The sequence below is a fragment of the Marinifilum breve genome (genome assembly GCF_003202155.1).
Lineage (GTDB): Bacteria > Bacteroidota > Bacteroidia > Bacteroidales > Marinifilaceae > Marinifilum > Marinifilum breve.
Genome location: NZ_QFLI01000004.1, coordinates 403,701 through 454,855, shown reverse-complemented (window position 1 = coordinate 454,855; position 51,155 = coordinate 403,701). Strand labels below are relative to the sequence as shown.

At 35.2% G+C, this 51,155-nt stretch carries 37 protein-coding genes (1 of these 37 only partly in view); 22 read left to right on the top strand and 15 right to left on the bottom strand.

Annotated elements, in window-relative coordinates; all coding sequences use genetic code 11:
* Together DF185_RS11770 and DF185_RS11765 are read left to right on the top strand one after the other, a co-directional pair.
* A partial coding sequence (locus DF185_RS11770) for a T9SS type B sorting domain-containing protein (protein WP_133250029.1) occupies window positions 1–2,241 on the top strand: 2,241 nt, incomplete at its 5' end.
* Window positions 2,241–3,278, top strand: coding sequence for a PorP/SprF family type IX secretion system membrane protein (locus DF185_RS11765; RefSeq protein ID WP_110360940.1), 1,038 nt, complete (start codon window positions 2,241–2,243; stop codon window positions 3,276–3,278). The genes DF185_RS11770 and DF185_RS11765, both read left to right, overlap by 1 nt.
* On the opposite strand, the gene DF185_RS11760 is transcribed toward DF185_RS11765, so the two are convergent.
* Window positions 3,275–5,650, bottom strand: a complete 2,376-nt coding sequence (locus DF185_RS11760) for a cache domain-containing protein (protein ID WP_165836019.1) — start codon at window positions 5,648–5,650, stop codon at window positions 3,275–3,277. The genes DF185_RS11765 and DF185_RS11760 overlap by 4 nt on opposite strands.
* A 75-nt stretch (window positions 5,651–5,725) precedes the next feature.
* A complete protein-coding gene (locus DF185_RS11755; RefSeq protein ID WP_110360938.1) occupies window positions 5,726–6,286 on the bottom strand; it encodes a hypothetical protein in 561 nt (186 codons plus the stop codon).
* Window positions 6,287–6,528: 242 nt separating this feature from the next.
* Between DF185_RS11755 and DF185_RS11750 the strand changes: the two genes are divergently transcribed.
* Complete coding sequence (locus DF185_RS11750) at window positions 6,529–9,528, top strand: sensor histidine kinase (protein ID WP_110360937.1); 3,000 nt, start codon at window positions 6,529–6,531, stop codon at window positions 9,526–9,528.
* Between the two features lies 1 nt (window position 9,529).
* On the opposite strand, the gene DF185_RS11745 is transcribed toward DF185_RS11750, so the two are convergent.
* Window positions 9,530–10,351: an aminotransferase class IV gene (locus tag DF185_RS11745; protein WP_110360936.1), complete on the bottom strand. Its 822-nt coding sequence runs from the start codon at window positions 10,349–10,351 to the stop codon at window positions 9,530–9,532.
* Between the two features lie 156 nt (window positions 10,352–10,507).
* On the opposite strand from DF185_RS11745, the gene DF185_RS11740 reads away from it, so the two are divergent.
* Window positions 10,508–10,801: a hypothetical protein gene (locus DF185_RS11740; protein WP_110360935.1), complete on the top strand. Its 294-nt coding sequence runs from the start codon at window positions 10,508–10,510 to the stop codon at window positions 10,799–10,801.
* 54 nt (window positions 10,802–10,855) lie between these two features.
* On the opposite strand, the gene DF185_RS11735 is transcribed toward DF185_RS11740, so the two are convergent.
* The 3 genes from DF185_RS11735 to DF185_RS11725 all read right to left on the bottom strand — a co-directional run bounded on the left by DF185_RS11735 (window position 10,856) and on the right by DF185_RS11725 (window position 15,353).
* Window positions 10,856–11,197 carry an avidin/streptavidin family protein gene (locus DF185_RS11735; RefSeq protein WP_110360934.1) on the bottom strand — a complete coding sequence of 114 codons (342 nt, stop codon included), beginning with the start codon at window positions 11,195–11,197 and terminating at the stop codon, window positions 10,856–10,858.
* An 82-nt stretch (window positions 11,198–11,279) separates the two neighbouring features.
* Window positions 11,280–12,272 (bottom strand): isoaspartyl peptidase/L-asparaginase family protein, encoded by a 993-nt coding sequence (locus DF185_RS11730; RefSeq protein ID WP_110360933.1) that lies wholly within the window; start codon window positions 12,270–12,272, stop codon window positions 11,280–11,282.
* A 93-nt stretch (window positions 12,273–12,365) separates the two neighbouring features.
* Window positions 12,366–15,353 (bottom strand): tetratricopeptide repeat protein, encoded by a 2,988-nt coding sequence (locus DF185_RS11725; protein ID WP_165836018.1) that lies wholly within the window; start codon window positions 15,351–15,353, stop codon window positions 12,366–12,368.
* 367 nt (window positions 15,354–15,720) lie between these two features.
* Between DF185_RS11725 and argS the strand changes: the two genes are divergently transcribed.
* The 6 genes from argS (at window position 15,721) to DF185_RS11690 (ending at window position 22,922) form a co-directional block, all read left to right on the top strand.
* Window positions 15,721–17,514 carry an arginine--tRNA ligase gene (gene argS / locus DF185_RS11720; protein WP_110360931.1) on the top strand — a complete coding sequence of 598 codons (1,794 nt, stop codon included), beginning with the start codon at window positions 15,721–15,723 and terminating at the stop codon, window positions 17,512–17,514.
* A 450-nt stretch (window positions 17,515–17,964) separates the two neighbouring features.
* Window positions 17,965–19,296 carry a signal recognition particle protein gene (gene ffh, locus DF185_RS11715; RefSeq protein WP_110360930.1) on the top strand — a complete coding sequence of 444 codons (1,332 nt, stop codon included), beginning with the start codon at window positions 17,965–17,967 and terminating at the stop codon, window positions 19,294–19,296.
* Window positions 19,297–19,366: 70 nt separating this feature from the next.
* Window positions 19,367–20,248: a bifunctional methylenetetrahydrofolate dehydrogenase/methenyltetrahydrofolate cyclohydrolase FolD gene (gene folD, locus DF185_RS11710; RefSeq protein ID WP_110360929.1), complete on the top strand. Its 882-nt coding sequence runs from the start codon at window positions 19,367–19,369 to the stop codon at window positions 20,246–20,248.
* A 271-nt stretch (window positions 20,249–20,519) separates the two neighbouring features.
* Window positions 20,520–20,828 carry a hypothetical protein gene (locus DF185_RS11705; RefSeq protein WP_133250028.1) on the top strand — a complete coding sequence of 103 codons (309 nt, stop codon included), beginning with the start codon at window positions 20,520–20,522 and terminating at the stop codon, window positions 20,826–20,828.
* 851 nt (window positions 20,829–21,679) lie between these two features.
* Window positions 21,680–22,042, top strand: a complete 363-nt coding sequence (locus tag DF185_RS11695) for a hypothetical protein (RefSeq protein WP_110360926.1) — start codon at window positions 21,680–21,682, stop codon at window positions 22,040–22,042.
* Window positions 22,043–22,301: 259 nt separating this feature from the next.
* On the top strand, window positions 22,302–22,922 hold the full coding sequence (locus DF185_RS11690; protein ID WP_110360925.1) for a CPBP family intramembrane glutamic endopeptidase: 621 nt from the start codon (window positions 22,302–22,304) through the stop codon (window positions 22,920–22,922).
* Window positions 22,923–23,242: 320 nt separating this feature from the next.
* Here DF185_RS11690 and DF185_RS11685 read toward each other — a convergent pair whose 3' ends face one another.
* Both DF185_RS11685 and DF185_RS11680 read right to left on the bottom strand, forming a co-directional pair.
* Complete coding sequence (locus DF185_RS11685) at window positions 23,243–24,127, bottom strand: DMT family transporter (RefSeq protein WP_110360924.1); 885 nt, start codon at window positions 24,125–24,127, stop codon at window positions 23,243–23,245.
* Window positions 24,128–24,201: 74 nt separating this feature from the next.
* Complete coding sequence (locus tag DF185_RS11680) at window positions 24,202–24,567, bottom strand: cupin domain-containing protein (RefSeq protein ID WP_110360923.1); 366 nt, start codon at window positions 24,565–24,567, stop codon at window positions 24,202–24,204.
* Window positions 24,568–24,707: 140 nt separating this feature from the next.
* Here DF185_RS11680 and DF185_RS11675 point away from each other — a divergent pair, with 140 nt between their 5' ends.
* Window positions 24,708–25,133, top strand: coding sequence for a BLUF domain-containing protein (locus DF185_RS11675; protein ID WP_110360922.1), 426 nt, complete (start codon window positions 24,708–24,710; stop codon window positions 25,131–25,133).
* Between the two features lie 3 nt (window positions 25,134–25,136).
* Here DF185_RS11675 and DF185_RS11670 read toward each other — a convergent pair whose 3' ends face one another.
* Window positions 25,137–25,667 (bottom strand): CIA30 family protein, encoded by a 531-nt coding sequence (locus tag DF185_RS11670; RefSeq protein ID WP_207784634.1) that lies wholly within the window; start codon window positions 25,665–25,667, stop codon window positions 25,137–25,139.
* Between the two features lie 78 nt (window positions 25,668–25,745).
* Window positions 25,746–26,405, bottom strand: a complete 660-nt coding sequence (locus DF185_RS11665; RefSeq protein ID WP_165836017.1) for a hypothetical protein — start codon at window positions 26,403–26,405, stop codon at window positions 25,746–25,748.
* Between the two features lie 501 nt (window positions 26,406–26,906).
* On the opposite strand from DF185_RS11665, the gene hypD reads away from it, so the two are divergent.
* The 4 genes from hypD to DF185_RS11645 all read left to right on the top strand — a co-directional run bounded on the left by hypD (window position 26,907) and on the right by DF185_RS11645 (window position 33,415).
* Entirely contained in the window at window positions 26,907–29,348 is a 2,442-nt protein-coding gene (gene hypD / locus DF185_RS11660) for a trans-4-hydroxy-L-proline dehydratase (protein WP_243421768.1), read from the top strand.
* Window positions 29,348–30,256: a glycyl-radical enzyme activating protein gene (locus DF185_RS11655; protein ID WP_110360920.1), complete on the top strand. Its 909-nt coding sequence runs from the start codon at window positions 29,348–29,350 to the stop codon at window positions 30,254–30,256. Before hypD ends, DF185_RS11655 begins: the two co-directional genes overlap by 1 nt.
* Before the next feature lie 198 nt (window positions 30,257–30,454).
* Window positions 30,455–32,488: a thioredoxin domain-containing protein gene (locus DF185_RS11650; RefSeq protein ID WP_110360958.1), complete on the top strand. Its 2,034-nt coding sequence runs from the start codon at window positions 30,455–30,457 to the stop codon at window positions 32,486–32,488.
* A 120-nt stretch (window positions 32,489–32,608) separates the two neighbouring features.
* Entirely contained in the window at window positions 32,609–33,415 is an 807-nt protein-coding gene (locus DF185_RS11645; protein ID WP_110360919.1) for a M48 family metallopeptidase, read from the top strand.
* 311 nt (window positions 33,416–33,726) lie between these two features.
* Here the strand turns inward: DF185_RS11645 and DF185_RS11640 are convergent, their stop codons facing one another.
* The gene (locus DF185_RS11640) at window positions 33,727–34,407 is read right to left on the bottom strand and encodes a rhomboid family intramembrane serine protease (protein WP_110360918.1); all 681 of its coding nucleotides are present in this window, start codon (window positions 34,405–34,407) and stop codon (window positions 33,727–33,729) included.
* Window positions 34,408–34,412: 5 nt separating this feature from the next.
* Window positions 34,413–35,138 (bottom strand): cell division ATP-binding protein FtsE, encoded by a 726-nt coding sequence (locus tag DF185_RS11635; protein ID WP_110360917.1) that lies wholly within the window; start codon window positions 35,136–35,138, stop codon window positions 34,413–34,415.
* A gap of 251 nt (window positions 35,139–35,389) precedes the next feature.
* On the opposite strand from DF185_RS11635, the gene DF185_RS11630 reads away from it, so the two are divergent.
* The 5 genes from DF185_RS11630 to DF185_RS11610 all read left to right on the top strand — a co-directional run bounded on the left by DF185_RS11630 (window position 35,390) and on the right by DF185_RS11610 (window position 44,152).
* Window positions 35,390–38,578, top strand: a complete 3,189-nt coding sequence (locus DF185_RS11630) for a tetratricopeptide repeat protein (protein ID WP_110360916.1) — start codon at window positions 35,390–35,392, stop codon at window positions 38,576–38,578.
* Window positions 38,579–38,597: 19 nt separating this feature from the next.
* On the top strand, window positions 38,598–40,322 hold the full coding sequence (locus DF185_RS11625) for a TonB-dependent receptor (protein WP_133250027.1): 1,725 nt from the start codon (window positions 38,598–38,600) through the stop codon (window positions 40,320–40,322).
* 126 nt (window positions 40,323–40,448) lie between these two features.
* Entirely contained in the window at window positions 40,449–40,949 is a 501-nt protein-coding gene (locus tag DF185_RS11620) for a hypothetical protein (RefSeq protein ID WP_110360914.1), read from the top strand.
* A gap of 363 nt (window positions 40,950–41,312) precedes the next feature.
* Window positions 41,313–43,274 carry a DNA topoisomerase (ATP-hydrolyzing) subunit B gene (gene gyrB / locus DF185_RS11615; RefSeq protein ID WP_110360913.1) on the top strand — a complete coding sequence of 654 codons (1,962 nt, stop codon included), beginning with the start codon at window positions 41,313–41,315 and terminating at the stop codon, window positions 43,272–43,274.
* 311 nt (window positions 43,275–43,585) lie between these two features.
* The gene (locus DF185_RS11610) at window positions 43,586–44,152 is read left to right on the top strand and encodes an LOG family protein (protein WP_110360912.1); all 567 of its coding nucleotides are present in this window, start codon (window positions 43,586–43,588) and stop codon (window positions 44,150–44,152) included.
* Here DF185_RS11610 and DF185_RS11605 read toward each other — a convergent pair.
* Together DF185_RS11605 and dapF are read right to left on the bottom strand one after the other, a co-directional pair.
* Complete coding sequence (locus DF185_RS11605) at window positions 44,149–46,956, bottom strand: cache domain-containing protein (RefSeq protein WP_110360911.1); 2,808 nt, start codon at window positions 46,954–46,956, stop codon at window positions 44,149–44,151. The genes DF185_RS11610 and DF185_RS11605 overlap by 4 nt on opposite strands.
* A gap of 18 nt (window positions 46,957–46,974) precedes the next feature.
* Window positions 46,975–47,760 carry a diaminopimelate epimerase gene (gene dapF, locus DF185_RS11600; protein WP_110360910.1) on the bottom strand — a complete coding sequence of 262 codons (786 nt, stop codon included), beginning with the start codon at window positions 47,758–47,760 and terminating at the stop codon, window positions 46,975–46,977.
* A 275-nt stretch (window positions 47,761–48,035) separates the two neighbouring features.
* Here dapF and DF185_RS11595 point away from each other — a divergent pair, with 275 nt between their 5' ends.
* Window positions 48,036–49,487, top strand: coding sequence for a S1C family serine protease (locus DF185_RS11595; protein ID WP_110360909.1), 1,452 nt, complete (start codon window positions 48,036–48,038; stop codon window positions 49,485–49,487).
* 105 nt (window positions 49,488–49,592) lie between these two features.
* Window positions 49,593–50,453, top strand: a complete 861-nt coding sequence (locus tag DF185_RS11590) for a sigma-70 family RNA polymerase sigma factor (protein ID WP_054719691.1) — start codon at window positions 49,593–49,595, stop codon at window positions 50,451–50,453.
* Window positions 50,454–50,509: 56 nt separating this feature from the next.
* On the opposite strand, the gene uvrB is transcribed toward DF185_RS11590, so the two are convergent.
* Window positions 50,510–51,155: the final stretch of an excinuclease ABC subunit UvrB gene (uvrB, locus tag DF185_RS11585; RefSeq protein ID WP_110360908.1), read on the bottom strand. It continues 1,370 nt past the right edge of the window; only the last 646 of its 2,016 coding nucleotides appear in the window; its start codon lies beyond the right edge, outside the window; the stop codon is at window positions 50,510–50,512.

Here is a 51,155-nt window from a genome sequence, read left to right as displayed (position 1 = left end):
AATGGCTGTTCAGCAACGGATGATGTGAATGTAACAGTTCATCCAAACCCGGTTGTAGACCTTGGAACGGACCAGGAAACTTGTGCTGGAGGAACAATCACATTAGATGCCGGCAATGCAGGATCAACCTATCTGTGGTCAAATGGATTAACGACACAAACCATTACAGTATCAACATCAGGAAATTATTCCGTAGTTGTAACTGATGCCAATGGCTGTTCATCGACTGATGATGTGAATGTAACGGTTCATCCAAATCCAACGGTTGATTTGGGAGCAGACCAGGAAACCTGTGCTGGAAATACTATCACCTTAGATGCAGGCAATGCAGGCGCTACATATTTGTGGTCAAATGGATCAACCACTCAAACCATCACAGTATCAACATCAGGAAATTATTCCGTAGTTGTAACTGATGCCAATGGCTGTTCATCGACTGATGATGTGAATGTAACAGTTCATCCAAACCCGGTTGTAGATCTAGGTTTGGACCAGGAAACCTGTGCTGGAAATACTATCACCTTAGATGCAGGCAATGCAGGATCAACATACCTATGGTCAAACGGAGTAACGACACAAACAATAATAGTATCAACATCAGGAAATTATTCAGTAGTTGTAACCGATGCCAATGGTTGTTCAACAACGGATGATGTGAATGTTAGTATTTTGCCATCCTTTGAATTTGATTTGACCTACACGACCAATTTAGTTTGTCATGGAGACTCTACTTATATAGAAGGTCCAAATGTTGCAGGTTATAGATACCAATGGAGTAAAGATGGAGCTAATATTGTCGGTGCAAATAAATATTCAATTACCATAGGAGAATCTGGCAGATATAACCTGCAAATCGAAAACCTTGATGGGTGTACTGCAGAAGATGGAGTAGATGTAGAAATTATTCAATTACCAAATTCACCATTACCAGATCGAGTGGATATGTGTTATGGAGAATCTGTAAAATTAGATATTGGAGAAGGAGTTGACTTTTTATGGAGTGATGGTGTTACAACTCAGACTAGAGAAGTATCTGAAGCAGGAATCTATCATGTAAGAGTTCAGGATATTAATGGTTGTATTGGCAATGATTCGGTTGAAGTTGTAGTTCATGATTTACCAATTGTTGACCTCGGACCTGATTTGTACATCTGTGAAGGAGAAGAATTAATTTTGGAAGCTCCAGATGGGTATTATACAGAATGGATTCCAGGTGGAGAGACAAGGGCAATTTATGTGTATGAGGAAGGTAATTTTATTCTTCGAACAACAGATGAATTTGGTTGTACTGGAGAAGATGATATCAACATATTTGTTCATGAAAATCCAGATGTTTATTTGGGAAGAGATACTGTGATTGCTGAGGGAACATCTATTCTTCTTGATGCAGGAAGTGGATATGTAGAATATGAATGGAGTAATCATGAAGATTCTCAATATCTTAAAGTAGAAAAGGATGGCGAATACGCAGTAAATGTAGTTGATATTAATGGCTGTAGAGGAAATGGAAAAGTTAAAGTAGCTGTTAATCCAAGACCATCGATTAATTTAGGTGGAAGGGCTGGTATATGTGAAGGGACTTCATTGATGTTGGATGCAGGAAACTGGGAAAGGTACTTATGGAGTACTGGAGATACAACGAGGACAATTACAGTAAACAAAACAGGTGATTATACCGTACAAGTTTGGGATATGTATGGAATAATGGGAACAGATATAATTAGTGTTGAAGTTTATCCATCGCCAGAAGTGAATATTGCTTCTGATACATTAAGCATGTACAAAGGTCAGACTTTGACCTTAGATGCAGGATCTGGTTATTCTTCTTATTACTGGAATACAGGATCTGATTGGCGAAGTATTGAAGTGGATGATGCAGGAGATTATAGCGTACAGGTAGAGAATGAATTTGGTTGTATTGCTCAAGCTTCAATTGCAGTTAAATTATTGGAACCTAAAATGGTTGTACCAAATGTATTTACGCCAAACGGTAAAGGTCCAAATGAAATTTTTTATCCGGTGTTTAAAGGAATTGTTACAGATTTTGAAATGTATATCTATACTCGTTGGGGTGAACAGGTGTTTAAGCTTGAAAAAGATTTGGTTGCCAATAATGAGTTGAAACATGAAGGATGGAATGGAACTTATAAAGGCAAAGATGCAGAAATTGGAGTATACGTTTGGATCATCTTTTATGGAGGAAAAGAAAGAGGACATGGAACAGTAACGCTGTTTAGATAATGATTGGAAAAGGACTGAAAATATTAGGTTTATTAATCGGCATGATGAGTGCTCTCAATATTTATTCACAGGATGTTGAGTTCTCACAGTTCTATGCAAATAAGGTTTATTTAAATCCAGCATTTGCAGGCTCTGATTTTGATGCCCGTGTCGCTATGAATTACAGGAATCAATGGCCTGAAATTAGTTCTGCTTATGTGACTTATAGTGTTGCTTACGATCAGTATGTGAATCCTCTTGGAGGAGGAGTTGGATTGCAGGTAATGCAAGATGAACAGGGTGATGGAACAATTAGTACCACGACAATAAGTGGAATGTACGCTTATACTCTAAGGGTTTCAAGGGATTTGGCTATTAAAGCTGGTTTTCAAACCTCTTTTATTCAAAGAAAATTGAATGATTCGAATTTTACTTTTCCAGACCAAACGGATGAGTTTTATATTAATGGTTTAATTAGCCCGTTTACAGGTGAAAGTGCCATTGACCATCTCAATCGCAATTATATTGATTTTTCATCAGGTTTAATAGCTTCATATAAAAATTGGTTTATTGGTTTTGCAGCTCACCATTTAACAGAGCCTGATGAAGCTTATAAAGAGGAGAGTGATTATTCTAAATTACCAAGAAAGTACACCCTTCATTGTGGAGTGAATGTACCTGTTTTTAGAAGAGGATTGCATCAAACCGATATTGGTTTAGCACCTAATTTTCTTTATCAGCAGCAAGGAACAAATAAGCAAATAAATTATGGACTCTACTTATCAAAAGGATCTTTTATTGTTGGTATGTGGTATCGTGATAATCTGGAGTTGGAATATGATGCAGTTATTCTACAATTGGGTGTAATGAGAGATTGGTGGCAAGTAGCTTATAGTTACGATAAGACTATCTCAAAATTAATTCACACGAATACCGGTGCTCATGAAATCTCATTTTTAATGAGATTTAAAAATAGTAGAAGAAACAAAAATAGTTGTAAGGAAATTGCTTTAAGAAGAAGAAGACAAGTTGGAAGAATCAAATGCCCTCATTTCTAAATCATTTCGTTAATTAAACTCAGTAAATTTTTCTTGATAATTGGTTTTGCAATATAACCATCAAATCCGGAATCCATTATTTGTTCTTTTTCGTTTGCCAATGCATAGGCAGTTTGCGCTACTATTTTAATTTCAGGATTATCCTTTTTAATCAATTTTAAAGTATCATATCCATTTAATTCTGGCATTTGGAGATCTAATAAGACTAAATCAAAATGTGAAGAACCACATTCTTTAATAGCATTACGTCCATTATCAGCAGATGACATGCTAACTCCTGTAGATTGAAGCATTTGTTTTATTAATGTGATGTTCACGTTGTAATCATCAACAATTAGTATTTTTTTTCCAGTTAAATCTTTATTTACACCATTCTTATGCAGTTTCTTAGTGGGTGCAATATTTGATTTATCATCAATTAAGTAAGGAATGCTAACAAAGAAAGAACTTCCAACATTTTCAGTCGATTCTACCCACATATCACCATTGAGCAGTTCTGCTAATTTTTTAGAAATAGAGAGACCTAAACCAGTTCCGCCATATCTTCTGGCATGTGAGTCATCTGCCTGACGGAATCTACTAAAAATTATTTTCTGTTTTTCAGGAGAGATTCCAATTCCTGTATCTTCAACCGTAAAAATAAGGTTGTTTTCGTTTAATTGATATGAGACATGAATGCTTCCCTTTTCGGTAAACTTTAAGGCATTTTCCACCAAGTTTGTGATGATTTGTTTCAATCTTAAAGGGTCAGTATAAATAACAGATTCTGATTCCTCTAGGCCTTTCGTAAATTTGAGTTCAATATGATCTCTACCTTTGCTTGTTTTTATCTTTTCAAAAGTATGATAAAGTTCATCGAACAGTTGATTAAGACTGTAATAAGTTTTGGAAATTTTAAGCTTGCCAGACTCTATTTTTGAGAAATCAATAATATCATTAATAAGATTCAATAATGAATTTCCACTGTTTCGAATATGAGTAAAAAACTGTTGTCGGGTTTCAAAGGGCAAATCATCTTCTTGTAATAATTCGGAAAATCCAATGATTGCGTTCATAGGAGTACGAATTTCATGTGACATATTCGCTAAAAAGGATGACTTCAATCGGTCTGATTCTTCAGCTTTTTCTCTTGCAATTTGAAGTTCTTTTTCTTTTTGGGTTCTAATATCAATCATACGATTAATGGTAGTTCCCATATCTTGAAATTCCGAAAAGTGAAGTTCGTCTATATTCACTTGATATAGTTGTGTAGATGCTTTTCTAAAGAAATTATTAATAGAGGTGAAATTCTGTTTCATTTTAACAGAAATTGTCTTTGAAGTGATGTAGATTATCATACTTGCGATTACAATTAACAATACTATTTGTAGGATATACTTTCGAACATTTCCTCTTAATTCAGCTCTGGCAATTTCAATGTTTTTATCAAGTTCTCCTGTGTATAAACCAGCACCAATAATCCAATCCCACTCTTTAATGAACTTTACGTATGAAATTTTTTCAGCATTTTCCACATCTGGTATTTTGTAATTTACAAAACCAGATTCATCGAGTTGGGCTGCATTGATTAAGCGTTTTACATTTTCACGACGAATCTTGTTGGTGTAGTCCTTGTAATTTTTTCCAATGCTGGTAGAATCAGCATGAAGCAAACATGTTCCATCTTTTTTATAAACAAAAAAGTAGTTTTCTTGATTCATGTTAATTTGACTTATTCGAATAAGTGTTTCCTTTTGGATTTCAGGTTGAAGATCATCTAAAAAAGCAAAGCTTCCAAAATACCAGTTATAAGGAGTAAACTTCTTGATATAAGAAATTTTGGTATATGCATTATATCTATTTTTTACTTCTTTGTTGTTCACATATTTTGTAAAGCCACTATCTTTATACTTCATCAATTCCACTTCATTTTTAACAATGTAATTGCCATTAATGTCTTTGAAATTGATTAAACTCTTGTTTTCATTTTCTTTTGAGAATGGATATAAAATGCCTTTGCCACTTAAATTATTGATGAAAATATAACCTCTCTCATTGGTAAATCGCAATGGAGAAATGGCTTCTTTAATGCGTTTTTTTATTTCAACATCATTTAGTTTTCCTTTGTTTTGATTATAAATGTAAATGGCAATTGAATGTGCTTGATCTACAAAATTCTGAAGTCTACTTTTTAGTCTTGATTCAGATCTTGTGTTTTGGTAATTAATAAAATCGATACATTCATTAGCTTTGCTTACCAAAATATCCTTTTGTTCTTCAATGTAATCCTTCTTAAGATTCTCTGATTCAGTATTGAATTCGTTAAATTTGGTATATATCCAAATGCCACCAAATCCGACTAAAAATGTAATAGTCAGAACTAAGAAAAGCATAAAATAGGCTCTACTTATACTTGTTTTGTTTTTGATAGTTTTGTTTGGGATTGAATTCATATTACTATTACGAAATCAAATTTGGAATTGGCTAAGTATCTGATTAAAAATAGGATTAAAAAATTGAAATCCAAGGTCAATTTCATTCTTTATATTGTCATCTATCGGTAATCCGTCAAAATCATTATTGTTCTGTATTTTATTAAGAATTCCAGTATTGTATCTCCTCACTTTTTGATTGATAACAAAATGGGGAATTGTATGATATTCCGCTTTTAACTTGAATTGGTTTTCTTTAATTAATGAATTTGATAATAAGAAATTGTACAAGTCGATAAAATGAATAGATGATTTTGCCAGAAATACACGTAATTCAAAATTTATAGAAAGAGGAATTTCGTAATAGAAAGAAAAATCCTCACTTTTATTTTGTCGATATTCAATGATAACTCTGTTTTTATTGACGTTTACATGGTCATACTCAAATTTCCAATTCAATTCAGGAATGTGCTTAAATTCTTTTTTTATAGCGTAAAGAGTTATTAATCTTGGATATGCTGTGAGTTTGAAGTTTTGATTATATGCAAACAATTCAAAGGCTTTTCCGATGTTTACTTTTTCTAAGTTCAATAGCATATTTAATGTTGTTTTAAGTTATCAGATTGGCAAAGTTAGTTTATTGTTTAAATCTATACTTCTAGTTTATCCTGTTTTTGTGATGGAATAATAATTCTTTTTACGACGCATATGTTAATTTGTTCGTTTAAGTGTTGATATATAGTGATTTCAGTTTATATTTTTGAAAGATTGTTATGTGTCAATATAACTTGACACATTTGACACCTTAATTTTCCTAGTATAATTATTATAATTGTATTATGAACCTTATAATCAAAACACAACTAACCATTCTACTTCTTTTTTTAGCTGCTTTTAATGGAATTGCTGCTTATAGTTCAACAGGTGATTTTACTCAACTGGATGGATTGCCTTGTAATTGTGTAAATCATATTTTTGAGGATTCCAGAGGGATGATTTGGTTGGCTACAGATGCTGGATTATGCGAATTTAATGGCTTTGAGGTAAAATATAGAAAAGAACTAAATCGGTTGCAAGGGGAAAAGGTAACTAGTATTACTGAGAATAAAAATGGAAGCTTAATAATAGCAGCGACAGGGGTTGGAATATGTGAATTCGATGGAGATAATCTAGAGGTCATTTCTACTTCAAAGGGTAATGATTTTAATGATATTCATTCGGTAGATATATTCGCCAACAATTTAATTGTAGGAACTTCAAATGGAATTTACTTGTCAAATAGACTAGATACACTCTGTGAGTTTTTCCTAATTGAAGGGACGAAAGAGTTAAATATTTTAGAGACTATATCGAGTAATAAAGGAACAATAATTTTACCTAAATTAGAGCAAGGATCTTATAGACTTGAATCAGGTGTTCTTACAAATATAGATAATGCCAAACCTCAGTTTCTGGAATTTGGAAAACGATTTTACGGAGAAGTTGAAGTGGGGCAAAAGGTATTTCTGGCGTTAGATAATCAGAAAGTTGTTTGTGATGTGTTAACCGTCTTGTTCGATAAGAATGAGAGAATTGTTTTGCTGCGTTACTTTCAAAATGGATTTGAGTTTAGAAAGTTGCTTTCTATAAGAAATAATATTTGTGTGGATCTTCTTGCGGAGAACGGTTTGGATGATGTTTTTGTTCAATGTATGTTTAAGCACAGCCTGATGGGGGATGTTTGGTTAGGGACTAGAAATCATGGACTAATCAGTTTGAAGCAATCAATATTTACGTTGTATGATGTGTCATCTTTAATACCAGGTTCTAACCAGATTGTAGATCTACTTTCTTATTCGGATGGTTCTATAATAGTAGCTGGAAGAAATAATATTGCGAAAATTAAGAATGAAAAAGTAATTAACTCCATAAACCAGAAAGAGTTTCTCAAATTACTTCCAAAATCGAAAAAGAAAAAAGAGCTTATTATTAATGATATTGAACTAAAAGGTAATACAATTTGGGTTGCCACTAATTATGGTTTTTATACTTGGAATTGCAATTCGTATATGCTTACCTATAAAAATATAGCTGTGGCTACAAATTTTATAGTTATATCGAATGGAAATTTATTTTGCTATGATGGGACTCAGTTTTTTACTTGTGGAATAAGAAATAATTCTTTAGATACAAAGTGGAATTTATCGAAAGGGGAGGAAGTTGAAATAACCAAAATAATTGAGTTTGACTCCTACATTTGGGTGGCAACAGAAACTCATGGAATTTATCGATTTGGAGGGAACGGAGTCAAGAAATTTGGCCGAAATAACATTGGAATCCATAATGTTGTTAATGATATGCTTGTTTTACCTGATTCATGCATAATTGCAGGAGGAAATAATGGCATTGTTTACAAGTTAAAAAGTGAAGGAGATGAGTTGGTCATTATAGATTCTCTTGATCAAGGTGATGGATTGGAGGGGATTTCTGTTCATGGATTTCAATATCATAAAGATGGTTCTATTTGGTGTGGAACCAATTTAGGAGTGCATAGATTTGACTATAAAACGTGGCATCCAGATTCTGTTGTGAAATATAGATTTTGGAATGCAAATAAAAAGGTAGAGTTTAGAGGAAAAGAATCAGTTGTTGATGAATATGATAACATATGGGTGAAGTCAAATTATGCTTTAATGAAAATTGAAGCCAACGATTTTATTAGTGACAATGCAGCTTATACACCAATTTTATTGGAAGTAAAGGTGAAAGATAGCAATTGGAGATTGAAAAAATCAGAATTTGATAAATGGACAAAAACTCCTAACAATCCTATTCATTTAAGTTACAATGAGAATTATTTTAGATTACATTATGGTATGATGTATTGTGATGCATTGGAAAATATCAGGTATCGATATCGATTGGTAGGTTTGGATAACCATTGGTCCGATTGGGTAAAGTCGGATGAGGTGGTTTATTCAAATTTAAGAGGAGGAGAATATACCTTTGAGATTGAAGCCAGGAAATTGAGTTCTGGAAAGCTTGGAAAATATACAATTGATATAATCCTTGAAACTGCCTGGTGGAAAACAGTTTGGTTTTGGTTTATAGTTATTAGTATTCTTGGTGTACTAACTTATTATGGGATTCATCTTTTTAAATCAAGAGTTAAACTAGAAGAAAAGCAAAGGACTAAGCAGTTTAATCGAGTTATTGGTTTAAAAATCCGAGCACTGCAGCATCAGCTTGACCCTCATTTTATCTTTAATTCACTCAATTCTATTCAAAGTTATATTCTTGAGGACGATGAAGATAAAGCATTGGAATACTTGTCAGATTTCTCTATGGTTTTAAGAAATAATATTAATAATGCCAGTAAAAACTTGATATCATTAAGCGAAGAGGTGTCTTATTTAAAATTATATCTGAAGCTGGAGCAAATGCGATTTGAAGAGAAATTTACATTTCAAATTAATTTGGATGATAAAATAAACTCATTGGATATTAAGATACCACCTATGTTAATTCAACCATTTTTAGAGCATGCCATAAGAAATGGAATCAGTAAACTTGATCGACATGGGAAGATAGTAATTCGTTTTATTTTGGAAGATGATGGCTATCTAAAATGTGAAATTATAGACAATGGATTGGGAAATAGAAAAGTTGAACTTACAAATGCTGAATCGGAAATAGTAAAAGGCAATTCACTGCAGATAACTTGCGATCGAATGAAATTACTTAATAAGGTTCTGACCAATGGTAAAACTTATTCTTATCAGATAAATGAATGTGTTGAATCTAAAACAAATTTTTCTGGAGTAAAAACAGTTTTGGGATTCCCAAACTTGGAATTATAACTTAGCAAATTTGATTTAGGTTTTCCTGAACCATCTTGTCATAAGTCTCAAAAATGTCAAAAAGCAATTGGTGTTCTACCGAAAAGCTTATCGAATTGATCCTGCTTATTGGTAACACCATAGGTGATGTGCCAGTTAAAAAAGCAGCCTCGTATTTTGGGATTTCCTCATATGCTATCGATCTGTAATGGATTGGAATGTTAAGCTGCCCTGCAATTTTTAAGACTTTACTTCGCACAATTCCATTAAGCACTTCATTGTCCGGAGAAGTATATAGTTCATTATCTTTAATAAAAAATAAATTGGAGCGACTTCCTTCTGTAATATTACCAAGTTTGTTCAGAAGAATTACTTCAAAAATATCCGCTTCAGCAATAAGATTATTGGTTTTTGAACGCAACTTGTGATTGTAAACTTTAGCTGTTGGGGTTGGTCTTTCTGCCTGATGGATTAGAGTTCTAATTCCATTCTTGTATTGATCTGCAGTTGGATAGGAATGCTTAACGAAATAGGCATAGAAATTTTTGTCTTTACCATCAAAATTAAAGACCAACTTAATATTTCCTTCTTTGCAGTCGTTCTTTTCTACCAAGGTTTTTATACAATCTTTTACTTGATCAAAGTTGTAAATTATTTCCGAACCTACCTTTTTTGCTGATTTTGTTAGTCGGGAATAATGTTCGCCTAGAAAAACTGCTTTGCCAGATATAATTCTTACCACCTCATACAAGGAAGTTCCTTTCAAAAGATAAGAATCTTTAAAATTTTCGGATGCTTTTAGTTTATCGTTGTGCAGGTATAAATATTGGAAACATTCGCTCATAATCGTATCGCCTCTAATCTGATCTCTTATATTGCAAAATAAGCGTTATTTGCCAGTATATCCAATTCCAAACAAATAATTTAAACAAGGCGATAGGGTAGTAGTTTGTTCAGTTTAATTTGTATTTTAGCATATATCAAATAAAAAACATCACATATGGCAAGTAAAAAAGAGTTCAAAAAAGATGTAAACTTTCTTACTAATGAAATAGTAATGAGAGGAATGATTCATCTTGAATTTTTCGGAGAGAAAAATTCTGATCAGATTTTTGAAATAATGAATAGCGCAGTAAGTTCTAGAAATGATTATATCGCAAGAATTAATGATAGGTTGACAGGAAAAAATGCAAAGGAAATTAAATCGCATTTTAAATCTATCTACGATGATTTGTTGAAATCAACCCATGATTTGTTGGAAAAAATTGATGGACTTGATATTCAAGTAAAATAAAAACAAAAGGAGTTTGAATATTCAAACTCCTTTTGTTTTAGTCCATATTTGAGATTAGGGTTTTCTGAAAGTTCCTACGCCAGTAAGAATGGCTTTGGCCATCTGTTCTTCTTCTCCTCCTTCGCTTTGCGATAAATGCCACATGGTATGAATAACAGGTCCTATTTCATCAAGCTCAAATCGTCCAGTCCAGCAAGCTAAAGATCCATACTTTCCAAAGTCTACCATAAAAGCAATTACATTGTTATTGATTTTCCCACTAATTTCGAATTTTTCTTCAAAACTAGGCTGGCCAATGGCGGTTTGAAAGGTTCCACTTACACGATTATCAACTACAGCTAAATCCATTTCTGAATTGTACTGATTTCTCCATTTTCCGTTCAAATTAATTGTCATGTTGTTAAGGTTTAAAGGTGACTTAATTTCTTTTGTATACTGAAGTTAATTCGAAATAATTAATCATCAAAATTAAATCGAATTACTTGTACATATATTTTTCCTTTACTCCTTTAGAATTTACATAGCCTCTATACATTCCTGAGGTATTCATTTTCATAGCTGGATTACCATATTTATCTAGTGCAACAAAACCACCTAAACCATTAATTTGATTCAATTTATCTAATACAATATTTGTAGCATCATCCAAGCTTAAGTTTTGATATTCCATTAATGATGCAATATCTCTGGCAATTCCAAGTCTAATAAAATATTCTCCGTGACCAGTACAGGATACAGCACAAGTTTTATTATTTGCATATGTGCCAGCTCCTATTATTGGAGAATCGCCAATTCGTCCGAAGCGCTTGTTGGTCATCCCTCCAGTTGATGTTCCTGCTGCCAAATTCCCCTCCTTGTCTAAGGCTACACAACCAACAGTTCCATGTCTGTCTGTTTTTTTCATTTCACGTTCTTTATTCAAGATTTGTTGCAAATAATTCCATCTGCTTTCAGTGAAAAAATAGGAACTATCTACGATTGTAAGCCCTTCTTGTTCGGCAAATATTGAAGCTCCTTTACCACTTAACATTACATGTTCAGAGTTTTCCATCACTTTTCGGGCAGCACTAATTGGATTTTTGATATTACCAACTCCCGCAACCGCACCTGCATTCAGGTCTTTACCCCACATTATCGAAGCATCGAGTTCATTTTTACCAGAATGGGTAAATACAGAACCTTTACCAGCATTAAAAAGTGGAGAATTTTCAAGTACATGTATTGTAAGCTCAACGGCATCAAGTGCTGATCCTCCATTTTTTAGAACAGAATCTCCAATGCTTAAGGCTTCATCCAGTTTGTTGAAGTATTCTTTTTCACGCTCAGCACTCATGTTTTTTTTAAGAATAGTACCTGCACCACCATGAATGCAAAGGGCATATTCCAACTGTGTAGGTTCTTTGGTTGGGTTGTTACATGAAATGATAAAAATTGAAAGTAGTGCCGATAACAGCAGGTTTAAGTTTTTCATGATTGGTTTATTTAGGGTAAAAAAAAGTGTCAAAAAAGCTTTGACACTAAATTAGTTTTTTGAGTGAGAATATCTTTTTACATCTGAAGAAATTTAATTCTTCTGAGGCATATTCTTCTCAATAATGGCCAGTAATTCTTCCTCGGTATATGGTTTTGCAATAAAGGCATCGCAACCTGCTTCGGTCATTTTATTACTTTCATCACGAAAAGCGTAAGCAGATTGAGCCACAACAGGAACCGATGGGTTTTTCTTTTTTATTTCTCTTGTAGCTTGATATCCATTAATTTTTGGCAATTGGATGTCCATAAGAACCAAATCGAAATGATCATCCTGAAATTTCTCAACGGCTTCTACACCATCTTGCGACCATGTCACGTTGGCATTAACTTTTTTCAGAACTTCATTGATGTATAAGAAATTCGATTCAACATCTTCAGCAACAAGGATATTTTTTCCTGAAAAATCAAGTGGGTTATTTTCTTTGCCAATGGTTTTGTTTTGTACAATGGTTTCGTCATCAATTACAAATTCAACATAGAATTCACTTCCTTTATCAGGATCAGAAGTAAACCATATTTTTCCTCCGAGCAATTCTGTTAGGCTTTTCGAGATGGTTAACCCCAAGCCTGTTCCACCATGCTCAACACCATTGTTACTTGCTTGTCTGAATCGATCATAAATTAAAGCCTGATCTTTATATGGAATTCCAATACCTGTATCTTTTACAAAAAATCTTAAATGATTTTCAATAACTTCAATACCGAAATAAATACTTCCTCTATCAGTGAATTTAATGGCATTGCGAAGCAGGTTAATCAGAATTTGTTTTAATCTAATTTGATCGGAGTAAACAGAGATATTCTCAATTCTTTCAGGAATGTGCAAATTGATTTTTACATCAGTTTTGCCATTTTTTATTTTTTGCTCTTCGAAAACTTGTCGAAGTTCTTCAAGAACAGGATATACATAAAAGTTAGACTTCTTAATCTTAAGCTGCTTCGATTCAATCATTGAAATATCAATGATATCGTTGACCAGAGTAAGGAGTATGTGTCCATTATCATTGATAATATTTGTATAGTACTGATGTTTTTCTTTAGAGTTGGTAAATGCCATTAATTTCGAGAAGCCAATAATAGCATTCATTGGCGTTCGAATTTCGTGAGACATATTAGCCAGAAACGAAGTTTTTAATCTATCTGCTTGTTCTGCTTTTTCTTTAGCTTTTAACAATTCAAGAGTTCTAATTTTTACCAAACTTTCAAGGTTCTTTTGGTGATCAGCAAGAAGAGATTCTGCTTTTTTTCGTTCCTCGATTTCAAGGTTTAAATTTTTGTTCGACTTTTTTGCAATGATATAAAAACGGTAAACGACTCCCGAAAAGAGAATGATTAAGCCAACAATGACAATAAGAAACGTATTGGTGAGTCTTTCTTTTTTTAGTTTTTCTTCTTTTAAGAACTGCTCTTTGGCGTGTAGCTGAACAAGATTTTCTCTTTTTTCCTTTTCATTTTGCATTTGAATCCAACCAATTCTGTTTTCAGCCTGGGCATTATACAACTGATTGTAAATCTTCACATATTCTTTGTAATATTGAAGTGATTGATTGTAATCGTTCTTTTCCTCGAAGATGTCAGAAAGGTTACGATAATTCTCTGCAATTAAGGTCTTACGATTTATCTTTTGAGCTAAGTTCAGACTATTCTTTAAATAATGAATGGCCTGATTGGTATCTTTTTTTTCTCGGTATAGAGCAGCTAAGTTGTTATAAACAGAACCTAATCCCCCTAAGTTACCAGTGTTCTTATTAATTTCAACTGATAAATTTAAATACTTTTCAGCCTTGTTAAAGTTTTGTTTCTTTATATAAATGAGTCCAATATTGGTATAACAGGAAGCTATGCCTTTTAGGTTGTCAATTGATTTTTGAATTTGAAGTGATCTTTCGTAATTGGTAAGAGCCAAATCAAAATTATTTAGTTTAAGATACGCATTCCCAATTAGTCTAAATACATTTGCCGTTCCCTTGGCATATCCTATTTGATTGGTTAAATCAATGGCTTGAAGATAGTTTTCTATGGCGAGTTTATAATCACGCATAGAATAGGAAATCAATCCTAAATTTTCATAGCACTTTGCAATGTTCTTCTTTGATTCTAATTCTTTAAAAAGTTTTAATGCTTTGTGTTGATATTCAATTGATTTGTCGTTTTGATTCATCGATTGGAATACTTCTCCCATTCCCATGTATGAACTTGCCATTCCACTTTTTGATTCAAGTTCAAAACTCAAATTCAACGACTTGGTAAATAGTTCGATAGCTGTATTTCTATTGCCCAAAGTGTTTTGTAATGCAGCCAATTGATTTAAGCTGTAGGCAATATTTTTTATCAGGTTATTCTCTTCACCTAGTTGTAATGCCTTGTTAAAATACTCTATGGCAAGATCGGTTTTGTTGATTTCCTTATAGGTTGTTCCAAGTGCATTTAAAGAGTAGCAAATTCCTGAAATATTTTGGTGCTTTCGATTTAAGTTGAGTGCTTTAAGGTAAAATGTTAGAGCTTCGGTATAATGACAGGTTTCGAATTGTACATTGCCCAACGCATTATAACTGTAGGCATAGGAAAGTGTATCCCGTTGTTGCTTTTTAAGCTCTAAACTTTTGTTGTAAAATCTATCCGCTTTAGCGTAATTACACTTTCTAAAATTTAGCTCTCCATAGTAGCTGTACAGAAAACTGATTCTGGTTGTATCTCTTACACTTTCCCAGTAATCAAACGATGAGTCAAAACAGTTTTGTGCTTTTTCCATGTCCCCTTGGAAAAGATAAATTCGCCCCATTAACTCATTTGCAAATGCAAATTTATCCATTTGTTCTGCAGCCAAAGATTTATCAGCCAATAGCTTTGCTTTTGCTAATGCTTTTGGATTGTTTTTGTAGTAGTAAGATTCGGCTTCACGATGTAATTTATTTAAATCTGATGTTACCGTTTTTTTACCAAAGGGTTCAGAATCGGGGGAAGAGTAGCTGTGAGTTGCAATTACAACGCATACCAGCAATAGGAGTAAGTTCTTCATTCGTTGGGGCATAAGAATGTTCAGATACTTTTAAATTAATGACCAAATATAGTTTATAAGAGAATAAGGGCTCAAATTATTCCTGCAATTAAAACGTCATAAATGATAAATTATTGCAACCTTTCAAAGGTAGACAATGCCTATCAGATTGATGTTAAATAAGCTCTTGTTTTTGAGAGAAAGAATAATGTTAGGTGTGAATGACTTTTTTTACATTACGGATAGCAATTCATTTTATTCCTATTATCTTTGCGGATTCAGATTGAGGGACTTAATATGATTTGTTTTTGGTTGTAAAGAGCGAATGTATGGCAAGTCCGGTTTTAAGGATGAAATTTAAGTAGAATTCGAAATACAGAATTTCCAAATGAGTATTGAAAGTATTATTAAAAGCAAAGTAGTTGAGGCCGTAAATTCATGTTACGGACAAGGTATTGAGGAGAAAACCGTTCAGATTCAGAAAACTCGACGAGAGTTCGAAGGTGATTTAACTGTAGTTGTTTTTCCATTCCTGCGCTTTTCTAAAAAGTCACCAGAGGAAACAGCAAATGATCTTGGACAGTTTTTAACTGAAAATATCGCGGCGGTATCAGCATTTAATGTTGTTAAAGGGTTCTTGAATTTGGTAATTGATAATTCACATTGGATTTCTGTACTGAACGAAGCTGTAAAGACTGAAAACTACGGTTTTACTCCATTAGCAGAAGGTGCTAAAAAGGTGATGATTGAGTATTCATCTCCAAATACAAATAAACCACTTCACTTGGGTCATATTCGTAACAACCTGTTAGGTTATTCTGTTGCTCAGATTTTAAAAGCTAATGGATACGAAGTAATCAAGGTGAACCTGGTAAACGACCGTGGTATCCACATCTGTAAGTCGATGTTGGCATGGTTACGTTTTGGCGAAGGTGAAACTCCAGAGTCAACAGGAATTAAAGGTGATCACTTGGTAGGTAAATACTACGTAAAATTCGATCAGGAATACAAGAAAGAAATTGAAGCTCTTGTGGCAGAAGGAATGGAAGCTGATGAAGCTAAAAAGCAAGCTCCACTTTTGTTAGAAGCTCAGGAAATGTTGCGTAAATGGGAGGCAGGAGATGAAGAAACTGTTGCTCTTTGGCGCAAGATGAACGACTGGGTTTTAGCAGGTTTCGATATCACTTACAAGAAAATGGGTGTTGATTTCGATAAAGTTTATTTCGAATCAAATACATATAAGCAAGGGAAAGCAATTGTTGAAAAAGGATTGGCTGATGGCGTGTTGTATCAAAAAGATACTGGTTCAGTTTGGGCTAACCTTGAAGCAGATGGCTTAGATCATAAATTATTGCTTCGTGATGACGGAACATCGGTATACATGACTCAGGATATTGGTACTGCTTTCGAGCGTTTCGACGAGTTCAATATTGACGAGCACGTTTACGTTGTAGGTAACGAGCAAAACTATCACTTCCAGGTATTGTCGTTAATTCTTGGCAAGCTAGGTTACGAGTGGCACGATAAAATTCAGCATTTATCATATGGTATGGTTGAATTGCCAGAAGGAAAAATGAAATCGCGTGAAGGTACTGTTGTTGATGCCGACGATTTGATGGAAGAGATGGTAAATACTGCGCGTGAAACTTCTAAAGAACTTGGTAAGTTGGAAGGATACTCAGAAGAAGAAGCTGAAGATGTATTCGAAAAAGTGGCAATGGGTGCATTAAAATACTTCATCCTTAAAGTTGATCCTAAGAAAAACATGATGTTTAACCCTAAGGAATCTATCGACTTTAATGGTAACACAGGCCCATTCATCCAATACACTTATGCACGTATTAAATCGGTTGTAAGAAAAGCAATTGATGCAGGTTTTGATATTCCAGAAGCGGCTTCATCTAATTTGAATATCTCTGAAAAGGAATCATTCCTAATTCAGATGGTAGCAAATTACCCAACGGTTATTAAGGAAGCTGGAAAAGAAACCAGTCCTGCTCAAATCTCGAACTATGTATACGACTTAGTGAAAGAGTACAACCAATTCTATCACGATCATCCAATCGCGAAAGAGGAAAATACCGACTTAAGAGCTTTCCGTTTAGTACTTTCTAAGCAAATCGGAGAGATCATCAAATCAGGAATGAGCCTATTGGGAATTGGTGTTCCGGAAAGAATGTAGTTTTTAATATACATGATATTGCAAAGCAGATCTTCAAATTTGAGGATCTGCTTTTTTGTTATCCATTTTTTACCTCACCCTAACCCTCTCCTCAAAGAAGAGGGAATCGAAACTGCCAAGTTTTAAGTATAATGAATTACTTGCAGAATACTCCCCTTCTCCTCAAGGAGAAGGGGTAGGGGGATGAGGTGTATGATAGAACTGAATAAGACAATATCTTCAATTTATCACCATTTGTTTTGTTTTAGTAGAGAAGGCATTTATGCCGTCTTTTGGCCATGTATATTCTAAATGTGTATTAGGTGTTAAATGTTCATTCGTGAATTGCGTATGCCAGCTTCTCAACCCACATTTCAATTTGTTTACATTTTTCGTGACTTTTCTTCCTGATTCACTTTAGCTATACGCATATTTTTTTATTTTTGCAGGGAAATATAAATACGTAGAATAATGTTTGAAAATCTTAACGAAAGACTTGAGCGATCGTTCCAGATATTAAAGGGACAAGGGAAAATTACTGAAATCAATGTGGCAGAAACATTGAAGGATGTAAGACGTGCGCTTTTGGATGCCGATGTTAACTTTAAAATTGCCAAGTCGTTTACGAATACCGTAAAAGAAAAAGCATTAGGACAAGACGTACTTACTGCCTTGAAACCAAACCAGGTGATGGTGAAAATCGTTCACGATGAGCTGGCTGAATTGATGGGTGGAACTCATGTTGATATCAACACTCAGGGAAAACCTGCCGTAATATTAATTGCCGGATTGCAAGGTTCTGGTAAAACCACATTCTCAGGAAAATTGGCGAACATGTTAAAAACAAAACGCTCAATGAATCCTTTGTTGGTTGCCTGTGATGTTTATCGTCCTGCTGCGATTGATCAGTTGCATGTATTGGGAGAGCAAATTGGTGTTCCAGTATACTCTGATAAAGAAAATAAGAACCCGGTAAAAATTGCTCAAGCTGCTATTAAGGAAGCTAAAGCAAATGGTAACGATCTTGTAATTGTCGATACCGCTGGTCGTTTGGCCATCGATGAGGAGATGATGAAAGAGATTGAAGCTGTTAAAAAGTCTATAGATCCAACCGAAACTCTTTTCGTAGTTGACTCGATGACTGGTCAGGATGCTGTGAACACAGCTAAAGAGTTTAACGACAGATTGAATTTCGATGGTGTTGTTCTTACCAAATTAGATGGTGATACTCGTGGTGGTGCTGCATTATCAATTCGTTCGGTAGTTAACAAGCCAATTAAGTTTGTTGGTACAGGCGAAAAAATGGAAGCATTGGATGTTTTCCACCCTGAACGTATGGCCGATCGTATTTTGGGTATGGGTGATATCGTATCACTTGTAGAGCGTGCTCAGGAACAATTCGATGCTGAAGAAGCGAAGAAACTTCAGAAGAAGATCGCCAAGAACCAATTCAACTTTAACGATTTCTTGTCTCAGATTTCTCAGATCAAGAAAATGGGTAACCTTAAAGATTTGGCTTCTATGATTCCTGGAGTAGGAAAAGCATTGAAGAATATCGATATCGATGATGATGCTTTTAAAGGTGTTGAAGCGATTATCTTTTCAATGACTCCTGCTGAACGTGAAGATCCAAAATTGATTAATGGTTCGAGAAGAAAAAGGATTGCCGATGGTTCTGGTTCTACCATTCAGGATGTGAACCGACTGATTAAGCAATTCGATGAGACCAGGAAATTAATGAAAATGATGTCGAAAGGCGGAAACATGTCCAGAATGATGGGCAATATGGGACGCAGAAAATAAGAAAAACCAAATATAAAATGCTTGACTCTGCGGTCAGGCATTTTTTTGATAACAACAAAGCTAACAAACCATGGAATTAATCGACGGAAAAAAGATTTCTAACGAGGTGAAGCAGGAAATTGCTGCCGAAGTTGAACAAATTAAAAAAGCAGGTGGAAAAACTCCACATCTTGCCGCTATGATTGTTGGACACGATGGTGCCAGCGAAACTTATGTTGCTGCTAAAGTAAAAGCTTGTCATGCTGTAGGTTTTGAGTCTTCAGAATTTCGTTTCGAAGATGACATTACAGAAGAGCAACTTTTGGCAGAAATCCGTAAGGTAAACGAGAACGATGACATCGACGGATTGATTGTTCAGTTGCCACTTCCTAAGCACATTTCTGAGACCAAGGTAATCGAAACCATTCGTCCGGAAAAAGATGTTGATGGATTCCACCCTATGAACGTAGGTAAAATGGTTGCAAGTTTGCCAACTTACCTTCCTGCAACTCCAGCTGGTATTGTTGAGTTGTTGAAGCGTTACAATGTTGAAACATCTGGTAAAAACTGTGTGGTAATTGGTCGTTCGAACATCGTTGGTACTCCAATGAGTGTTTTAATGTCTCGTAAAGCTGCTTATGGCGATTGTACTGTTACTCTTTGTCACAGTAGAACCAAAAATATTGCAGAAATTACCCGTCAAGCGGATATCGTAATCGTAGCATTGGGAATGAAAGAATTCCTTACTGGCGATATGGTGAAAGAAGGAGCAGTTATTATTGATGTAGGTATTCACCGTGTGAAGTCTGACAAGACCAAATCAGGATGGAAATTGCTTGGAGATGTGAAATTCGATGAGGTAGCACCTAAAGCATCATTCATTACTCCTGTTCCAGGTGGTGTTGGACCAATGACTATCGTTTCATTGCTTCAAAACACACTATTGGCAAGTAAAAAAGAGATCTACAAATAGATTTCCGAATCAAAATATTCAAGCAGGCTTCTAATTATAGGAGCCTGTTTTTTTATGCTCCTCAGATTTATAGTCTAAGAGTTGCAGAGTTAGAAATTTTTAAATGATATTTTTATTAAATTAGCATTAGGTTTAATATAAATTAGTTTGGAATGGAATATTTACCACTTATAGTTACTGGGATTTATACTATAATTTATTTGATTGTTTATTTATTCAGCAAAAGCAAATTAATAGTCAAAAAGGTGTTATTGAGTCAATGAAGGCATTTATGAGTGTTTTTAAAATTGATGAAGTAAGGAAATATGTTGAAATTAAGGAAGAAGCGACTCAGTTAAAGGTAGATAACTTACTAAAGAATGATGAGAGAGTAAAGGAAGCATTAGAAAAAGCAGTACAAAATCACCTTGAAGCAGGAAAGCAATTATATATGGAAACCAAAGGCAAGGAACATCTTGAACTTTTCCATTTTGTTGTTACTTTCTTAAATCAACAAACTAAAGAAAAGCGAAAAATATTTCTTGAGCAGTGGTTTGAGCAAAACAGGGAACATATTGAGCCACATTTAAATAATGATTAAAGCTTAGATGTTATTAATAGTTCGGTGCGTATGAATGCTGTCTCTAGCAAGTACAATTAATCCTTAGTAGTAAATACAAGGCATTGCCTTGTATTTAGCAACTCATAAAATATAAGCTGACACAGTTTATTGAATAGACCCTTGTTCTACCTGCGACCTGCATCGTTCCGATCATCATCTGCACCGTTCGACCTGCCGTCGGAGCCGTTCGTTCTGTCATCTGCATCGTTCGATCTGCCAATGGTGTCGTTCTACCTGCCACCTGCATCGTTCCGATTGCCATCTGCGCCGTTCTACCTGCCGTTGGAGCCGTACGACCTGCCAATGTTTCCCTCTTTGTTGATAAATGCACCGTACGATCCGCCAACCGCACGCTCATACCTACCATCTGCATCGAGAGACCTGCCAACCGCACGCTCATACCTGCCATCTGCATCGAGAGACCTGCCAACCGCACACTCATACCTGCCAACCGCACACTCATACCTGCCATCTGCATCGTCAATGTTGATATCTGCACGCTCATTGTTAATAAGTGCAATGCATTTGTCTGGTCTCTCGACACTTTTGGTAGGTAGAACGGCGTACTTGATAGGAAATAGGTTCACAATGGCAGGTAGGAGCATGCAGATGCCAACTCGTAGTGTACCAATAACAGAATTGACTTTGCCATTGAGCATTAGGAGCCGATTAATATTAACTATGAGTATGATATTGCTAATGGTTAAGGGAATATTTTCAATAATACATGCTGTAGAGACGTAGCATTGCTACGTCTTTGTAATTGATATAGACTAGATTTTGAAAATCATTTCTGTCTGATTAGATTTGCAGCAATCAAAACAACAATTATGGCACAAAGTTTTAATGAATTAGTCAAGTTTTATCACGCAAAGAAGATTGAGGGGATGGATTTCTCTCAAATCAGAAAAGAAATGAAAGACAAAGGTATTGATGAGAATACTATTAATAGTGTTGTTAGAGAGATCGACAATAAAATTCTTGCAGGAGACGTAAAGAAGCCCGGAAAACTTGATGCAAGACAATTAAGATTGATAGGTTGGGCCTTGATGATAGTTGGAGGTTTTGCTACTTTGGGCTTGTACTTAAAATGGTTCGATCTTAAGGGGTATCATTTCTTAGCATACGGTCCGGTTATCGCTGGATATTTAATGATTGTTGCTGCAAGGAGAGCGCAGAAAAAAAACGCTTAATTCGCATCATGTAATTATGTGAATTAATCTTGAATTGATGATTTTTAATCATGATTTAAGGCCATTTAATCCACAAAAACACAGGCAATTTTAGGGCAAAATTACGTTTGTCAATAAAATCATAACATTCCTAAATTTCAGAGGCACTTTTAAAACAAATTTGCCTCTTTTTTTGTAAATTATATAGAACGAGTCTTAATAAGGAGGATCCTTCTTGTTGTCGTTGCTATTCTTGTTGTTTCTTTAAAATTGGGGTGTTATGAGGAGATTGTATTTGTGGACGGAGATGTTATTTTTGTTTATTGGGCTACCATTATTGTATTATTTTGAAATGATTCCGGTCCATAAAGCAATACCCCTTGTACTTGTATTTTTTTATTGTCTTTTCATTATCATTAAAGACAAGAATTTTGATCGTGAAATCTTTAGAATCAAACGAGATTATCCTTGGCAGGATTTTCTGATGAAAGGATCTATTCTTTTAATCATTACCTCCATTTGGGTATATGTATTCCGAGCCGATGTATTTTTCCACTTACCACGCAATAACTTTTGGATTTGGCTTGCCGTAATTGTGAGTTACCCCATATGGTCAGCCTACACTCAGGAGTTCATTTTCCGGGCTTTCTATTTTCATCGATACAAGTTGTTATTTTCCAATCCTGTCGTGATGCTTCTGGTAAATGCAGTTTGTTTTGCCATGGCTCATATCATTTTCCGTAATTGGGTGGCATTGATTTTCACCTTTATTGGCAGTCTGATTTTTTCATATACCTATTTGCGCAACAAGTCGCTAAATGCCGTGTTTCTTGAGCATTCGCTTTATGGGAATATTCTATTCACCAACGGTTTGGGCATTTACTTTTACCTGCCAATGTAGTTTAATGGAATTAATAATGCTGCTCAAAGGTTAAAACAACTGTACTGGTTATGCGATAATGAATTTTATCACTTTTTCAAGTTGAGTTTTTCCCTCCTAGGGAACCGTAGCGAAGCGGAGCTCGTAAACACAATTGAAAATTGAGTTTAATGTGAACAAAATCCCGACAGGGAAAAGGGTGAAATAAGATCAATTTAATCAAAAATACCCCCTTCTGGCTGTTGCTTCCAGATAGTTATCGCGGATTCCCTAAAATGGAAGAACTCCTAAATAAACCTTAATGATGCTTTTTAAACCTTAATTTATATAAGTAATCATATCTAAGCATGTTTTACTTGAGTTTGCATACGACTATTTAAACGTAAAATGCCAAGGCAAGCCATCACTACCAATGAAGATCCAATGATTTCCTGTGTTGTGAATACTTCGTTAAAAACAAATACTCCTATTATCACATTTACAATCGGGATGAGCATGTGGAAAGGAGAACCTGTTGCTATGGAAACATGTCGGTAGCCTTCGGTGTTCAACAATTGTGCACATGCCGAAGCCAGACCTATAAATATTAATATATAGCTGCTGGTAACCGGACCGGTTAGTTCGGGAAGGTTGGCCGGAACAAGAAATATCCAGAATCCAACAATAGATTGGGCAAAAAAGATGGCATAAGAGTTATCGGTGCCATGCAGTTTTTTCACAATTAATATGGATACTGCATTGGTTATTGCGCTGAGCATGGCTAAAAAATCGAACCACCCGAAACTCCACGATTTTCCAGCTTCGGTAAATTGAAACGAAACCATTACAATGCCAGTCAGTGCCAACAACATCATCAACCACTTTGCAGTTTGAATTTTTTCTTTCAGGACTATGGCACTTAGCAATGAGGCAAAAAGCGGGTAAGAATAGGAGTACACCGAGGCTTTGCCCATACCAATTTTAACAATAGCCAGATAAAACAAAGCAACGGATATTGTGCCGGTAACTCCACGTAATAGAAGCAATGGACTGCGAACAAATTTAAGATCGATTTTTCGCATCATTGCCAGTATTCCGATTACTCCGACACCAATGGCGAATCGAACAAAAACTGTAATGTAGGTACTTACATGAGCCATGCTTCGCACCAGAGTGGTCATAATACCAAAGGCAATTACCGACAATATCATTAGGAAAATGCCATAAGAACTTCCTTCTCGTTTCATTTAAAAGCTTCGTGTTAAATTCTTGGCAAAGGTATAGGCTTTTATGGCGGATGCTAGCAAAATAACTAAAAATCTTATTTTAATTGATCCTTAATATCTTTTGTAATATCCGACTCTACGTCCCCGGTATGTGCTGTAGATTTGTTTTCAAGTAACATGATTTTGCATTCGGATTGAGCAGATACGCGATGCTGAAGTCCTTTCTTAACGATAAATAATTCACCTTCATTCATAACAAAAGATTCTGTCCCTTCTACTTCCATTAGCAGACTCCCTTCGATAATTAAAAACATTTCATCTTCGTTTTTGTGATCGTGCCATGGTAGTTCATCACCTTTGATTTTGGCAATTTTTACATATACATCGTTTACTTCGCCAAGCACTTTGGGTGAAAAGTAATCTTTAATATTTTCAAAGTTCTCTTTTAAATTGATCTTCATGCTATCAGGTTTTAATAATAGAAACTAATATAACTAAAGATTGGAGATTGATATGGCTTTTTTGATGGGTGATACTCCAAAGTATATGTATATTGATTAATCTATATAAAAAGACTCGTGATCTTTTGTAACTTTAGTCTATGCCTAATCTAATTCATATCGTATATGTTAGCTTTTCGAGGAATCAACTTTCGGAGTTGGAACTCGATCAGTTATTGTCTGAAATCAGACCAAAGAACTTGGCAAACGGAGTTACAGGTTTACTTCTTTACAACGATGAGATTTTTATTCAGGTGATAGAAGGAGAAACAGACACAATTCGTACTCTTTACGATCGCTTGCAGAATGATAATCGCCACACCAATATTGTAAAGATATTAGAAGAGGATATTGATCAAAGATCTTTCCCGGAGTGGAGCATGGGATATCAGAAATTAAGCAAAGAAGATTCGAAAGATTTACCAGGCTTTACCGATGTAATGTCCTCCAACGATATAAGAGAAGCACTTAAGCAAAGTTCACAAGCCATTGTTGATTTAATTGTGAAATTTATGAAGTATACCTGATGCTTACTTCAAAGCAATCCATTTGATTTTCAATTGGAATTCCTCAGCTTTTTTATTGCCGATTAAAAAAGCTACCTCCGACAGTTGATCAGCATTAAAATTCGGATAACTCAAGCGTCTGCCACGAAAACTGGCATAGAAATCTTTGAATGGGATCTCAATAACCTGCCAATCACCTGTTGTGGTGAAGTAATTGATGTGTGAATGAGACTGGGAAATTTGTGATTTTAATCGTACTTGATATCGCTTGCCATCACCTTTAATCTTCATCACTATTTTGGAATGAGCATCAATTTCAATGGGATCAAAAATGTGCTTTACCATGGCAAAACCTCCATTGTTTTCCAACGAAACATAGCCCTTAAATACGGCACAGTTTTCACCGTTCAGAAAAATTCCTGAATCCGATCTACCACCCATCACCACATCGTTTACAATGTACCAATCCGATAGATTTGTATCACTGGTGAAATCGGCCAATACTTTTGTGTCCGCATGCGTTAACATCTGTAATAGAATTAATAGTGTTCCCATGCATTAAAAACAAGTATGGTGCCGAATTGTTTAAAATAGGTTTTATAAGTAGCTAGCTTTATCTTATATGTTAATGTTTTAACTTTCTTTTTTAATAATTTTATTTGATAAAACTGGAAGTGGAGGAGGTGGTGGTTTAATTTTTCCCATTGTCCAATTTGGGTAAATAATGATATAAACTGGATTTAGTTTCCTAATGGCATTCTTTTGTTCTGGATTAAGTCTTGAGTATTCCGATTCAAAATATTTAAGAGAAGACAACTTTCTTAATTGATAATTTACAGAAAGGATTATATCAATGTATTTCTTAGTTATCAACCAACTTGATTGATTATTATTTTTATCAGGTATGAGTTGGGTATGAAGAATAAATCCTCCTTTGCTAACTTCAACTTCTCCCAATATAGGTATGTTTTTTAATGTCTTGTCGGATAATGTATTGGTGTCTTTTTTGTTTTGAAGAAAATCAACAATCATATCATTTATGGGAAGTATATCAGAGTAATTGTTTCCATTTAATGTGATTTTATTCTTCTTGTCAATATCTATAACGAAAGCATTTCGTCGTTTAATGTTGTATTCAATGTCACTAGTGCATAAATGAAAATAAAGATTTAATTGCTTCTTGGTAGAATCATATTTCTCAAATGTGAAAAAATGGTCATAAGGATACTTCACAATCGAATCATCTAAAAAATGAATAAGCTTTTGTTCTTCAAGACTATCAGTAGAGTTCATGAAACAATTGAACAGTTCAGCTAATTTCAATTCTTCATATCGGACTTGTTCTTTTTGTTCAGTGCATTTTAAGAATAAAAAAGAGGTAATAATTGCAATGAGTATAAGATGGTGTGATTTCATGTTTTATTTCGAGTAGATGAAAAGCAGCAGTAAGTTAATGAAAAAGCATAGATTATGTGTGGTTGTGACATAAGTTTGTTAAGATCATTTATAGATAACAAGAATTTAATTGAGATTTGTATCTCAGATGATAATATTTCGTAAATTTGGTTCAGTCAAAAGATGTTGATATGTACGTGAACCATACTTTAACATACAGTTACCGCAGACTTTTTAGTTGTTTAATAATCTATTCTTAAACAATTGTCCTTCCAATGGCAATGTGTTGGTGCACCTTGCTGTCACAAGCTACATTTTATTTTTAAGTACTGATATTCCTAGCTGGAATGCATATGCAGTACCCAAAAACATCGTTTCGAATAGATTAATAGAAAAACAATGACAATAGATAAAACCATTCCGCAAAGAGCGGCAAAGTCGGGAAGTAACTTCGATAAAAACAACGGACAAGGTCCGGGCATGAATGATAGAATAAAGCAACTAAGAAAAGTAAGTGTTGATACTGAACCATCACTTTCTATTGAGCGTGCTTTAATCGAAACTGAGTTTTACAAGGAAAATTACGGCAAATACTCAATTCCAGTATTGCGTGCCAAAACTTTCTACGAAATATGTAAGCACAAAACCATTTACATTGGCAATGGCGAATTGATCGTTGGGGAGCGTGGGCCTTCACCAAAGTCGGTTCCAACTTTTCCTGAGTTAACCTGCCACAGTGTTGATGACTTAAATGTTTTAAATACTCGCGAGTTGCAGCGCTATACCATTTCACAGGAAGATATTGATACTTATGCCAAGGAAGTGATCCCTTACTGGGAGGGTCGTACCCAAAGAGAAAGAATTTTTAATCATGTACCAGAGGAGTGGAAGGCAGCATACGAGGCAGGTTTGTTCACTGAGTTTATGGAACAGCGTGCACCAGGTCACACTACTTTAGATGGTAAGATTTATAAAAAAGGCTTACTGGAATTTAAGAAAGACATTCAGGACCATATCGATCGTTTGGATTACATGAACGATGATGAAGCTACAGATAAATTAGAGGAGCTTCAGGCAATGGCCATCTCTTGCGATGCAGCAATTTTATTATCAGAACGTCATGCAGATTTGGCTGAAGAATTGGCGGCAAAAGAAGAAGATGAAAGCAGAAAAGCAGAATTACTGAAAATTGCAGAAGTTTGTCGTTGGGTTCCTGCCAATGCACCAAGAACATTCTGGGAAGCCATTCAAATGTACTGGTGGATGCATTTGGGAACCATTACAGAATTGAATGGTTGGGATGCCATGAATCCAGGTCATTTCGATCAGCACCTTGAACCTTTCTACAATAGAGAATCGGCAGAAGGAAAACTAAGCAGAGATGAGGCCAAAGAATTGCTTTCTTGTTTCTGGATTAAGGTGAACAATCAGCCAGCACCTCCAAAGGTTGGAATTACAGCTCGTGAGAGTGGAACTTACAATGATTTTACCAACATTAACATTGGTGGTGTAAGAAAAGATGGATCAGACGGGGTAAGCGAGGTTTCCTATATCATGCTTGACATTATTGAAGACCTTCATATTTTACAGCCAGGTAGCTCCATTCATATTAGTTCGAGAACTCCTGAAAGATTTTTAAAAGCAGGATGTAATGTAATTCGTCAGGGACATGGTTATCCTTCTGTATTTAATCCGGATGTTTACATCATGGAGATGTTGGGACATGGAAAAAGCATTGAAGATGCTCGCGAAGGTGGATGTAGTGGTTGTATTGAAGTTGGAGCCTTTGGTAAGGAAGCTTACGTGTTGACTGGATATTTGAATGTTCCTAAAATTCTTGAGGTAACCTTAAATAACGGAATCGATCCGGTAACTGGCAAAAAAGCAGGTATCGAAACAGGAGATCCAAGAACATTTACTTCTTACAACGAGTTATACGAGGCATTTTTGAAGCAATTGAATTTTGTTGTCGATCAGAAAATCAGGGTGAGCAATTACATTGATCGAATGTTTGCCAAATATGCGCCAGCTCCTTTGTTGTCTGTATTAACTGATGATTGTATTGCTCGAGGTAGAGATTATTATAATGCTGGTCCGCGCTACAATACCAACTATATTCAGTGTACTGGATTGGGAACGGTAACCGATAGTTTATCAACCCTAAAGAAACATGTTTTCGAGGATAAGAATTTTAGTATTGATACCATCTTGGATGCAGTTGCAATCAATTTTGAAGGAGAAGAGGTATTGCGTCAAACCATTTTGAACAATACGCCATTCTTCGGAAATGATGACGATTATGCAGATGATATCGCCTTAAAGGTATACAACGATTTGTTTGCAGCAATTGATGGAAAACCAAATACCAAAGGAGAAACTTTCCATTTGAATATGCTTTCGACTACTTGCCACGTTTACTTTGGTAAAGTTATGGGAGCCACTCCAAATGGTCGTTTGGCAGGAAAATCCATTTCTGATGGAACTTCTCCATCTCATGGTTGCGATACGCACGGACCTTCAGCAGTAATCCGATCGCTTACCAAATTGGATCACACGAAATCAGGTGGAACTTTGTTGAATCAACGTTTCTTGCCAAGTTTGTTGAAGCGTGATGAAGACATTGCCAAACTATCGAAATTGATCAGAAGTTATTTCTCATTGGGAGGACATCACATTCAGTTTAATATTGTGGATACAGCAACCTTATTGGCTGCACAAAAAACACCTGAAGATTATAAGGATTTACTGGTGAGGATGGCAGGATATAGCGATTACTTTAATGATATGAATGCAGATTTGCAGCAGGAAGTAATCGACAGAACAGAAAATGAATCGTTTTAATGAGTAAAGCATTAATTTTTGATATAAAAAGATATGCAATCAATGACGGACCGGGAATTAGAGTGACAATCTTTTATAAAGGTTGTCCTTTGTCCTGTGTCTGGTGTCATAACCCAGAAAGCATATCGCCCTATGCACAAAAAATGTATACCGAATCGAAATGCATAGGTTCGGTAAAGTGTGTTGAAATTTGTCCGGAATCGGCATTGAAACTTACGCGTCAAGGTATTGTAACTGATATTGAAAAGTGTACTTTGTGTGGTAAATGTGCCATGGTTTGTCCTACCAAAGCCATCGAAATGTCTGGGAAAGTATACTCAAGCGATGAGTTGATGAAGATTATTGAAAGGGAAACTATATTCTTTGATCACTCGGAAGGTGGCGTTACTTTTTCGGGAGGCGAACCTTTAATGCACTACAAGAGCTTAATTGAAATTCTGGATAAATGTGCTGAAAAAGACATTCACCGAGTTGTGGATACCACCTTGTTTGCCAAATCAGAAGTGGTATTGGAAGTGGCCAAGCGAACCAATTTGTTTTTGGTTGACTTTAAAGCTTTCGAGTCGGAGGTGCACAGGAAATATACAGGAGTAAATAATGAATTGATATTGAAAAATATCCAGTTGCTGGCTGAAAACAATGCTGACTTTATCATCAGAGTACCCTTTATAAAAGGGGTAAATGCTGATGAGGAAACGATAGAAAGAATGGCGGATTTCTTGTCTACAATTCCATGGAAACGCAAGGAAGTGAATTTATTGCCTTATCATGATGTGGGAAAACACAAGCATACAAAATTGGGATCGGAGTATTTGGTGGAAAATATGGAAATTCCAAGTGAGGATGAATTAGCAAGAGCACAAGAAATATTTACTGAGTATGGAATTTCAGCAAGCGTTGGCGGGTAAGAAATAATAAAATAATATTGGTTTGGAGAGCAGTGGTACCATTATGGTATTGCTGCTTTTTTATTTAGAATCATTTAAAATAAATTCTATCTTTAATGAATGTTACACCTTCGCGAGAGATATGAATTTGTATTGGCCATGGTTTTATTAGTCTGCCTACTACCAATTCAATCTTGCTCTCAGCATAAAAAGAAACAGATGAAAGTTCAATATACAAACCGATTGGCTCAGGAAAATAGTCCTTACTTGTTGCAGCATGCGCATAATCCAGTTGATTGGTATCCATGGGGAGAAGAAGCTTTGCAAAAGGCAAAAGATGAGAATAAAGTAATACTGGTTAGTATTGGTTATGCTGCCTGTCATTGGTGTCATGTAATGGAACGTGAGAGCTTCGAGAATGAAGAGATTGCTAAAATTATGAACGAATTTTTCGTTTGTATAAAGGTAGATAGGGAGGAGCGACCAGACATTGATAGAATCTACATGGATGCCGTGCAATTGATGACGGGTAGTGGTGGTTGGCCACTCAATTGTTTTGCCATGCCCGATGGAAAACCATTTTTTGGAGGAACCTACTTTCGACCAAATGATTGGGTGAGAGTTTTGCAGGGAATTCAAAATGCTTGGTTAAGCGAGAAAGATAAGGTTGAAAAAGTAGCTGATCAGATTTCAGAAGGAGTAAGAAGCAATGAATTGATTGAAGTAAGATCGGAGCTTAAGCAATTTAATATAAACGATGTGAAATCAGGTTATGCAAATTGGCAAAAGGATTTCGATAAAGTTGAAGGTGGCAATAATCGTGCCCCTAAATTTCCATTGCCAGGTTCTCTTCAGTTTTTGCTTCGATATTATCATGCCTGCAAAGATCGATCAGCTTTAGATCATGTGGTACTTACACTGGATAAAATGGCGGCAGGAGGAATTTATGATCAAATTGGAGGTGGATTTGCCAGATATTCGGTGGATGCCATTTGGAAAGTTCCGCACTTTGAGAAAATGCTTTACGATAATGCTCAATTGGTAAGTTTATATGCCGAGGCGTATAGTCTGACGAAAATTCCAGAATACAAAAGGGTAATTGAAGAAACTTTGGCTTTTGTTGATCGGGAATTGAGCTTGCCCAATGGAGGATTTTATTCTTCTTTGGATGCCGATAGTGAAGGTGTTGAAGGCAAATTCTATGTTTGGGAAAAATCAGAAATTGAAGGTGTTTTAAATGAAGATGCTGATTGGTTTTGCGAGTATTTTGGAATCACTGAAAAAGCGAATTGGGAAGAAGGAAACATTTTAATGATTTCAGCCGATAAAAAAGAACTTGCTGCGAAATTGGGAATTACCACAGAACAATTTGATGAGAAAATAAAGAAAGCTTCGAATCAATTGTTGTTGAAGCGTGAAGAAAGAATTCGCCCGGGTTTGGATGATAAAGCTTTAACTAGTTGGAATGCATTGATGATTAAAGGATATGTGGATGCTTACAAGGCATTGGGAAAACAAGAGTACCTGGAAAGAGCAGAGAAAGCTATGGGTTTTATTGAGACAAATTTGGTAAAAGGAGAAGGTCATTTACACCGAAATTACAAGGATGGAGTTTCGAAAATCAATGCTTTTCTGGATGATTATTCTTTTACTATTGAATCCTATATAGCCTTATACCAAGCCAGTTTTAAAGAAGATTATTTAATTAAAGCTGATGGACTGATGAAGGAGGTGATGTCACATTTTTCAGACGAAAAATCAGGAATGTTTTTTTATACATCCGATGAAGATCCTGAATTGATAGCGAGAAAAATGGAATTGATGGACAATGTAATTCCATCATCAAACTCTTCCATGGCAAAATCTTTATTTCTTTTGGGAACATACTTGGAGGAAGAGGCTTATATTGAAAGATCGAAGCAAATGCTTGCCAATGTTTACGAACGAATGTTAAAAGTGCCATCCTATCATTTTAATTGGGGACAATTGTTCTTTAACTTGGCAAATTCTACTTACGAATTGGTAGTAGTGGGTGATTTGGCAATAGGAGAAAAACAAAAATTAGAATCACTCTTTTTGCCCAATGTGCTTATTTCCGGAAGTTTAACCGAGAGTGATTTGCCTTTGCTAAAAAATCGTTATGTCCCAAAGCAAACAACTTTTTATCTTTGTAAAAATAGAACGTGTAAAATTCCCGTTACTAGTGTAGAGGAATTACTCAAACAGTTACAAGAAGAATTCAAGAATAAATAAAGTGGATGCAAATAATCAGCCATTTAAGAGCAGAAAGCACATTGTTCAGGCTTTGCGATCTTAAAAATGAGAAATTTGCGACCTTTGCGTGAAAATAGATAAACTAAAAACCAAATAATAATGACAAGCAAAACAATCCGTAATCTACTATTAACAGGCTTGGTATTTGTATTGGCAGCCTGTGCTACTGTACCAATCACTGGGCGTAAACAAATGAATCTTTTCCCAGAACGTGAAATGATTGCAACAAGTCTTACGCAATATGATGCCTTTTTAAAGGAGAATAAACTTTCGAAAGACAAAGCGAAAGTTGCCATGGTTAAATCATGTGGAGATCGTATAGCCAAGGCGGTAGAAGAATTCATGAATGCCAATGGAATGGGAGATAGAGTTGCCAATTTTCAATGGGAATTTAATTTGGTTGAAGATGACACACCAAATGCCTGGTGTATGCCTGGAGGAAAAGTGGTTTTCTATACAGGGATTTTACCATACACTCAAACTGAAACCGGATTAGCGGTAGTTATGGGACACGAAATTGCTCATGCCGTAGCACGTCATGGTAATGAACGCATGAGTCAGCAAATGGGAATACAGGCTTTAGGACAAGGTTTGGCAATTGCTTTAAACGAAAAACCTGCAGAAACTCAACAGATTTGGATGACTGCTTTTGGAGTTGGTGCTAATGTTGGTGTGATGCTGCCTTTCTCTCGTTCTCATGAAAACGAAGCTGATAAAATGGGATTGATTTTTATGGCAATGGCAGGTTATGATCCATCGGAAGCTGTTGAATTTTGGAAGCGTATGGGAGAAAGTGGTGGACAAAAGCCACCGGAATTCCTTTCGACTCACCCGGCAGACGATACACGTGTGGCAAATCTAAAAGCATTCCTTCCGGAAGCAATGAAATATTACAAAAAGAGATAAGCAGTTACTTAAAAATATATTTGAGTATCAAATCTAGGTCCTCGAGTACCAAAATTAGGTCCTGAAGGACCATAAATACATCCTTCAAGACCTCCAAAACATCTTAAAGGATCTCCAAGACATCCTGAAGGACCAAAATTAGGTACTGAAAGACCTTCAAAACATCTTAAAGGCACTAAAAAACATCCTCGAGGACCAAATTTACATCTTCGAGGATGTTTTTTAGGTACCCATTGGGGGTAAAAACATCCTGTTTGGGGGTCGGGAGGTACCCATTGGGGGTTGAAAGGTACCCTTTTAAAGAGCAAATGTCATTTTCGAAATTCTTCCTTGTTTTCCAGATGTTCCGAATTCCAAATTTCTTCTGGAATGCTGTCATCATCTTCAGGAAGGATTACCTGAGGTTTTTGTGGTCCTTCGTTTCGATAGGCTAAAGCATAAGTTAATCCGGAAATGGCTCCAAATAGATGCCCTTCCCAGGAAACATCCTTTAGGATTGGAAATACACCCCAAAATAATCCACCATAAAGAAAGACCACAACAAATGAAATGGCTATTAGCCTGTAATAATTGCGGAAAATACCACTAAAAAACAGGAAAGAAGCGAATGAGTATACCAATCCGCTGGCACCAATATGATAGGCTTCTCGTGCTCCTACCCAAACCAGTATGTTGGTAGTTAGGTAGCAAAGAATAAAAATTCGGTAAGACAGAGGTCGATAGAAATAAAAGATTCCCCAACTCAGTACAAGAAAAGGAACCGAATTGGCCATTAAATGCTGAAAGTCTCCGTGAATTAAAGGACTTGTTATAATTCCCAATAAACCTTTTACATGTAATGGAAAAACACCCAGTTGTGTGAAGTTTAAACCCAATCCCCATTCAAAAATCTTAATCGCCCAAATGAGAATCAAAAAAGCGAGTGGAAAAATTAAACTGTGTTTCAGTTTTAATTGTTCAAATTCCTTGTTGTATGGTTCAGGTCTTCTCAAATAGATTACTGGTTGATTTCACTTTCATTGTTAGCAACTTCCGGAATAAATTCAGGAGCTGATTTGTCCACCAATTTACCATCGATACATTCTACGGTTCTGGCAGGGAATTTTTTTAGCAAATCGTGTTGGTGAGTTGCCATGATTACAGTTCGCCCGTTTTTACTAATGTCCATCATTAACTGCGCCAGTTCATCCGAGGTTTCAGGATCTAAATTACCAGTTGGCTCGTCAGCAAGAATAATATCAGGAGAATTTAATAGAGCGCGAGCAATTACAACACGCTGCTGCTCACCTCCCGATAGTTCATGAGGCATTTTATAACCTTTATTACCCATGTGAACCTTTTCCAGAACCTCGACAATTCTGTTTTCGATTTCTTTTTTGTTTTTCCAACCCGTTGCTTTTAAAACAAATTCCAGATTATCTTTCACCGATCGGTCGGTAAGTAGCTGAAAATCCTGAAATATAATTCCTATTTTTCTTCGCAGAAAAGGCACTTGCTTGCGCTTGATGATTGGAAGGTAATATCCAGCTACCGAACCGCCACCTTCTCTTAATGGCAAATCTGCATATAAAGTTTTTAGTAGACTCGATTTTCCACTTCCTACTTTACCAATTAAATAAACAAATTCGTTTTTCTCGATTTTCAGATTTACATCGGTAAGAATAATGTTATCCGCTTGACGGATAGTAGCATTTTTCAATTCTATTATTGCAGATTCTGACATTTGTGTTCGTTTTGCGAGTTGTAATAAATACGTCGATTTACAAATCTAAAAAATTATTTCTCGTATCACTTTTTTCTTCCTCATTAATTCTTAACAAAAGAGACAATTTTTCTGAAGAAGCTTCGTTTGAAAGTACTATAAAGAAGTATATTATTTTTACCTTTAAGGCTGGTTTTAAAAATTACGAAATACTGCAAGTTTAGTACATTTCGGAATCATTAATTCACTCAATAATACCTACACACAAAAGCATGAGAAGCAGATATTTATTATGGATTTTTTTGTCGCTACTTTTGATAAGTATCAACAATCCATCGCAAGCTCAAAAATCTTTAAATCATTATTCCGATTCTCAAATTTGGCAATCGGCCAATGAAAAGTTTCAAAACAAGAATTTTGGAGCTGCTCGCAAAGAGTTTCAAGAGTTTATAAATAGAAATAGCACCGAGTTTTCCGAAAAAAGATCACAAGCAGAGTTTTACATGGCGCTTTGTTCTATTGAATTGTTTCGCCCTGGTGCTGAAGAGGAGATGAAAACATTCATCAGGAATTATCCTGAAAGTAATAAAATTCAATTGGCCTATTTTCAATTGGGACGCCAGCAATATCGCAATAAAAAATACAAAGCAGCATTGTTGTGGTTCAAGCAGGTTGATCCTTATTTGTTAAAAAATGATGATTTAACTGAATATCGATTCAAAATAGCTTACTCATATTTCCGAAAAGCAGATTATGAGAATGCCAGAAAGAATTTTTACGAGATTATTGAAGTATCGGGCGATTACAATGCTCCGGCAAATTACTATTATGCGCACATTGCCTACTTAAATAAGAACTACCAAACCGCTTTAAGCGGATTTGAAAAATTGGAGTCCAATAAAACATTTGCTCCAATTGTACCTTACTACATTTGCCAGATTTACTTTTTGCAGGAGAGATATCAGGATCTTTTAAGTTATGCTCCTAAATATTTGGAAGATGCAAGTGTGAAGCGTCAGGATGAAATTGCCAAGATGATTGGTTTGGCTTACTACCAGGAAAAGGAATATGCCAAAGCCATTCCATATCTTGAAAAAGGAAAGAAGAGCTTGGTTCGCGAAGAGAGATTTGCTTACGGATACTGTCTTTACAAGCAGAAGAAATATGAAGCGGCCGTTCCACAGTTCGAAAAAGTGGGAGGTGAAGATGATGAAATGCTACAGGTAGCGACTTTCTGTTTGGCAGATTCTTATTTAAAATCAGGAATTAAAAATGGAGCCAAGGCGGCATTTGCCAGCGCAGCAAGAATGGATTTCGATGCAAATATGCAGCAAGATGCTTTGTTCAATTATGCCAAGCTAACTTACGAATTGTCTTATTCTCCTTTTAACGAAACCATAAAGGCTTTTGATGAGTATTTGCAAAAGTATCCAGATTCGGACCGAAATGATGAGGCTTACGATTACTTGGTGAAGGTATATATGACCACCAGAAATTATTCGGATGCCATTACTTCCATGGATAAGATCAAGAATAAAACACCAGAAATTGAAAAGGCTTACCAACGTGTATCTTATCTTCGTGGTTTGGAGTTAATGAAACAGTTGAAGTATGAAGAAGCAATTCAAGCTTTCGATTTATCATGGAAATATCGCATGTACAATTCCAATATTTCAGCCGACAGATTATATTGGAAAGCGGAAGCGAACTATCGATTGGGAAATTTGAAGGATGCAATTACTCAGTTCAAAACTTTCTTGGTTTCGCCAGGATCGGGAACTTCTGAGTATTTTGGACAAGCTTATTACAATATTGCTTATGCCAATTTCGATTTGGATAACTATGATGAGGCATCCGACTGGTTTAGAAAGTTTGTAAATCAGGCCAACGAAAAGGATGAGTTTGTTTCGGATGCATACAATCGAATTGGTGATTGTTACTTTTTAGATAGAGAATACAACAAAGCAGCAGAATTTTATGCGAAGGCAGCTGCTACAACAGGTTGGGATGCTGATTATGCCTTGTATCAACAAGCTTTCTGTATGGGATTAATGAATCAACCGAATGAAAAAGCCAGATTGCTTGAGCAAGTGAAAACGAAATACCCAACTTCTCAATATTCTGATGATGCTTTGTACGAGTTGGCAAGAGCCATGGTGAAAATGGACAAGCAACGTGAGGCTGTTGGTTTGTATCACGAGTTGGTTAAAAATCATCCGAAAAGTAGTTTTGCTGCAAAATCATTGGTACAATTGGGTTTGATGAACTACAACCTGAAAGAATATAAAAAAGCCATTTTAAATTATAAGGCAGTAATTACTGAATATCCGCAAAGTCAAGAAAAACAAAGTGCATTAATTGGTCTTAAGAATGTATATGTCGATTTAAATAAAGTGAATGAGTATTTTGCATTTGTTGAATCGGCGGGAAATGGTTCAATGGTGAGAAGTTCTGAGAAAGATTCATTGACTTATATCTCTGCAGAAAGATTGTATATGTCAGGTGAAACAGATCAAGGGATCAAAGCTTTTGAGAATTATCTGTCGAGTTTTCCTGCAGGTATGTTCAGGTTAAATGCTCAATATTACAAGGCTGATGCTGCATTAAATAGTGAGGACTATGACAATGCTCTGATTGGATTTGAAGAGGTGATTAATCAACCAGATAATTTATTTACGGAAAAAGCTTTGTTGGCGGCTTCTCAATTAAATTTTAGAAATAAAAGTTTTGATAGATCTAAAAATCAATATCAGCGATTAATAAAAACTGCAGAGATTCCTGAAAATATTAATGTTGCTAAGGTTGGTTTAATGCGTTCAGTATACAATTTGGGCGAGTTCGATTTGGCTGTTGATGCTTCAACTGATGTGTTGGAGATGCCTAAAATTCAGGAAGAGATGATTCGCGAAGCAACTTTTAAAAGAGCCAAGTCTCATTTGAATTTGAATAGAAAGGCACATGCTTTAAAAGATTTCAAAAGCTTATCGAAGGAAGTTCAAAGTATTGAAGGAGCTGAGGCGAAATTCAGAATTGCAGAAATTTCCTATGCTCAAAACAAATTCGATGAAGCAGAGAAAGAAATAAACAACTTTATTGAAATGAATTCGCCGCATCATTATTGGTTGGCGGAAAGTTTCTTATTGCTTTCGGATGTGTTCCTAAAAAAGAATGATGAATTCCAGGCCAAATATACACTGCAAAGTATTGTAGACAATTATGGCTCAAAAGAGGATGGCATAGTAGAACGCGCTCAGGAAAAACTGAACGTTTTATTGGAAGCTGAAAAGCAGAAAGAAAAGGAAGTTGCCAGTCAATCGGTAGAACTTCAGTTCGAAGGAACAGATAGTATTCAGAATAAAAAACTATTCGAAGAAAACTCTGCAAAGACTGACTCCTTAGGATTAGATGAGGAACGATTGATGTTGCAGGAAATGTTGGAAGAAGAAAAAGAAGATGAGTAGCATGATAATTAGAGAAACAATGTTGAAAAAGATTTTATTAGCAATTGTAGTTATCGGATTTTCCTACTCAATTGCCTTGTCACAAGAACAAAGAGAATTAGATAAAGAAGTTAAGGTAAGAACGACTTATCAGCCGAAAATAAATAAGGCTTTAAGGTTGGGTAAACTTCCTGTAATTAAAGATACAAGTACATTTACGCCAAGTTTTGATTACTTTATTCAGGCAAAACCTTTAAATGTTGGCTTTTCGCCTGCCGAGATTCCAGCTGCTAAAATTGTAGGGGAACCACTAAAAAAACTGAATTCGCATACTTTAACTTTAGCTGGAGGAAATTACTCTACTCTTTTTGGAGATTATCGATTTAACAATCAGCGATCGAAAACTGCGGATATAGGTTTTCACTTGAGGCATTATTCAACCAATGGAAAAATAAAATTAGAGGATGATGATAAAGTGAAACCTGATTTTTCTGAGCAATTGGCTGAAGTATATGGAACAGCATATCTTGATGAAGGAAAGGTATCAGGAAGATTGTTTTACAAGCATACAGGATTTAATTATTTCGGCTTTCCGCAACTAGATGATATTGAGGAAACCACTACCAATTTATTTCCTTACGATGAGCAAAAATTAAACAATTTTGGTTTGAATGCTTTGTATCAATCTAATTTTAAAGATGAGGAACAATTGAATTTCGGTTTGGGATTAAAGTATGAGCACTTTTCAGATGATATCGATGCAAAAGAGAATGATATTTTAATCTCAGGAAATGCCAGGATTAGAAGAGGAGATGCATTTTGGAGCTTAAGATCAGAGTTTGATTATTTTGCCATTGATGGTTTAAATCATTTGGAAGATTCAAACTGGGTTACCGAAAGAAAGACTTTAAAATGGAGTTTAAATCCTCAATATCTGTTGCAAACCGGAAACTTTAACCTTCAGTTGGGAGTGAATGCAGTTTTGGCAACAGGAGATGATTCTGAAACCAAATTGTATCCAGATGTAAAAGTGGATTTTGAGGCAATTGACGGAATTATGAGCTTGTTTGCCGGATTGAATGGCGATTTAAAGATGAATCGTTACAAAGATATTGTAGAAGAAAATCGATTCATTTATTCTGGCTTGAACGTTTTGCCAAGTAATGTGAAGTATAAACTATTTGGTGGAATTAGAGGAAGCATGTCTTCCAATTCATCATTTACCTTAAAGGCAGAATATTCAGCTATCGACAATCAATATTTCTTCGTTCAAAACAACATCTTAATTCCCCAGGGAATGACGATTTCAGGTGTTCCATATTCCAATAAATTTGGAATTGTTTATGATGATGTAAATGTACTTCGATTGGGAGCTGAATTAACCATTGGATGGACCGAGAAGTTGGAATTAAACTCATCAGTTTGGTACAACAACTATTCAATGGATGAATTGGGAGAAGCTTGGCACATGCCGGAATTCGAGATGCAAGTCAGTGCAAAATATTCTTTTACTGATGATTTAACTTTTAATGCTGGTGTTAATATGATTGGAGAGCGTTCTGCTTTATTGGTAAGATATGATTTAACCAGAGTAGAAAAGTTAGAAGCGGTTTATGATTTAAATGTTGGAGCAACTTATAGTGTGAATGAGTATTTTTCAGCTTTTGCACAAGTGAATAACCTTTTTGCTGATAAATATTATCAGTGGGATGGATATCCTTCTCAAGGACTTAATTTCTTGCTCGGAATAAAAGTTAATCTATAGGAATTAAAAAATAACAAAACATGAAGGGATGTCATTACTGGCATCCCTTTTGTTATTACTGACGATAATATATTGTAGATTGAATAGTTTTTACTAGCTTTATTTTAATTAAACATTCTCAACCACATGAATTTAAATTGTATTTCACGATATAAGAGCGTTATTATCTCATTAGTTGCTTTGTTATTGATATCGGGTTCGGTGTTTGCTCAAGAGGCAGAACGCTGGAAATTATCAGTTAATAACGACAGGAAACCCTTAGAGATTTTAATGGATATTGGTGAAAGCGATCTTGGAGTTACCTACTTGTTTGATATCACCAGAGATACTTTAAACATGTCGTTTGTAGCAGAAGAGGCGCTTAGCTGGAAAAAACACGGTGTTAGTGTATATGCTATGCCTAAAGGCAAGGAGGTGCTAAAATTAAAATTAGACGATGAAGATTTGGAAAATGTGCAGGTCGTATTTTATAGAATGTGGAAGGCTATGCCCAAAGGCTTTAAAAATGTAACAAGCTTGTTTGAATTGCGCGAATATGGTGTTACAGAATCAGGAAAGAAAGTAGATAACTTCATCATCAAATTTAAAATGAAACGACCACGAAGAGGACAATCGATTTCCTTTTAATATGGTGATTTTCAAATAAACATAAACTTAATTTGGGTTTTACTAGTTTTTGCGATTAAATTGCCTTCGTCAAAAACCGCTATTGCGTATTATTTTTAATGATTTTCCTGCCTTTAGATTCATCATTTTTATTATCTTTGTTTAACTTTTGCTTCTTGGCTCTTGTTGGATGGTAAGATGTTGATATTTAAGAGTTTTGATCTTGTGTATGAACGGTTCATTTTCCAACTATTGAGAATTAAAATACAAGCCATTAAGCATTCTGAAATTTGCACAAAAAATATTAGAATTTAGAATCTATAATCAGAACCTATTTTTTGATTGTCTTCTAATTTCTTTTTCGAAAAACTAAAGATCTGTTAGATGAGTGATTTAGAAAATAAACCAAATGGAAATGCTGAATATTCCGCGGATAGTATTCAGGTTTTAGAAGGTTTGGAAGCGGTTCGTAAACGCCCTTCCATGTACATTGGAGATGTTAATGTTAAAGGTTTACACCATTTGGTGTATGAGGTGGTAGATAACTCGATTGATGAGGCTCTTGCAGGTTACTGTAAGAATATTGAAGTTTTTATCAACGAGGACAATTCTATTACAGTTAAAGATGATGGACGTGGTATTCCAACTGAAATTCATCAGAAAGAGAAAAAATCAGCACTTGAGGTAGTAATGACTGTACTGCATGCTGGTGGTAAATTTAATAAAGATTCATACAAAGTTTCTGGTGGTCTGCACGGTGTTGGTGTTTCTTGTGTAAATGCATTGTCAACTCACTTGCGTGCCGAAATTCACCGTGAAGGTAAGGTGTATTTGCAAGAGTATTCGCAAGGAAAACCTTACGATGATATCAAAGTTATTGGTGAAACAGATGTTACCGGAACTATAGTATCGTTTAAGCCAGACGAATCAATTTTCTTAACCACAGAATACAAATACGATATTCTGGCGGCAAGAATGAGAGAGTTAGCTTTCTTGAATAAAAATATTCGTTTGAACATTACCGATAAACGTGAACAGAATGAAGAAGGAGAGTATCGTAGTGATTCTTTCTATTCTGAAGAAGGTTTGAAAGAGTTTGTTGAATATCTGGATACAACTCGTGAGCGTTTAATTGAAGATACAATTCATGTTTCAACAGAAAAGAATGAGGTTCCTGTTGAGATAGCACTTCAATACAATACTTCTTTCTCTGAAAACATTCATTCGTACGTTAATAATATCAACACTATCGAAGGTGGTACTCACCTTACAGGTTTCCGTAGAGGTTTAACTCGTACTTTAAAGAACTTTGCTGAGAAATCAGGAATGTTGGCTAAGCTGAAATTCGATATTAGTGGGGATGACTTCCGTGAAGGTTTAACTGCGGTTGTATCTGTAAAAGTTGCAGAACCTCAATTCGAAGGACAGACAAAAACAAAATTAGGTAACTCTGAAGTTTCTGCGGCAGTTGATCAAGCTGTTAGTGCTTCTTTATCGAACTACTTAGAAGAACATCCAAAGGATGCTAAAACTATTGTTCAGAAGGTGATTATGGCGGCTACGGCACGTCATGCAGCTCGTAAAGCAAGAGAATTAGTGCAAAGAAAAACGGTTCTTGGTGGTTCAGGTCTTCCTGGTAAATTATCTGACTGTTCTGATAAGGATCCAGCAAACTGTGAGATTTTCCTTGTCGAGGGAGATTCGGCAGGTGGTACTGCTAAGCAAGGTCGTGATCGTAAATTTCAGGCTATTCTTCCTTTGAAAGGTAAGATTTTGAATGTTGAAAAAGCGATGCAACATAAGGTGTTCGAAAGTGATGAGATTAAAAATATCTTTACAGCTTTAGGAATTACTTTTGGAACAGAAGATGACAGCAAGGCTGTTAATATGGAAAAGCTACGTTATCACAAGATTGTAATCATGTGTGATGCCGACGTCGACGGTAGCCACATTGCAACTTTGATTATGACATTCTTCTTCCGTTACATGAAGCCGCTTATCGAAAATGGATACTTGTACATTGCAACTCCTCCATTGTATTTGGTGAAAAAAGGAAAGAATGCAGAATATTGCTGGAATGAGGATCAAAGACTTCGCTTGATTGAAGAGTGGGGTGGAGGAAAAGAAAGTTCTATGCACATCCAGCGTTACAAAGGTCTTGGTGAGATGAGTGCGGAACAATTATGGGAAACTACAATGAATCCTGAATTCAGAACTTTACGCCAGGTAACTATCGAAAATGCAGCTGAAGCTGATCATGTATTCTCAATGTTGATGGGAGATGAAGTTCCACCACGTAGAGAATTTATTGAGAAAAATGCAACTTACGCTAATATTGATGCATAAGTTTTAAATACAAAACAGAAGCCCTTGAGAATTTCTCAAGGGCTTTTTTGATAATTGTTCAAATCAGTTTTTGGTTTTTATCAAATGATAATTGCTTAGATGTATCTTTTGGCTTTCATTAAATGATAATTGTTCGAAAAACATTTTTTTAGCCTTTTATTAAATGATAAAGGATCAAAAATCAATATTTTACCCTTTCATTAAATGATAACGCTCTTAAAAAGGCATTTGGTTTTCATTAAATAATAACAAGTCGAAGTATATTTTATATATTTTGTCTTTGAGAAATCACTACTAAATCAAGATTAAAAATGAATATCTGTGTATTTTGTTCTTCAAGCAATTCCTTGGATAAAGTGTATTTTAACGAAGCTACTGAGCTCGGTAAACTAATTGGTTCAAATCATCATGGATTGGTTTATGGAGGAACCAATGTTGGCCTAATGAATGAGGTTGCTGAATCTGTTAAAAAATCAGGAGGAAAAGTTCTAGGAGTAATTCCAAAGCTGATTAATGATTATGGAATTTCTGCCGACTTTTTGGATGAATTAGTTATAACACCAGATATGGCTGAAAGAAAAAAACTGCTGCGCGATAAATCGGATGCTTTTATTGCCCTTCCTGGTGGTTTTGGAACTTTGGAGGAAATATTAGAGGTAATTACATTAAAGCAATTGGGCTATCACAATAACCCCATTGTATTTATTAATACAAATGGCTTTTATGAGAATTTAAAAGCTCAATTTGAACTATCCTATCAAGAAAAGTTTGCTAAGCCTGAATACAGCAAGTTGTTTTTCTTTGCCAATAATTTTCAAGATGCTATGGATTACATTGAGAATTATAAGCAAGAGAAACGAGGTACTAAATGGGATTAGTTAATTGAGAATTGCTTATTGATGGAATCCAATAAGGTTTTGGTCTTAACTGGTTTTACAAGGTAATCGTCGCAACCTGCATCAAAGACTTTGGTTTTATTTTCTGTTTCAACAAAAGCAGTTTGTCCAATAATAGGAATTGCAGCATTTCTGTGTTTGATTCTTTTGGTAGCCTCGTAGCCGTTCATAACCGGCATTTGAATGTCCATTAAAACGATATCAACCTTAACCGATTCGCACAATGAAATGGCTTCAATGCCATTTTTAGCCCAAAATATTTGAGCTTGTGTGTGCTCTAGTGCTGTTTTAAAATAGGTGAAGTTGTTTCTTTGATCATCAACAATCAGGATTTTCTTGCCACTCCAATTGTAATGGTTTTCCTTTTGTAACTCATCTTCTTTATCCAAGCTAAATGGGAACTGTATGTAAAAACAAGTTCCTTCATTTTCCTTTGATTCTACTCTTATTTTACCACCAAGAACCTCAGTTAGTCGGTGAGTAATTGTTAGACCTAATCCGGTTCCTCCATATTGTCTCGTGTCCGATCCATCAATTTGTCGGAAAGACATAAAGATATCTTTTAAAGCACTCTCAGGAATTCCAATGCCGGTATCTTTTACATATATTTCAATGGCAGATTCATTTTCTATGGTTTGATATCCAAATTCTATTGATCCCTCATTCGTAAACTTAATGGCGTTATCTAACAGGTTGGATAAAAGTTGTTCTAACCTTTTTGCATCGGTAAATAAAAGAGCATCTTTATCGCTTAATGCTTTTTGTACTTGTAGCGTGATGTGAGATTTATTGATACTATTTTTTAGTCCATAAAATTTCTCAAATAGAACAGTAAGAATGCCATTTAAATTATAATTTGCCCAATTCAAATTGATTTGTCTCGCTTCAATTTTTGACAAATCAATAATGTTATTGATAAGCTGTAATAGGTTGTTACTGCTTTGTTTTATTAGTTCTCCATATTCAAGTCTTTCATTATCATTGATGTGTTGGGAAGTCATAATATCGGTAAATCCGATAATATGATTCATTGGAGTTCTAATTTCATGAGACATGTTTGCCAAGAATGCGGATTTTAAAAGATCTGATTCCTCGGCCTTATTTTTAGCTTCGGTTAAGTGTTGCTCGTAAAGCTTTCGTTGTGTGATGTCACGGTAAATTCCAAAAATAGCAATAGGTTTATCATCAATTATAATAGGATTTCCCACAATTGATACATCAATCAACTCACCAGTTTTGCACTTGCGTTTTGTTTCTATTTCAACAAGTCGCCCATTGGTAGTTAAGGTGTTTAATTTATTTGCTTCACCTTGTCTTTCTTCATCAGCAAGTAAATTGTCAATCACCACGCCTTTTATATCTTCCGAAGTGTAGCCAAAGAGTTCTGTGAATTTCTTATTGATTTTAATTCCTTTACTTTCATTATCGGTAATAGCAATAGCTTCAGGAGAATTTTCGAATAACTGCTCAAAATATGCGGTTTCAATATTTAATTGTCGCTCAATTTTTTCACGTTTCGAAATCATTTGATTGGCTAGTTCTCCTAACTCTTTGTATTCCTTGAATTGTAGTGTGGATGTATTTATTCTTAGTGATTCGGTAGCTGCTTTTTCAAAAAAACGAGTAAATATATGTAAACCATTTTTTGTAATTCGAACTACATATCGAGAGAAAATGATAATGCAAATTACAACCAGTATAACCAAAATTATTCCATTCAAGATATAGTGGTTTACATTTGCTTGTAATTCATCGTTTCTATCTTTTATGGCCTGATTCAATTCTTCCAAATGAATGCCAGAACCTATAACCCATTGCCAGTCTTTGTAAGCTTTTGCATAAGTTAATTTTGGTAAAAGTAGTTCCTTTGAGTTGGCAAAAGGCTCAAGATATTCAATAAAACCACCTTCAGAATCAGTTCCTCTGGAAATGAATTGTTTTACAATCTTGTTCCCATTTTCATCAGATGTGGTCCATAAATTTTTTCCTATTAATGCTTTATTGGTGTGGGCAAGACATGTTCCGTCAAAGCTAATAACTGCAATTGTGAAACTATCATCAAATCGTAAATCGGTAATTTTAGCTAAGATTTTCTCCTGAATTTCAAGCTTGTAATTATTTACGTATTGCGTGCAGCCAATGTACCAATCAAATTCTTTAAAAAGTTTAACAAATGAAATTTTGGGGTGAATTTTCTGATTGTTTTCAGCTTGCCAAGAATAGTCGGTATAACCTTCTCCCGCTGACTTTGCAGTTTCAATTTCATTTTGAATAATCGGAACACCATAAACATCTTTTACTTGGAGTTTGTTTCGTCCAATCCACTCAGGATTTTCAGGATCCATAACTACGGTTCCATTTAATTTATTGATGTAGAAATAACCATCACCATTATTAAAACGAACCGATTTTAATGCATTGATTATTAATTCCTGAAGCTCTTTTTTTGACAGTTTGTCTTTATAGCTTTTATATAGGTTAGTTGCTATGCTGTGTGCTTCGTAAACTCTACTACTTATATCTTTCTTTAAAAGGTTTCTGGTTTGTAGCCTTTCATTTTCAATATAGTTGATAAGGGTTTGCGTTTCTTGTTGTAAGGTTTTCTTCTGGTTTTTTAAGAAATCTTGCCTAATTTGAAGTGACTCACGTTGAAATTTTTGTTTTTCCTGTTGAATGACAAATAAGCCAAAAACAAGAATTAATCCCATTGAAATGGAAAGCAATGAAAAAAGAAAAACTTTTGAAATGCTTTTGTTATTAAAGAGTTTAGTGAGAACGAACTTCATACAATCGAAACAGCGATTTTAAATGTTTACAGTACCTGAAAATACTTTTGTTGCAGGCCCAATAAGCCAGACATTATTAATATTTTGTGTGTCTATTCTTTCAAATCGAACCTCAAGGTTTCCACCTTTGGTTGTTATTTTGAAATGTTCTTTGTTTTTTTCAAATCCAGAGCTAATTGCCGATGCAACTACACCAGTACCACAAGAATAAGTTTCATCTTCTACTCCTCGTTCGTAGGTGCTAACTTGTAAACCTTCATCATTAAAAGAAACAAAATTTACATTTGTGCCTTCCTCTGCAAACCTTTCGTTGTATCGAATGGCTTTCCCATTTTTGAAGGTGTCAAAGTTTGCATGGGAATCAATGAATTTAACGTAGTGCGGCGAACCGGTATTCATGTAGTAATGACTTTCTCCCTTTTCAATACCAGATACATTAATCATTTTAAGGCTTACCTGAACAAAACTATCTTGATCCTTTACCAATGCTTCATGTTCTCCATCTACTGCAATGAATAATGCCTTATCATTGATAATTCCTAGATGATATGCAAAAGCAACAATACATCTGCCACCATTTCCACACATGCTAGCTTCACCACCATCCGAATTGAAGTACCTCATTCGAAAATCATAACCTTCAGCATTCTCTAATAGCATTAATCCATCTGCACCAATTCCAAATCTTCTATGGCATAAGTGTTCAATCAACTTTTTGTTATCTGGGGATATAATATTATTGCGGTTATCAATTAGAACAAAATCATTTCCAGTTCCCTGATATTTCCAAAATTTAATCTGCATTCTTGTCTAATCCTGTTAATAAGTGTTAAATACGTTAAAATTCAAAACACTTCTAAACTTATATCGTTAAAATTGTAGCATAAAAGTAAGAATCTTATTGGTTTTACCCTTATTTCCAAAAGTGAAAAGTGTAAGAATTTGATGAATGTTAATTCAATGATAAATAACTATTGATTATATGAATCTGATTTCGTAACTTTTTATGTTCGAAACAGGATGTGTAAATTGCCGATAAGATGGATCCTAAGTTTCACTCTTAAAATTTTTATTGCATTATGAAAGCTAAAATGTTTTTCGGAAGAGTTTTAACTGCATTATTTGGTGGTGGTATTGCCATTATTTTATTTGTATTATTTGTTGATAAAGAAGAGAAAATTATCACCATAAAGGAGCCAAATGCGATACAATTAACAAGTCTTCCACAAAATGTAACAGGTCAAATTGATTTAACTCTGGCTGCAGAGTCATCTGTGAAATCAGTAGTACACGTAAAAACTCTATATACAAACGAAGAATATCAATCAAATCCATTCTATGATTTTCTATTCGGAAATAGTAAAAGAGACTTTAAACCACAACCAAGCTTGGGTTCAGGATCGGGCGTAATTATTTCTGATGATGGTTACATCGTGACAAACAATCATGTAGTGAGAGGTTCAAATTTAATTAATGTGGTTTTACAAGATAAAAGATCCTATGAGGCGAAGTTGGTAGGGCAAGATCCATACACTGATTTGGCATTGATTAAAATTGAGGAAGATGATTTACCAGCTATGAGTTTTGGAAATTCTGATGAGTTGAAATTAGGAGAATGGGTATTGGCAGTTGGAAATCCATTTAACTTGACTTCCACAGTTACAGCGGGTATTATTAGTGCTAAAGCCAGAAATATTGGAATTATGAGAGAAGGAAGTCTGAGCATTGAATCATTTCTTCAGACTGATGCTGCTGTAAATCCTGGTAATAGTGGGGGAGCTTTGGTTGATACAAAAGGAAGGTTGGTTGGAATTAATACAGCAATTGAATCGAGAACAGGTTCTTATTCTGGTTACTCTTTTGCAATTCCTGTAACAATTGTAAAAAAGGTGATAACAGATTTAAAAGAATTTGGTAAGGTACAAAGAGCTGTTATTGGAGTGGTTATTCAAACTGTCGATGCTACATTAGCTGAAAATAATGGTTTAGAGAAAATTGAAGGTGTATATATTAGTGGAATAACCGAAGATGGAGCAGCGGAAGAAGTTGGTATGAAAAAAGGTGATGTTATCCTTGAGATTAATAGTACAGAGGTCAATTCAAATGCTGAGTTGCAAGAGCAAGTAAGCAAGTATCGTCCTGGAGATGAAATAGAAGTTTTAATAAAAAGAGATGGCAAAAAGAAACAATTTGATGTCGTTTTACGTAATAGGTTAGGAAATACGGAAGTGATAAAATCAAGTGATTTAGCTTTTCTAGGTGCTGAATTCGAGCCAATTTCTGCTAAAGAGAAGTATCGACTTCAAATAAATAGGGGAGTTAAAGTGAAGAGTCTGCGCAGTGGGAAGTTGAAAGAGGAGAATATTAGAGAAGGTTTTATTATTTACAAAATTAACAATACACCAATTTATAAAGTAAAAGATATTGAAGAGGCCTTGCAAAGCGTTAAGGATGGCGGAGTGTTTATTTCTGGTATATATCCTGATGGTAGCGTGAAGTACTATGCCTTTTCTCTTAAGGATAACGAATAGAAATCAAACGAGAAAAATATAAATATTCGAATAAAATGACAATTAATTTTGACTTTTTTTATTAAAAAGTCTAATTTTGCGAAATATTTTCGATGAAAAGGGACTATGAGACAATTAAAGATAACTAAATCAATTACCAATCGTGAGAGTGCGTCGTTGGACAAGTACTTACAAGAGATTGGTAAAGAAGATCTTATTACAGTTGAGGAAGAGGTTGAATTGGCGCAGCGAATCAAAAAAGGCGACCAAAGAGCTTTGGAAAAATTAACCAGAGCGAATTTGCGTTTCGTTGTTTCTGTGGCTAAGCAGTACCAAAATCAGGGATTGAGTCTACCTGACTTGATCAATGAAGGAAACTTGGGATTGATTAAAGCAGCAGAAAAGTTTGATGAAACTCGAGGATTTAAATTCATTTCTTATGCTGTATGGTGGATTCGTCAGTCTATCCTTCAGGCTTTGGCAGAGCAGTCTCGAATCGTTCGATTACCATTGAACCAGGTTGGTTCGTTGAACAAGATCAACAAAGCATTTTCGAAATTCGAGCAAGAACATGAAAGAAAGCCATCTCCTGAAGAATTAGCAGAGTCCTTGGAGTTACCTGCAGATAAAGTTGCAGATACACTACGTGTTTCAGGTCGTCACATTTCTGTCGATGCTCCGTTTGTTGACGGAGAGGACAACAGTTTGTTGGATGTATTGGTGAATGATGATTCTCCAATCGCAGACAGAAGTCTCTTGAATGAGTCCTTAACCAGAGAAATTGATAGAGCTTTAGCTACTCTAACCGAGAGAGAAAGTGATATTATTAAGTTGTTCTTCGGTATTGGAATTCAAGAAATGACCTTGGAAGAAATTGGCGAAAAATTCGGATTGACACGTGAACGTGTTCGTCAGATTAAAGAAAAAGCGATTCGTCGTTTGCGTCATACTTCACGGAGCAAATTATTGAAATCATATTTGGGATAACAGATCCCGCGAGATAACTAAAGCAGTTTCGAAAGAAACTGCTTTTTTATTGTCTTTTATTTTGAGTTTTTCTCTTTTAATTGTTCCTGTAGTTTGTACATCTCATCTCGATATTGAGCAGCTTGCAAGAAATCCATATCTTTTGCAGCTTTTTGCATCAACTTCTTCGTTTTCTCAATACTCTTTTCCAAGTTTTCTTTGCTCATGTATTGTACGACAGGATCTGCAGCAATTTCAACAGTTTCAGGTCCTGCATATGCATTTGGTTCGGCTTTCTGACTTTGTTCAATAATACTTTTCTTTGATTTTACAATTTGCTGTGGTGTAATGCCATGTTTCTCGTTGTAAGCCAATTGTTTCTCACGACGTCTGTTGGTGGAATCAATGGTCTCCTTCATCGATTTGGTAATCTTATCCGCATACATGATTACTTTTCCATTTACATTACGTGCGGCTCTACCTGAGGTCTGAATCAAAGATCTTGTAGATCGAAGAAATCCTTCTTTATCAGCATCCAATATTGCAACCAGTGATACTTCTGGCAAATCCAAACCTTCACGAAGTAAGTTTACACCAATTAAAACATCGAACTCTCCATTTCTGAGGTCTTCCATAATTTTAATTCGATCTAATGTGTCAACATCAGAGTGAATGTAGCGGCATCGAATACTTAAATTGGCAAAATATTCAGATAATTCTTCA

Bases quoted from the DNA above. Each gene is read 5' to 3' on its own strand.
- DF185_RS11765 (WP_110360940.1), top strand. From the start codon at position 2,241: ATGATTGGAAAAGGACTGAAAATATTAGGTTTATTAATCGGCATGATG.
- DF185_RS11760 (WP_165836019.1), bottom strand. From the start codon at position 5,650: ATGCTTTTCTTAGTTCTGACTATTACATTTTTAGTCGGATTTGGTGGC.
- DF185_RS11755 (WP_110360938.1), bottom strand. From the start codon at position 6,286: ATGCTATTGAACTTAGAAAAAGTAAACATCGGAAAAGCCTTTGAATTG.
- DF185_RS11750 (WP_110360937.1), top strand. From the start codon at position 6,529: ATGAACCTTATAATCAAAACACAACTAACCATTCTACTTCTTTTTTTA.
- DF185_RS11745 (WP_110360936.1), bottom strand. From the start codon at position 10,351: ATGAGCGAATGTTTCCAATATTTATACCTGCACAACGATAAACTAAAA.
- DF185_RS11740 (WP_110360935.1), top strand. From the start codon at position 10,508: ATGGCAAGTAAAAAAGAGTTCAAAAAAGATGTAAACTTTCTTACTAAT.
- DF185_RS11735 (WP_110360934.1), bottom strand. From the start codon at position 11,197: ATGACAATTAATTTGAACGGAAAATGGAGAAATCAGTACAATTCAGAA.
- DF185_RS11730 (WP_110360933.1), bottom strand. From the start codon at position 12,272: ATGAAAAACTTAAACCTGCTGTTATCGGCACTACTTTCAATTTTTATC.
- DF185_RS11725 (WP_165836018.1), bottom strand. From the start codon at position 15,353: ATGAAGAACTTACTCCTATTGCTGGTATGCGTTGTAATTGCAACTCAC.
- argS (WP_110360931.1), top strand. From the start codon at position 15,721: ATGAGTATTGAAAGTATTATTAAAAGCAAAGTAGTTGAGGCCGTAAAT.
- ffh (WP_110360930.1), top strand. From the start codon at position 17,965: ATGTTTGAAAATCTTAACGAAAGACTTGAGCGATCGTTCCAGATATTA.
- folD (WP_110360929.1), top strand. From the start codon at position 19,367: ATGGAATTAATCGACGGAAAAAAGATTTCTAACGAGGTGAAGCAGGAA.
- DF185_RS11705 (WP_133250028.1), top strand. From the start codon at position 20,520: ATGAGTGTTTTTAAAATTGATGAAGTAAGGAAATATGTTGAAATTAAG.
- DF185_RS11695 (WP_110360926.1), top strand. From the start codon at position 21,680: ATGGCACAAAGTTTTAATGAATTAGTCAAGTTTTATCACGCAAAGAAG.
- DF185_RS11690 (WP_110360925.1), top strand. From the start codon at position 22,302: ATGAGGAGATTGTATTTGTGGACGGAGATGTTATTTTTGTTTATTGGG.
- DF185_RS11685 (WP_110360924.1), bottom strand. From the start codon at position 24,127: ATGAAACGAGAAGGAAGTTCTTATGGCATTTTCCTAATGATATTGTCG.
- DF185_RS11680 (WP_110360923.1), bottom strand. From the start codon at position 24,567: ATGAAGATCAATTTAAAAGAGAACTTTGAAAATATTAAAGATTACTTT.
- DF185_RS11675 (WP_110360922.1), top strand. From the start codon at position 24,708: ATGCCTAATCTAATTCATATCGTATATGTTAGCTTTTCGAGGAATCAA.
- DF185_RS11670 (WP_207784634.1), bottom strand. From the start codon at position 25,667: ATGGGAACACTATTAATTCTATTACAGATGTTAACGCATGCGGACACA.
- DF185_RS11665 (WP_165836017.1), bottom strand. From the start codon at position 26,405: ATGAACTCTACTGATAGTCTTGAAGAACAAAAGCTTATTCATTTTTTA.
- hypD (WP_243421768.1), top strand. From the start codon at position 26,907: ATGACAATAGATAAAACCATTCCGCAAAGAGCGGCAAAGTCGGGAAGT.
- DF185_RS11655 (WP_110360920.1), top strand. From the start codon at position 29,348: ATGAGTAAAGCATTAATTTTTGATATAAAAAGATATGCAATCAATGAC.
- DF185_RS11650 (WP_110360958.1), top strand. From the start codon at position 30,455: ATGAAAGTTCAATATACAAACCGATTGGCTCAGGAAAATAGTCCTTAC.
- DF185_RS11645 (WP_110360919.1), top strand. From the start codon at position 32,609: ATGACAAGCAAAACAATCCGTAATCTACTATTAACAGGCTTGGTATTT.
- DF185_RS11635 (WP_110360917.1), bottom strand. From the start codon at position 35,138: ATGTCAGAATCTGCAATAATAGAATTGAAAAATGCTACTATCCGTCAA.
- DF185_RS11630 (WP_110360916.1), top strand. From the start codon at position 35,390: ATGAGAAGCAGATATTTATTATGGATTTTTTTGTCGCTACTTTTGATA.
- DF185_RS11625 (WP_133250027.1), top strand. From the start codon at position 38,598: ATGTTGAAAAAGATTTTATTAGCAATTGTAGTTATCGGATTTTCCTAC.
- DF185_RS11620 (WP_110360914.1), top strand. From the start codon at position 40,449: ATGAATTTAAATTGTATTTCACGATATAAGAGCGTTATTATCTCATTA.
- gyrB (WP_110360913.1), top strand. From the start codon at position 41,313: ATGAGTGATTTAGAAAATAAACCAAATGGAAATGCTGAATATTCCGCG.
- DF185_RS11610 (WP_110360912.1), top strand. From the start codon at position 43,586: ATGAATATCTGTGTATTTTGTTCTTCAAGCAATTCCTTGGATAAAGTG.
- DF185_RS11605 (WP_110360911.1), bottom strand. From the start codon at position 46,956: ATGAAGTTCGTTCTCACTAAACTCTTTAATAACAAAAGCATTTCAAAA.
- dapF (WP_110360910.1), bottom strand. From the start codon at position 47,760: ATGCAGATTAAATTTTGGAAATATCAGGGAACTGGAAATGATTTTGTT.
- DF185_RS11595 (WP_110360909.1), top strand. From the start codon at position 48,036: ATGAAAGCTAAAATGTTTTTCGGAAGAGTTTTAACTGCATTATTTGGT.
- DF185_RS11590 (WP_054719691.1), top strand. From the start codon at position 49,593: ATGAGACAATTAAAGATAACTAAATCAATTACCAATCGTGAGAGTGCG.